Raw genomic sequence first — 57671 nt, 5'->3', positions numbered from 1 at the left:
GTTTAGTAGATTTTCAATCAGCCTATAAGATCATTCAAGAGCTAAAGAGCTATGGCTTTAAAACATCCGTAGATGATTTTGGAACAGGTTTTTCTTCATTAAGCTATTTGCAACAGCTACCGTTTGCTGAACTAAAGATTGATCGAAGCTTCATCAATGCTATTGAAGATCCAGCAACTCTGGCTATTGTTCGCTCTATCATTCAGTTAGCATTAAATTTAGGAATGATTTCAGTGGCAGAGGGCATAGAGACAGAGGAACAGGTTGAGATTCTACGTGCGCTAGGATGCACAGTAGGACAAGGATATTTCTATTTCAAGCCAATGCCAATCGAACAATTAGATATAATTCTTGATCAATAACTTAGTTTTGACAAAAGAATAGATGATAAAGGGAGTTGTCCTAAATTTATTTTTGAGGCAACTCCTTTTTTCTGTTATACTAGTTGAGATAAAAATGAATCCGAACGGTGAGGAGAGAATCCCTTTGAGCAAAGTCTATGTATTTGATCATCCACTAATCCAACACAAATTAACTTATATTCGCGACAAGAATACAGGAACAAAAGAATTTCGTGAGCTAGTAGACGAAGTGGCAACACTCATGGCATTTGAAATTACACGTGATATGCCAGTAGAGGAAATTGAAATTGAAACACCTGTAACAATTGCAAATACAAAAGTACTTTCTGGTAAAAAACTTGCAATCGTACCGATTTTACGTGCAGGTATCGGTATGGTAGATGGCGTATTAAAGCTTATCCCTGCTGCAAAAGTTGGTCATATTGGTCTTTACCGTGATCCAGAAACATTAAAACCAGTTGAATATTACGCAAAACTTCCTGCAGATGTTGAAGAACGTGATTTCATCATTGTAGATCCAATGCTTGCAACTGGTGGTTCTGCAGTGGAGGCAATTCATTCACTGAAAAAACGTGGAGCTAAAAACATTAAATTCATGTGCTTAATCGCTGCACCAGAGGGTGTGAAAGCTATTCAAGAAGAACATTCGGATGTAGATATTTATATTGCTGCTCTTGATGAAAAATTAAATGACCATGGTTATATTGTACCGGGCTTAGGTGATGCTGGAGACCGTCTATTCGGTACAAAATAAAAATCCATACATGAAATTTCCTCATTTAGGAAACTAATAACTTGTGAAAGCGTCCTTCAAATTGAAGGGCGTTTCATAGTATGTGTAGGTAAGTAATCCTTCATCAACAGGAGATTGGTCTTACCATACAATAACAAAAAGGACGGTGCAGATCGTTTTGACAAAAAAATGGAAAGTAATGACGATTTTTGGTACAAGACCAGAAGCAATTAAAATGGCTCCTCTTGTTTTGGAGTTACAAAAGTATCCAAAGCAAATAGAATCTATTGTAACTGTAACAGCACAGCATCGCCAAATGCTCGATCAAGTATTAGAAACGTTTAGTATTACACCAAACTATGACTTAAATATAATGAAGGATCGCCAAACATTAATTGATGTAACGACAAACGCATTACAGGGTTTAGATCAAGTAATGAAGGAAGCACAACCAGATATCGTTTTGGTACATGGTGATACAGCAACGACTTTCATTGCAAGTCTCGCTGCGTTCTATAACCAAATCGCTATAGGCCATGTAGAAGCTGGACTTCGAACATGGAACAAATATTCACCATATCCAGAGGAAATGAATCGCCAACTAACAGGTGTGATGGCAGATTTACATTTTGCGCCAACTGAAGTATCTAAAAAGAATCTTTTAGATGAGAATAAAAATCCAGCGACGATTTTTGTTACAGGTAATACAGCAATAGACGCATTAGCAACAACAGTCAGTGAACACTACTCACATCCTGTTTTAGATAAAATCGGGAAAGATCGCATGATTTTATTAACAGCACATCGTCGCGAAAATCTTGGTGAACCAATGCGCCATATGTTTAAAGCGATTACTAGAATACTCGCAGAACATGAGGATGTTCAAGTTGTTTATCCAGTTCATATGAACCCGGCTGTAAGAGAAATTGCTAATGAAATTTTAGGGAATAATAAACGAGTGCATTTAATTGAGCCTCTTGAAGTATTTGATTTCCATAACTTTGCGGCTAATTCCTATATGATCTTAACGGATTCAGGCGGTGTACAAGAAGAGGCACCTTCATTAGGAAAGCCAGTGCTTGTTCTTAGAGATACGACAGAACGTCCAGAGGGAATTGCAGCAGGAACATTAAAGCTAGCAGGAACAGAAGAGGAAACAATTTACGCCTTAGCAAAGGAATTACTAACAGATAATAATGCCTATGAAGCAATGGCTAAAGCATCAAATCCATATGGGGATGGACATGCATCTAAGCGTATTGTTGAAGCATTGCTAGGATTTTTACAAAAAACTAATTAATATACTATATTTTATATTAAAAATAAGTCTAATGTACCTGTTGAAATGGGTAAGCTAATTTACGAGCATAATCTTGTCGTAAATTAGCTTTTTTAATGCGTGAGAAGGTTGAGAAATTTTGAAACTATGAAATTTCATACACAAATTTGTCAACAATTTGACAAGAGTATAGAGGCTGTGAAGTTTTTCTCCTTTACCAATTGACTTCAAATATCACCTATTGTATGCTTACAAAGGGTAAGAATGATAAGGGTTTCTGTTCATAAATAGGACGTTGAAACACTTGTTATATCAACTTTCTACTAAATTGACAGTTCAAAATAAGACTGTCGATTTGCAACGTTTTGTGCGTTTCGGTTTTTACCGAGTCGGTAAGGGGTGTAAGTTATTTTTTGGGCATTTACACCTGTAATTGAAATGACTCTCCCATTACTATTCCGCTGTGAGTAGTGCTTTTCACTGCTCTTTTCTGATTTCACATAGTGGTCAGCAAACGTTTTCATTACTCGAAAAAATGATTCAGGAGATTACAACCAATGCTAGATTTGCATCACATTTTTGCTGTGCAGAAGAGGGCGTTATTTTTTTTGCTTGCACTCTGCGCATTAGGCTGGGGATTTACCCCCTATCAAACTGTTTTTGCGGGCATCGCAGTCGGTGCATTCTTTGGTACGTATAATTTTTGGATTTTAGTTCGACGTATGGAGAAGTTTGACAGATCCATTAGTGAAGGGAAGAAAATAGGCTCACTTGGTACAGCGCTTCGCTTTGGATCAGGTGTTGCGGCAGTCGCAATAGCCATTTCGTTGCCAAACTATTTTCACTTAATTAGCACGGTTATAGGGCTAATGATTCCGTACGTTTTTCTCTTTGTCGAGAGAATTGTGTCACATGTAAGGAACCGCTAATGTGCTTTAAATTAGAAAGAGAGGTGAAAAATAACAATGAATCATGAAGCTCCGTTACTAGAAGTCGGTTTTTTAACATTTAACTTATCAACAGTTATGATGTTACTAGTTGCAGCAATTATCGTATTTTTAATTGCCTTTATTTCAACTAGAAGCCTAAAGTTAAAACCTACTGGTATGCAAAACTTTATGGAATGGATTATGGATTTCGTTAAGAATATCATTAAAAGCAACATGGATTGGAAAACTGGTGGTCGATTCCACGTTCTAGGCATCACACTAATTATGTTTATCGCAGTATCTAACTTACTAGGTCTTCCTTTCTCAATTGTCTATGGGCATGAGCTATGGTGGAAATCACCAACAGCTGACCCTACAGTAACGATGACATTAGCAGCAATGATATTAGTCTTAACGCATTTCTATGGTGTAAAAATGAAGGGTACAGGTCATTATGTTGGTACATTCTTCAAACCAATGTCATTCATGTTCCCACTTAAAATAGTAGAAGAATTTGCAAACACATTAACATTAGGTTTACGTCTTTACGGTAACATTTATGCGGGTGAGATTTTACTTGGCTTACTTGCAGGTTTAGCATCATCAGGTGCTGTGGGATTCATCGGGGCAATCGTTCCTATGATGGCATGGCAAGGTTTCTCAATTTTCATCGGCTTTATCCAAGCCTTTATCTTCACAATGTTAACAATGGTTTACATGGCTCATAAAGTGAGCGATGACCATTAATATAAAGCATATACCCTATGCTTGAACAACAAAAACAAACAATTCCAAGGAGGAAATTTTCAAATGACAGGTTCATTAGGTTTATTAGCAGCAGCAATCGCAATCGGTTTAGGTGCACTTGGTGCAGGTATTGGTAACGGTCTTATCGTATCAAAAACAGTAGAAGGTATCGCTCGTCAACCAGAAGCTCGTGGCGTTCTTCAAACTACAATGTTCATCGGGGTTGCATTAGTTGAGGCCCTACCGATCATCGCAGTAGTAGTAGCATTCATCGTAATGAACAAATAATTCAGTTGAACACTGAATTTTACTAGTGGCGAAGCAGGATTCTCCAGATGAAACTTCGCCCTTCATTTTGGAACTGATAAAAGCTATGTGTAAATATAGCTTTTTAAAATAGGTAGTTTTTTAGTCACTAAATTATGTTGAAGTTAAAGCTCTTGAAGGGAGTGAAACAATCGTGTTTTTAGATAATCTTGTACTAGGTGCAGGCGGTGCTTCGTTAAATAGTGGAGATATCATCGCAACATTAGTTATTTTCATCGTATTAATGTTACTACTTAAGAAATTCGCTTGGGGTCCACTTATGGGCATTATGCAACAACGTGAAGAATTAGTAGCGAGTGAAATCGAAGCAGCTGAAAAAGCGCGCAAAGAATCGCACCAATTTTTAGAAGAACAAAAGAGCCTTCTTAAGGAAGCTCGTACAGAAGCACAATCGATTGTTGAGGGCGCTAAGAAGCAAGGCGAATTACAAAAAGAAGAAATTCTTACTGTAGCTCGTAATGAAGCAAATCGCTTAAAAGAATCGGCTTTACGTGAAATTGAGTCTGAAAAAGAAAAAGCTATTGCAGCTGTACGTGATGAAGTCGTTTCATTATCTGTACTTGCAGCATCTAAAGTCCTTAGCAAAGAGATTTCTGAGGCAGACAACCGTGCTCTAATTGAAGAGACGATTGCGAAGGCAGGGGAAGCTCGATGAGTAATTCAACTGTAGCAAAACGTTACGCTCAAGCGCTTTTTGAATTGGCGCAACAAAAAAATATTCTTACTGAAGTTGGAGCAGACTTAAGTGAACTAACAAAAGTAGTAAAAGAATCTCCTGATTTTTTAACGCTTTTAAATGCACCTAAGTTCTCCGTTGAACGAAAAAAACAAATGGTAGCTGATATCTTTAACGGTGCAACACCAGAAGTTTTACACACTGTTCAACTTCTAGTTGAGAAAAAACGTGTAAACGAGATGACACAAATTGCTAAGGCATATGCTGAACTTGCTGCGCAAGCACAAGGCACTGCAGATGCAACAGTATTTTCAACACGTGCACTTTCTGCAGAAGAAAGCGCTAATATTTCAGCAGCGTTCGCGAAACTTGTTGGAAAACAATCATTAAATATTACAAACGAAGTTGATCCATCTTTACTTGGTGGTATTCGTGTTCAAATCGGTAACCATATTTATGATAGCTCAGTAGCAAACAAACTAGAGCGTCTAAAACGTGAATTAATCGGTTAATAATTTAGAAATGTGAGAGGTGACATACATGGGCATCAAGGCTGAAGAAATCAGCAGTCTGATTAAACAACAGATTGAGAATTATGAATCTGAACTTAAAGTAAGCGAAGTTGGTACAGTTATCCGTATTGGTGACGGTATTGCTCTTGCTCATGGCCTCGACAACGCCATGGCTGGAGAACTACTAGAGTTCTCTAATGGTGTTATGGGTATGGCTCAAAACCTAGAAGAAGGTAACGTTGGTATCGTAATCTTAGGTCCATACACTGACATCAAAGAAGGCGATGAAGTTCGTCGTACAGGTCGTATCATGGAAGTACCAGTTGGTGAAGAACTAATTGGTCGTGTTGTAAACCCACTTGGACAACCAGTGGATGGACAAGGTCCAATCAACACTACAAAATCTCGTCCAATCGAAAGTCCAGCTTTCGGTGTAATGGCTCGTAAATCAGTACACGAACCACTACAAACTGGTATTAAAGCGATTGACGCATTAGTGCCAATCGGTCGTGGTCAACGTGAGTTAATCATCGGTGACCGTCAAACTGGTAAAACATCTGTAGCTATCGATACAATTCTTAACCAAAATGACCAAAACATGATTTGTATCTACGTAGCAATCGGTCAAAAAGAATCTACTGTACGTGGTGTTGTAGAAACTCTTCGTAAACATGGCGCTTTAGATTACACAATCGTTGTGACAGCTTCTGCTTCTCAACCAGCTCCATTATTATTCTTAGCACCATTTGCAGGTGTATCTATGGCTGAAGAATTCATGTTACAAGGTAAACACGTATTAATCGTGTATGATGATCTTTCTAAACAAGCATCAGCTTACCGTGAACTTTCACTTCTTCTTCGCCGTCCTCCAGGTCGTGAAGCATATCCTGGTGACGTTTTCTACTTACACAGCCGCTTACTTGAACGTGCTGCGAAGTTAAATGAAACATATCAAAATGGTTCAATTACAGCTCTTCCATTCGTTGAGACACAAGCTGGGGATATCTCTGCATACATCCCAACTAACGTAATCTCAATCACTGATGGACAAATCTTCTTACAATCTGACTTATTCAACTCAGGTGTACGTCCAGCGATTAACGCCGGTCTTTCTGTATCACGTGTAGGTGGATCTGCTCAAATTAAAGCGATGAAAAAAGTTGCGGGTACACTACGTCTTGACTTAGCTGCATTCCGTGAGCTTGAATCATTTGCTCAATTTGGTTCAGATTTAGATAAAGTAACACTTGCTAAACTTGAGCGTGGTAAACGTACGGTTGAAGTTCTTAAACAAGACCTTAACAAACCACTAAAAGTTGAAAAACAAGTTGCAATCCTTTACGCATTAACTAAAGGTCACTTAGATGATATTCCAGTACAAGATATCGTTCGCTTCGAATCAGAATTCTTAAGCTGGTTAGATTCAAACCACACAAACGTTTTAGATCATGTTCGTACTACTAAAGAGCTTGCTCCTGATGCGGATTATGAAGCAGCAATCAATGCATTCAAAAAAACTTTCGCTAAATCAGAATAAGTCTTAGCTAGTCACTTGATTAAAAAACAGAAGGTGGTGAAATACCAGTGGTAAACTTACGCGAAATTAAAGGTCGTATTACTTCAACAAAGAGTACGAAGCAAATTACAAAAGCAATGCAGATGGTTTCTTCTTCTAAGTTACGTCGTGCAGAGCAAAATGCTAAAGCTTACGTTCCTTACATGGAAAAAATTCAGGACGTAGTAGGCGCGATCGCTTCAGGGACAAAAGACAGCGGACATCCAATGTTAACTGCTCGTCCTGTTAAGAAAACGGCTTACTTAGTCATTGGTTCTGACCGTGGTCTTGCAGGTGCTTACAATTCAAGTATCCTGCGTCAAGTACAACGTACGATTAACGAGCGTCATAAATCAAAAGACGAATACGTTATCTTAGCAGTAGGTCGTGTAGTTCGTGACTACTTTGTGAAACGTGATCATAATGTCATCAGTAATGTTGTCGGTCTACCTGACCAACCAACTTTTGCTGATATTAAAGAAATCGCTCGTAATGCTGTTGGTATGTTCATTGATGGTACGTATGACGAACTTTATATGTACTATAATCACTTTGTCAGCGCTATTGCTAGCGAAGTGACAGAGAAAAAACTTCTTCCATTAACAGATATTGCCCCTGCAAGCGGTACTGCTTCTTATGAATTCGAGCCATCTGGCGAAGCAATTCTAGAAGTGTTACTTCCACAATATGCGGAAAGCTTAGTTTATGGCGCATTATTAGATGGAAAAGCAAGTGAACATGCTTCTCGTATGACGGCTATGAAAAATGCAACAGATAACGCAACTGATCTTATTTCAGACCTTTCTTTGCAATATAACCGTGCACGTCAAGCGGCGATTACACAAGAAATTACAGAAATCGTTGGTGGAGCTGCAGCCTTAGAATAGGCAAGCAGCTTCCCAATGTCGTATAAGAATACGATAGGAGGGTACACAGTAATGAATAAAGGACATGTTATTCAAGTAATGGGTCCAGTTGTTGACGTTAAATTCGACAATGGCCAATTACCAGCAATCTATAACGCTTTAACAGTTAAGATTGAACGTCCTAATGAAGAACCAACAATTCTTGCATTAGAAGTTGCGCTTCATTTAGGTGATGATTCTGTTCGTACAATTGCGATGTCATCTACTGATGGCTTACAACGTGGAGCAGAAGTAACAGACTTAGGAAAAGCTATCTCAGTACCAGTTGGTGAAGTTACACTAGGTCGTGTATTCAACGTACTTGGAGAAGTAATTGACTTAGGTGAAGAAATTCCAGCAGACGCACGTCGTGATTCAATTCACCGTGAAGCACCAACTTTCGAGAATCTTTCAACTACAGTTGAAATTCTTGAAACAGGTATCAAAGTAGTAGACTTACTTGCACCGTATATCAAAGGTGGTAAAATCGGTCTATTCGGTGGTGCCGGTGTAGGTAAAACTGTATTAATCCAAGAATTAATCAACAATATCGCACAAGAGCACTCTGGTATCTCTGTATTCGCTGGTGTAGGTGAGCGTACTCGTGAAGGGAACGACTTATTCTTCGAAATGAGCGATTCAGGCGTTATCAAGCAAACAGCGATGGTATTCGGTCAAATGAACGAGCCACCTGGTGCACGTATGCGTGTTGCTTTAACTGGTCTTACAATGGCGGAATACTTCCGTGATGAGCAAGGTCAAGACGTACTTTTATTCATCGACAATATCTTCCGTTTCACACAAGCAGGTTCTGAGGTTTCTGCCCTATTAGGTCGTATGCCTTCTGCGGTAGGTTACCAACCAACACTTGCAACTGAAATGGGTAAACTACAAGAGCGTATCACATCTACGAACAAAGGATCTGTAACTTCTATTCAAGCGATTTATGTACCAGCCGATGACTATACTGACCCGGCTCCAGCTACAACTTTCGCCCACTTAGATGCAACAACTAACCTTGAGCGTAAATTATCTGAAATGGGTATCTACCCTGCGGTTGACCCATTAGCTTCGACTTCTCGTGCATTATCACCTGAAATCGTAGGCGCTGAGCACTACGCAATTGCTACTGGTGTACAACGTACAATCCAACGTTACCGTGAATTACAAGATATCATTGCAATCTTAGGTATGGATGAATTATCTGATGAAGATAAACAAACAGTAGAACGTGCTCGTCGTATTCAATTCTTCTTATCACAAAACTTCCACGTAGCGGAACAATTCACTGGTCAAAAAGGTTCTTATGTACCTGTAAAAGAAACTGTTCGTTCATTCAAGGAAATCCTTGATGGCAAATGGGATCACCTACCAGAAGATGCTTTCCGTCTAGTTGGTTCAATTGATGAAGTAGTTGAAAAAGCGAAAAGCATGGGCGTAGAGGTTTAATACTAGGGACGAGGAGGAAAAAATATGAAGACAGTTCTAGTCAATATTGTCACTCCCGACGGCCCAGTATACGATTCTGAAGTATCAATGGTAATCGCTAAAACAACTTCAGGAGAAATCGGTGTTCTTGCAGGCCATATTCCAATGGTGGCTCCACTTGCAATTGGTGCAGTGAAGCTTAAAAAAGAAAACGGTTCGACTGATATTGTTGCTGTAAGCGGTGGTTTCATTGAAGTTCGTCCAGAAAAAATCTCAATTTTAGCGCCGTCTGCTGAAATTGCTGAAAACATCGATGTTCAACGTGCTAAAGAAGCCGTTAAACGTGCTGAAGGACGTCTTCAAAGTAAACAAGACAACATTGATTTCAAACGTGCTGACCTAGCATTAAAACGTGCGTTGAATCGTATCAACGTTCATGAGGGTAATATCTAATTCATTTTTAACGGGCAGATATCGCATCTGCCCGTTTTTTAAGGTGAACAAACATATTGAAGGAGAAATGGAGGATGCTATATGGAGATATATGAAGCAATTGGACAAGAAGCTTTATTGGGTATTTTATCCCACCTATTTTTTATTGCTATTACTTTTTATGCTTTACAAGCTTTTATGATCGAAAAACTCTTTAAAAAGAATCGAGTTTTTCAAATTCAACTAATTTATATTTTACTTAGTATTGCGATAGGCTCAGCAGTATCTAATTTCTTTCTTCAAATATCTAGTTGGTCAGGTAAACTTCCTTATTTATTTTAAAAGAATTCGTTTCTTTCTTTCTTTCATAAATTTATAGGTCTACATACTTCAAAGGACTTTATAATACCATTTGTGTGGCCCTTTGAACTATGTAAAAAGACGCTAATACATTAAATTCTTATGAATTTTACGCTATTAGCTATCAAGATACCCATTGATAAATGTACGATAATAGGTACCTTCCACTTCATTTTTTATAGAAAAAAGTGAAAAGTTGTTTTTTATTCATATATCTTTGGGTATGTATTAGAAGCGAACGGGTTATTGGTCATTCACAAAAAAAATTTAGCAGCGTACAATAAATAAATAGCAAAAAATCTAATAATGGCTTAAAATAGTGATTTGGACGCTTGAACGAGCGTTAGAAAAGTTGTACTATAGAGTTGTTTGTTTACTGATTATGACATTATACTTCTTTATTAAAATAAAAATTTGGTAGGTTAATAGATTGAATTCGGAGGGACATAGGGTGGATAAAATAATAGTGACTGGCGGCCAAAAACTACAGGGAAAAGTACGTGTAGAGGGCGCAAAAAATGCAGTGTTACCAATCCTTGCAGCAGCTTTACTTGCTTCAAAAGGAGAAAATGTAATTAAAGAAGTCCCTAATTTAGCAGACGTCTTTACAATAAATGAAGTACTTAAAAGTTTAAACGCAGCAGTTACATATATACCTGAAGATAATGCCGTATATATAGATGCAACAAAAGAACTTTCAAGTGAAGCTCAATTTGAATTTGTTAGTAAAATGCGTGCATCTATTTTAGTAATGGGATCTCTACTTGCTCGTAATGGCTATGCTCGTGTAGCACTTCCTGGAGGCTGTGCAATTGGATCACGTCCGATTGAATTACACTTAAAAGGCTTTGAAGCAATGGGTGCAAAAATTTCATTTGGCCATGGCTATGTTGAGGCGAAGACAGAGGGTCGCTTAAAAGGGGCTAATGTGTATTTGGATTTCCCAAGTGTTGGGGCAACTGAGAATATTATGACAGCGGCATCTTTAGCTGAGGGGACAACTGTAATTGAAAATGCCGCGAAAGAGCCTGAAATCGTGGATCTTGCAAACTTTATTAATAGTATGGGTGGCCGTGTAATCGGTGCGGGTACAAATACGATTCGTATCGAAGGAGTCGATACATTATATGGTGTAGAGCATCATATAATTCCTGACCGTATTGAAGCTGGTACATTTATGGTAGCAGCAGCTATTACGAGAGGAGATGTGGTGATTGAAAACGCAGTTCCTGAGCATATGACTGCTTTAATAGCTAAAATGCGTGAGATGGGCGTAGAAATTACTGAGTTGGATGAAGGAATCCGTGTACGAGTTCCTCAAACACTAAAAGCAGTTGATATCAAAACAATGCCACATCCTGGTTTCCCAACAGATATGCAATCACAAATGATGGCGTTAATGCTTACTGCTGAAGGTACGAGTATTATTACAGAAACGGTATTCGAAAACCGTTTTATGCATGTTGAGGAGTTCCGTCGCATGAATGCTGGTGCTAAAATAGAGGGACGTTCTGTGTTTATCGAGGGGCCTGTGGATCTTCAGGGAGCTGAGGTAATGGCAACGGATTTACGAGCTGCGGCTGCATTAATTTTAGCGGGTCTTGTATCAGAAGGAATGACACGTGTCACAAAACTTCATCATTTAGATCGTGGTTATGTTGATTTCCATGGAAAATTAGCATCTCTTGGTGCTAATATTGAACGTATTACAGAAGAAGTAGTGACAATTGAAGATGTAACAGTTGAATTGCCTACAAACTAAATAGATTGTAAAACCCTTTGCTTTTTGTGCAGAGGGTTTTTGTTTTCTCATAACTACAAGAAATCTAGCATATTATTTCTTATGAAAAAATGGATGATTAGTATAGGTGTCATTTGCTTGATTGGGGCATTATATATGCTTCCTATAGTAGGGTTCAGTGAAAGACAAGAGGCTATCATACCTCAAGCTAGTGATAAGAATGCTTGTGAAATATTTATAGAAGTGGAGGGGCAAGAAGAAAAAATCCCTTTGGAAACGTATATTACAGGGGTAGTTGCTGCAGAAATGCCCGTTTCTTTTAAAAAAGAGGCACTGAAGGCACAAGCTATTGCAGCCCGCACATATGCGTTGAAAACGACAAATTACGGTAAAATTGCGATTGCTCCAACTGTGGCAAAGCAAGTCTTCTATGATGAAGAACAAAGAAAGGCGAATTGGGCTAGCAATTTCCTGGGAAATGAAAAGAAAATTGTCGAAGCTATCAATGAAACAAAAGGACAAGTTATTCTTTATAATAATGAATTGATTACAGCCATGTTTCATTCAACAAGCAATGGTAAAACAGAAAGTGCTTATGGATATGGTGGAAATGATATTCCATATTTGCAAAGTGTTACAAGTATATCTGATCAAACATCTCCTAAGTTTGAGGCTGAGCAAGAATGGACATTATCTCAATGGAATAAGCTCTGGCCTATACAATGGCAACCTAGTGATTTTAACCGTATCCAGTTATTTTATAATGATTCTGGGCGAGTAGAACGTTTACAGCTAGGGAATAACGTCTGGACAGGAAGAGAGGTAAGAACGCTCCTTGGTATTCCATCAACTGATTTCACAATCATCTTTAATGCCAATAAAAGAAAGGTTCATGTGAAAACCCAAGGCTATGGGCATGGAGTGGGCATGAGTCAGTATGGAGCTGAGGCAATGGCAAATGAAGGGAAAACAGCTGCCGAAATTTTACACTATTATTATCAAGATATTGAAATAAAAAAAATAGATGCATGTTTAAAATAACTTCTAGTTGTTCACACTGCAACTAGAGGTGATGAAAATGAGAGAGGATAAAAATAATAAAGCTTCTCAAAACCAAGATCCAAATCAAAAGGAAAATGGCCAATTACAAAAGAAACCGTGGTTTTGGCCAGTAGTTTACACAGGTGGTGCACTTGTTCTAGCAGGATTGTTATTTGGTTACAATAGTCTCGTATCAAAAGTAGAAGAGGCTCCTTTACCAGATTTAGCTGAAGTAGATCCAGGTCCTGTAGTGGAAACTAATGCACGAACTGAAAACATGAAGTATCCATTCAAAGAAGAGAATTTTAGTAAAGTACAAGTCTTACAAGAATTTTACGAGTTAGAGGCAAATGAAGAGTCTCGTGAAAATGCACTAATGGTATTTAATCAAACATTTACTACATCTTCTGGAATCTCTATTGCTATGAATGGTGAAGAGTTTGAAGTACTAGCTGCTATGAGTGGTAAAGTACTAGAGGTAAAACTAGACGCATTTACAGGCAATAAGATCGTGATCGAGCATCCAAATGGTATGCAGACACATTATAGCTCTGTGAAGGATATCGCTGTTAAAGAAGGCGATGAGGTTACACAAGGTCAAGCATTAGGAAAAGCGACAGACAACGAGTGGAATCAAGCGGCTGGCGTCCACATGCATTTCGAAATTCTTGAAAACGGAAAATATATCAATCCGAAAAAATTACTAGCTTTTTAATGAGAAAAGCTAGTAACGCATAAAAAGTCAGCATTTTATCAAGAAAATGCAAAACGTGTTCTGAATAGCTTTGTCCTCACATAAGGTGAAGAAATGCGCAAATGTGCATCTGATTGCCAAAGCATTTTGTGAAATTGTGTGGAAAGGACGAAGAACGTGCATGAGCACATTCGGAAGCGCTGCATACGCCTCGGTGAATTACTGATTGAGACGCGTGAGACTGTGCGTGTCCTCGCGAAAATGACTGGTTATTCAAAAAGTACGGTGCACAAGGATTTAACAGAGCGATTACCAACAATTCATGAAGGATTAGCTGACCAAGTGAAAGAAATACTCGCCTACCATAAGGCCGTACGTCATATTCGCGGAGGAGAAGCAACGAAAAACAAGTGGAAAGAAAGAGCGAGTCAAGAATGATTCGTTCTTTTTTGTTGTGTTGGACAAGCATAAGTGGTGATTTTCTAAGGAATAGTAATTCTATATTATAGCCGTTCACTGCCTAAAAAGAAAACAGTCTTATTCACTAAATTTAGGTGAAATTACCAATAGAATATGATAAAATATTCTAGATAAAGAGATAAAATGAACGTTATGTAGTTGGAACTGGCGGGAAGGAGAAATTATAAAATGTTTTCGAAAGATATTGGCATTGACTTAGGGACTGCGAACGTATTAATCCACGTTAAAGGAAAAGGGATTGTCCTCAATGAACCATCTGTTGTGGCGATCGATAAAAAGACAAATAAAGTATTAGCGGTAGGGGAAGAAGCCCGCCAAATGGTAGGGAGAACGCCAGGTAATATCACAGCTATTCGTCCACTAAGAGACGGAGTCATTGCAGATTTTGATGTGACAGAGGCGATGTTAAGACATTTCATCAATAAATTAAACGTAAAAGGATTTTTGGCGAAGCCACGCATATTAATTTGTTGTCCAACGAATATTACGAGTGTTGAACAAAAGGCAATTCGTGAAGCTGCTGAAAAATCCGGCGGTAAAAAGGTATATTTAGAGGAAGAGCCAAAAGTAGCAGCAATAGGTGCTGGAATGGATATCTTCCAACCAAGTGGAAATATGGTAGTCGATATCGGGGGCGGAACAACAGATATCGCAGTTTTATCAATGGGTGATATCGTAACAAGTGAATCCATTAAAGTAGCAGGCGATGTGTTTGATAACGATATTTTGCAATATATTAAAAAAGAATATAAATTGCTGATTGGTGAACGTACTGCAGAGGCAATCAAAATGACAATAGGTACAGTTTTCAAAGGTAGTCGCAATGATACAATGGATATTCGTGGCCGTGATATGGTAACAGGTTTACCACGTACAATTACAATTGAGTCTGAAGAAATTGAACGTGCACTACATGAATCAGTAGCCATGATAGTCCAGTCAGCTAAAAATGTCTTAGAAAAAACACCACCTGAACTATCAGCCGATATCATTGATCGTGGAGTGATTATAACTGGTGGCGGGGCATTGTTACATGGAATGGACCAGCTATTAATAGAAGAGTTAAAGGTACCGGTTTTCATTGCAGAGAGACCTATGGATTGTGTAGCCATTGGTACAGGTATCATGCTTGAAAATATTGATCGTGTGCCAGCATCCTTATAAAAATAAAATGAGGTGATTTCTTTGTTTAAAGGATTTTATACAGTTGCAACAGGTATGATCACGCAACAAAGAAGAACAGAATTACTTACCAATAATTTATCAAATGCAAATACACCAGGATTTAAGGCAGATCAATCTACGATTCGCTCATTTCCAGATATGCTAATGTCTAGCATTGGAAAAACAAATGCTCCTGCTCACCAACAAGCTGGCGCTGAATATATGAGTCAAGTAGGAGCTTTAAATACAGGGACATATTTACAAGAAACATTGCCAAATTACATACAAGGCCAAATCTATAACACTGATTTTACAACAGATATGGCATTGATTAATGGAAACTTACCACAAAATGAAGATGGGGTTATGGGTTCAATTTTCTTCCGACTAGAACATCCTGCTGGTGGTGAGGCTTACACACGTAATGGTAATTTCACGTTAGATGGGCAAGGCTATTTAGTTAACGGTCAAGGATTATATGTACTAAATGATGCTGGGCAACGTATCCAGCTACCAAATGATGATTTCCGATTAGATGAAAGTGGCGCTATCTTTGTAAATAATCAGCAAGTGGCTCGTGTTGGTGTATCATTTGCCGCAAACCCGAACATGCTACAAAAACAAGATAATGGTCTTATTCGTACAGAAAATGGTGAGAACTTGCCAACAGCTTATGGAGCGAATGGAGTTTCCTTTACACTACGCCAAAACTTTTTAGAAGGGTCAAACGTAGATTCTAGTCGCACCATGACAGATTTAATGACGGCCTACCGTGCATTTGAAGCAAATCAAAAAGTATTACAAGCTTATGATCGTAGCATGGAAAAGGCTGTGAATGAAATCGGAAAAATTTAATGGGCGAACAGGAGGCTTTTATCAATGCTACGTACAATGATTACAGCTACAAACACAATGGGGCAATTGCAAAACAAACTGGATACAATTAGTAATAACATTGCTAACAGTAATACAACGGGCTATAAAACAAAGGAAGCATCCTTTAATGAATTACTTTATCAGCAATTTAATAATGATAAGCAGGATCGAGCAGAACGTCAAACGCCTGTTGGTATTCGCTATGGATCTGGTGCAATGGTTGGGCAAATTAAATCCAATGAAAAGCAAGGTTCATTACAAACAACTAATCGTGATTTAGACTTAGCTTTCACAAAAGCAAAACAATATTTCAATATTTTGATGCCAGATGGTGAAAATGGAACTAAAACAGTGTATACTCGACAAGGTGACTTTTATTTATCTCCATTGAATAATGGAACAGCTATGCTTGTAACAGCAGAGGGTTATCCAGTAGCGAACGCTGCAGGACAAGCTATTACATTACCAGACACGGTTCAAAAGTTTGCTGTTCGAGATGGTGGCGTATTAGAAGCATCTTATCCAAATGGGGATATTATTCGTACGGATTTAGCTGTAACAGAATTCCAAAAACCGCAATTAATGGAACATGTTGCTGGTTCTTATATGGAATTACCAAATAATTTAGCTGAACTTGGCTATACGCAGGCAGAAGTTTTGACAGAGCTTGTGGGAGCCAACCGTCAGCAAATTGGCATGCAAAGTGGTACACTAGAAATGTCCAATGTTAACCTCTCAAAAGAAATGACAGAACTCATTCAAACACAACGTTCTTATCAATTCAACGCAAGAGCGGTGACATTAGCAGATCAAATGCTTGGACTAATTAATGGCATTCGATAGGAAGTTATCCAAAAACGCATAGTTAGGAATGAAGAGGAGTACAATCTATGACAAACGATTCACGTCGACGTTCTGTGCCGACACAAGAAACCGATACGCAACCGCAACCAGAAAAGAAAGAACGCCGCTCTACTGGAGAGCAACGCGAGGTTCGATGGGTGCAAATCCGACTGATTCCGATTTGGTTACGCATTGTAATTGTTCTCATTTTAGTCGTTGTTGCCGCAGCATTAGGCGCAATGTTTGGCTTTAGCGTTATTGGAGAAGGCAATGCTATGGATATTTTTAAACGAGAAACATGGCAGCATATATTTGATATTATGAATGGTAAAGAATAACATTATTCTTTACCTTACTTTGTGTATACATACTTAATTTTTGAGGGGGAAATGACATGTTAACAGCAGAACAAATTCAAGCAATTTTACCACACCGCTATCCTTTTTTATTCGTAGATCGCATCATTGAATTAGAAGACGGGAAACGTGCAGTAGGATTAAAAAATGTTTCAATTAACGAAGATTTTTTTAATGGGCACTTCCCAGGTTATCCAGTTATGCCAGGTGTATTAATTGTGGAAGCTTTAGCTCAAGTAGGTGGAGTGGCTTTATTAAATGCTGAAGAATTTAAGGGTCGTTTAGCGTTTTTAACGGGTGTTGATAATTGTCGTTTCAAGCGTCAAGTTGTACCTGGCGACCAACTTAAATTGGAAGTAGAATTTGTAAAACTTCGTGGTGCAATGGGGAAAGGTCATGGTGTAGCAACTGTAGATGGAGAACTTGTATGTGAAGCCGATATTCTATTTGCAATTGGGCCTGAACAGCCTAAACAAGCTTAATTTGCATTTGTAGACCAAAAGATATAAAATAGATAAAGTCAAGTCAAAAATTGATTAGTAGGTTCTTAAATTGCGATGGTAAATAAGCGATTGTGAATTGAAATAGATGTAATTTTTAGGTTTTACAAACGTAGGAGGATTATTAAGATGTATAAGGAATTGTCTTCAGGTATTAAAATTAGCATTACTCGTTCGATTTCAACATCTTTTGAAACATACTTAGCAAGTATTGGTTGGGATGAAGAGCGCTTTTCCATGGAAGACTTCATTGCAAGCTGGCAGACTTATTTTCAGGAGAATGCCGCATGGATCGAAAAAATCCCTGCTGATACATTGATGAGTGCACAGTTTCATGAAGAAATGGCACAAAAAATCGATGAGGTTATTGCCAAAATTTTAAATGAAGAACCAACAGCACAGCAAGTCGAAACAATCGAGGCATTGCAAAAAGAGCTAGGCACAAACTATAGCTACGACTGTAAAGCAGAGGCAGCATATATTGAACAGTTATTAAAAGAAAAACAAAAATAGTTTGTACAAAAATCGGATAGTTCCCTCCTTTCTCGGGCAATCTATGTAGGATCACAAATACAGTAGATGTATTTGGTGACATAGTACCCAAGAAAGGAGGTTTTTTACTATGTGGAAAATGTCATTTTTAACCATCATTCTTGCAACTGCATTCCTTGGAGGTTGTAACTGGGGAAATAATGCAGTAGAAGATCACCCTGTTCGAGAAGTCGAGAATGACGTACGTCGAGGAGTCGACGATGTCGAGGACGCATTAGATCCGAATAATCGTGACGATGCATACGATCGCAATAATGTAAATGGGAATGGTGTAGATCGAGGTACTGTTAACGATAATACAACATTACCTGAAGCAACAACACCTGGTTCAAATGCCGATATCAACAGCACAAACGGCTATGACAACACACCAAATGCAAACGGTGTAAATGGTGTTGAACGTAATGACAACATGAACGGTAACAATAATAATGATGTTGTCGACGATAAAGTAAACAACACTGAAAAATACCGTGATGGTATGAATAACCGATAACATAAAAAGAGTGTTTCCTCTGCGGAAAACACTCTTTTTTATACCCATGGAAGCGGGAAATGCCAGAAGCAGAATACTCATGAAGGGTAACTAATCACTAATCAAGCATGGCCCTGAGAAAATTCCTATACTCCTATAATGACAAAACGAACATCTCCAACAGCCTTAAAGGCCTCCCCCTCATAGCAATAACCAAATGTAACCCAGCATCTTTAATTGTATTGTCCAGTAAACATAACAGTTGTCCAACAAAAAAACGATGCAAAAATTCGCATCGCTAGTCATTTTTTAATTTGGGCCGCTTTTTCATATCTTGTGTAAAGCGATCCAGTAAATCCTCTAAAGAAACACCCTCAGCAAGTAGCTCGGAAAGTAATTGTTCTGCATATTTTGATCGTTTAATTTTAAGCGTACCTTTTAATAGGACTGAAACATGATCACCGATTTCTTCAACCGTATGTACGATTACCTGAAAAGGAGCGGGTTCATTATCTGGAAATGAAATAACTGCACGTACATTGAAGACGGTAGCATTCGCTAAGAGCTCATCAAAGGTTGAGCGATATTGTTTTTCCATAAACAATTCAAGTACCCATGATTGATGGCTATTTTCCTGATTAATAATGATGCCATCGATTAAAGGGAATGGTTGCACGCCATCTTTCGTGACAAGGTCAAAGGAAAGCATTTTAAAAGTTTTCAATATGTATATTCCTCCTAAGTCTGTCATTCTTTTAGTATAACACATGAGGCAGCAGTTGTTTGTGATGCGCACCTGTGACGGTTTTTCAAAAACTGCGAAATTGCAGATTTCATGAAATAGCATTTGCCATTACAGCCTAAAGCATTCAGCTAAAAAATGAATAAAAAATAGAAAAATAAAAATGCCAATTTACCCAATTTATGCACAAAAACTGAAGGAAATTAACAATACTGATTTTTGCGAATGCTGGAATCATTTTGTAAGATGAGAGCAATCAAAAGCAAAGGAGGTGAATGAATGAATCAAGTCGGATTGGTTGGAAGGTTTACAAAAGATCCGGTGTTACGTTACTTATCTGGAAATCGTGTGCAAACTCATTTCTCACTAGCCATTAATCGTAATTTTAAGAACAATCAAGGAGAAGTAGATACAGATTTTGTTTTCTGTACAGCTTGGGGAAGGCTTGCAGAGAATATCGTTAAATATTGCGGTAAAGGTTCATTAGTCGGTGCCACTGGCCGTATTCAAACAAGGTCATTTGTAAATGAGGAAAGCACTAAGATTTTTATGACAGAGATAGTGGTTGAAGATGTTAGATTTTATCAACTTAAACAAAGAGATAGTGACGAAGCAGTTACGGTACCGCCGCAGCCACCGAATGAACAGGAACACTTAAAGGATTTTGTTTTACCTTAGCAAGTATAGTTTACATACGGGGCAAGAGAACATTCATTGTCTGATCCGCCATTCTCCTTATATTTCTTGCACCGTAACAAACAGAAAGGAGTGATGTGTAACCCTAATAAAAATTGCTGAAGACCGCACAGCAATGAAATTTTCAACACAACTAAATACGAATAATGAAGTAAGTAGGGAAAAGAAGTAGCAAGTTCCACTAAAAGAGCGCCAAGAACTATTTGCTCTTGGCGCATCTCATTTATTATAGATCTAATGTTATTAAATCGCGGAGTTCTTGATCTTCTAACTCGGTCAACCATTGGCTTGATTGAATAAGCTCCTCAGATAATGCAGATTTCTGCACCAGCATCTTATCAATTTTTTCCTCGATCGTGCCAATTGTCACAAACTTATGGACCTGCACAAATTGTGTCTGTCCTATTCGATATGCTCGATCTGTCGCTTGGTTTTCAACAGCAGGATTCCACCAGCGATCTGCATGTAAAACATGATTAGCTGCTGTTAAATTAAGTCCTGTTCCACCAGCTTTCAAAGAAAGGATAAATATAGGAAAATCTCCTGCCTGGAAAGCCTCTACTAAGCGGTCTCGCTGCTGCTTAGGCATGGCACCAGTTAAAAACGGTGCATCTACATTATATATTTCACTAAAGCAATGTTGTAGCAATTGTCCCATTCCAATATATTGTGTAAAGATGAGGCATTGCTCTCCATTGTCCACAATCTCAGCTGCCATTTGTACAATGCGCTCTAGTTTAGTCGAACGCGCAAGCATTGTTTCGGCATCCTCGAAAGGTTCCTTTAAATATAAGGCAGGATGATTACATAGTTGCTTTAATTTACTGAGCATCTTTAAGACGCGACCCTTTTTTTGAAAGCCTGTTAACTGCTCCAGCTGATCAAGCGTCTCTAAAATATAGCCCTCATAGAGTGAAGCTTGCTCTGTTGTTAATGGACAATATTCATTCGATTCTAGCTTATCTGGTAAGTTCAGCTGTAAATGTGGATCTCGCTTTGTACGACGCAATAAGAATGGCTGAATTTTAGCTCGAAGCTTCTGCTTATGCGACTCTGATTCGTCTCGTTCAATAGGCAAAATAAATTCTTCATTAAAGCGACCAAAGCTACCTAGATAGCCCTTATGAATGAAATCAAAAATAGCCCATAACTCAGATAAACGATTTTCTACAGGTGTCCCAGTAAGAGCAATGTGATGGTCACCTAGCAATTTACGAATGGCTTTCGATTGTAAAGTTTGCATATTTTTTATGTTTTGTGCTTCATCAAGTACTACCGTTGCCCATTCGATATCCTGTAAAAATTCAGTATCCTGTGACACAGTACCATAGGTTGATAAAATGACATGTGGCCTTTCTGCAGTCACTAGCTTTTTAAACTCTTCATCCTTTGCTCGATTTGCTTGATAATGTGTATGCACAATCAGGGACGGGGCAAATCGAGCAAGTTCTTTTTGCCAGTTCCCAAGTACTGAAGTGGGACAAATAATGATGGATGGCTTTGTGTAAGTTGATGACTCATAAATATGAAGCAAATAGGTAATCAATTGAACCGTTTTTCCAAGGCCCATATCATCAGCTAGACATGCACCGAAACCTTGTTGGCGCATAAAGACTAACCATTCAAAGCCCTCTAATTGATAAGGGCGTAATTCGGTTTGTAGGGACAATGGAATCGAGACGGCAGGCAAGCCTTTCTTCTCCAAAAGTTGCTCCATGTATGATTTTAATGATTGTTGTATTTCCAATGCAAAGATTGGATCATCTCTCAGTGCATCATCTGCATCTTCTTCCTCAAGAGGGGCAGACAGGTCTTCTGGTAACTCCCTAAATAATAATTCTCGAACAGTCCAACTTTCATCTTCTGCCTGTTGCATCAATTCACGCATTTCTTGCATCCAATTAGCATCTACTCGGAACCATTCAGTGCCAATACGAATAAATTCACGTTTCTCATCCACAAGTTTTTTAAATTGCTCAGCTGAAATCGTTTGTCCGTTCATAGAAAACTGCCATTTAAACGTTAAAATATCATCTAAACCTGCTACCTTCCTTGTAGAAACATTGCTAGTTGTAACGCGTACTCGAATTTTGGATTGTTTTAAATCCTTTAGCCATGCTGGCAGTACAACATCAAAACCAAGTGCCTGCAATCTAGCAAGATCCTCACGTAAAAAAGAGCGAACTTCTAAATCTTCCAGTGTCGCACGAATAAAGATATCACTATTGATTGTATCGGTGGATAGAAGTTCTACAATTTGCTGTTGTTGCTGCGTAATTTCAGTTGCAAACATTCGCCACTTTGTAGGTAGTGCTTCTTCTATAGGTAAGGATTGTTTACGAATAGCAGGTGTCCAGTAGTTTTTTGTTGTAGCAGTGCTTAGGACAGTTTCTAATAACCATACATCGGCATCTTCTTCTGGCTCACTTAACCGTAAAGAAACGGAAACGGCTCCCGCTTGACGAGCTTGATCCAATGGCCAGCCTCCACGTAGGAAAAAGGGAAGTAACTTTGGTAAATCAGCTAGTATTAGCCCAACCTGTGAAAGCTTCTGCTGTACAGCTGTTTCCAATAATGCTGAATCTACATGATCAATAGGGAAAGTTAATGATGAAAAATCATCTGCAATCACAGCATGTGACCAAAGTGATGGCTCTTGCCAGTATGCTTGTAATGCGTAAACTTTTTTTAACCATTCTATACTTTCTTCATTTGCACCACTCCAATTGATGAAAGGGTGCTGGAAGCTTGTTGAAAAAATATCGAGTAACTCAGCTGTAGAAACTTCAATTGTAAAATCAGCTCGATTTGTTAATAATCCATAAACATTTGCCTCATAAGTAAAGAATAGCGAAGAAATTAATGTATCAACATCGATTGTTGTACCATTTGCAGTAAAACCCTGCAACGTAAAATATCCTTCCCGAGCTACTTCAATACGGAGCTGTTGTGTTTTGGAAAAAGGGGAAGGAGCATTTATTGTCATCATACTAAGTTTCCTTTCTCAATTTCTTCTTGTAACGCACGCAGTCGTTTATATTCTGCACGAATGGTTTGCATATATGTTTCAAAATAAGCTGCTTTACCAGCTCGCTTTGCAGCACTTCGCATACTTTTCCAAATACGCACAGCCTGTTTATAATTTAAGCGTGATTTTTGCGCAATTTCAGCCATTGCATAGACATGATATAAAGGTAAAACAGTTGCAGGTTCAACCTGTAATACATCCTTTAATCCACACATTTCTAAGTAGGAGAGGGATGATGGGTTTAGTTGATGTAGAGCTGCCCATTCCCGATAGCGACCTTTTTTAATTAAAAAACTTGAGAACGGCTGTAGTCCATACACACCAAAGGCACTATACAGCATTGCTTCCTCTTCCTCCGAAAGCTGAATCTCGTCAAATAAAAGTTGAAATTGCCTTACGTATTGGGCACGCTGAACGACTGGAACGACCTCCTGTAGAAATACTTCAGTCAAAGGTAAGATTGCTCGTAAAATGACTGCTAATGAATAGAACTCTCCGGCACGCTGAGCAAAAGTAGCTAGTTCAAACAAATCCTGCATTTGTGGTAAATCAATCTGTGCCAAACTTTCAAGCAATAAATCCTCTTTCTGTAATAGCACATAAAATAATAATTTTAGTGATTGTAGAGAAATTTCTGCTGAAGAGTGAACAAGATTATTTATAAATGCCAATTCCTGTTCACGTCGAGGCTTCTCATAAAAAAGCACTGCCCATAGTAGCATGTATAGACGAAGGCGATTCGCGAAAAGCCCTTGTCTTTCTAATAAAAATTCCCTTACTAGCTCTTGGATGGCATCATAAAATGGATCTGTCGCAAATAGTCGTGATCGATTAGAAAGCTCTGTAAGAATGCTCTCAAAAGATTGTGTGCTTTGCTCGATAAAATATTTCATATAAGGTGAATCTAACGAATGTCCAGGTGTTTCGTTTAAATGCCGCCATATCGAATTAAAAATGGCTAGCTCCATATAGAGCTTATAAAGAGGTTGCCATTCACGCTCAAAGGGCATATGTCGACGAAGACGCTCCAAAGCATCGGTTCTTACAGCGGAAAGCCCATAGCCTTCTAGTATGCGCCCAGGTGGTAATAATCGTTTCATCACCTCATCCACCATCATTGACCAGCTTTGCGGGCTGCGTTCATCTGCTAAAGATTTTAATTGTACTGATTTTTGTGCACGCCAAGCACTCGACCAATTTTGAACCGAGTCAAAATATTGGTAGAGAGCGAGTAAAGCACCTACTTGATGTCGACACCATTTTGCTTGAGGACAGCTACAATGTAGCTCTTCCTTTGAAAAATCAATTTCAACAGAAGCGGGTCTGACATCTTGAACACTTGCATATAATATAGAACTTGCTCCATTAAATCGTTCAAAAACAATGGATTTATTTCTTACTGAAAAGACAGCACGGCGCACTAGTTCCTCATCTTCGGTAGAGGAAGGATGTAACCCTTGTTCAGCTTCTTTTAATTTTGTCAGCACAAATGCTTGATGCTCCTTAGCTAATTGCGATATAGACAATGCCATAACCTCACTCCTTTCATCATGTATGGCTATAGTTAACATTGTTAAATGTAAAAAGGAAAAAAAGACTGTCCTTCCATTATACGATTAAAATGCAGTAATGATAAGCTGAATGATCAGAAAGAAAAAAATGAGGTAAAGATAGTTAACAAGACTTTTGATTTGTGTTAAAATCTGAATAATCAGATAACTAAGGAGGGATGAAGGATGATGCAAGTTCAATACATGAAGCCGTTTTACACAAAAGTTACGGGAGATAAATTACGTCTCGTATTTGCTTATCAATATTTCTCTATTTTAAAAGAGAATGAGATTTTCCATTTCATTCCCATAGAAGGTAAAGAGATGATCATCAACATGAAGACACAGCAGATTGAAAATTTATCTGAGGTTTTTGTTTTCCAAAAAGGAAATCGCTTTATTCGGTTACCACTTTATCAACTATTGCTTATTACCAATGTTCATGAGCATTTAGCACCAATACTTGAAAGCGCTACACCAAAGCAACAAATTCCGATGGTTTCTACTGTGACAGTCGGTGAAATCGATCAGCTTATTGCAGAGCTAGAGGAGAAAAATTTGGATCATTTGATTGATCAGGCATTACTAGAGAATGATAAAGAACTCTTTTTCGAATTGCTACAGCAAAAGAGCCATCAACTTGGGGGTTTCAAAATTGAATAGATGGAATGTCCAGTAAGCACCTACTTATCATAAATGACAAGCAGGTGCTTTTATTTTGTATACGCTGATGTGATTAATCTTACTATAGCTATTAATAGTGAATTGCCAAACAGGACTGGCTAACAGTGTTGAATGCGCCACTTCAGGATGTTTCTTGAGCGAAATGTAAGCAATATATGACGTAATTATCAATGTTCTTGTTAAAACTCAATAATTTTTACTATGGAAACACAATTGTCACAATACAAAAGTTAGTCGCAAAAAAAGATGAAGTATATTGTAAAGCATGTTAACCATTAGGTCTTAACTTTAAAAAAGAAACGAATTAAATTCCCCTTATTATGTTGTTTTACATATTAATACGTTCATTTATTGACTAAGATGTTCCATTTTATAGCGCATAATAAATTAATATTATAATAAATATGTATTGTGATATTAATTCACATATGTATTAACATATGATAGTATTGAGGTATAAAATGATATAGGGGGCTTTAATATGGTTAATTCACTCCAAGAAAGTATAAGAAGGAAATTGAGTGCAGGAAAAGAAGAAGGTGCTAATAAGCAAATTTCTCTTACACTTAATGAACACACACTGCAAAAGGCAGATGCTATTGTGGAACAATTTAAAATATTAACAGACGGTAATGGAGATTTACCTTCTTCTCGTAATCAACTAATTGAAGATGCTATTGAAGAATATGTAAATGCTGCATCAGATGTATTATTAAAAGATTATATGATCAACATAGAGGAAACTATGGATAAAGATGCCGATGATAATGAAGATTCAGCTGTAAGTACAGATTGGGATTTATTCTTTTGCCCAGCAAGAAATGAGGGATTTGAAGAAGTATTTTTAGGAAAAAATCAGTGGTATTCGGTTCGTATTGCATCTTGGCGCATTCCTCAAATAAAATATATTGCTTGTTATCGAGGGGCTCCTTATAGTGCAATCACCCACTATGCGAAAGTAAAAGAGATCAAACTATACGATGATGGAAAGTATATTATTTATTTTGATGGAGAAGCAATCCCTTTGGAAAACCATGTTATTCTTGGGAATAGTAATGTTATGACAGTAAGAAAAACACGATATACAAGTTTGGAAAAACTGAGAAGTGCTACAGAAGTATCTGAACTTTGGTTAGACTAATAAAAACGGTTTAATAATTCAATTGACGAAAAGGCTATCAAAAATTAAGTGATAGTCTTTTTTGACTTCTAAGAAATATTTAAGGATTTATATAAAATAATTCATTTCAAATTTCCAATTGCCTTAGATTAAAATTCATTTAGTTATATTTTCACTTTCGATTATACCAATTACTCTTTTTTAGAAAAAAATTACAGTCCATTGATTAGTAGAGTAAAGAATAGAACGATATATAAGTCAAGAAGGTGGTGAAATCATGCTTGGTAAGTGGTCAGCAACAGGGATGGCAATCCTGAATAATATGAATCGTCATTATGGGGCGATGAGTAAAGCTATGCTCCGAATTTCTTCTGGATATCGAATTAATAGTGCCGCAGACGATCCAGCTGGACTGGCGATTTCTGAAAAAATGCGTGCTCAAATTCGCGGCTTGAATATGGCAGCTAAGAATATACAGGATGGTATTTCGCTTGTGCAGACGGCAGAGGGGGTACTGAATGAGACACATGCCATGATTCAGCGAATGCGTGAGTTAGCAGTGGAGGCAGCCAATGATACATTAACAGATGATGATCGTAAAAAATTAGATTTGGAATTTCAGGAATTAAAAAAGGAAATCCAGCGCACATCGACCGATACCGAATTTAATACGAAGACATTACTCAATGGGGATTATGAAACAACTGGCATCAAGATCCAAGCAGACGCCAATGCAGGGCAGAGTATCGAATTATTTATCAACGGGATGGGGTCCGAGGCACTTGGGTTGAAGGATGCTTCCATTACTACTCGTGAGGAAGCGGAAAAAGCCATGTCTTCGATGGATGAAGCCTTAAAACGTGTTTCTAATGAGCGCTCACGTCTTGGGGCCTATCAGAACCGCTTGGAACTATGCCTATAATGCCAATGTGAACACGGCTGAGAATTTACAAGCAGCAGAGTCTCGTATTCGAGATGCAGATATCGCAAAAGAGATGATGAATATGGTGAAGGCGCAAATTTTAATGCAAGCAGGTCAATATGTTTTAGCCATGCATATGCAACAGGCCCAGTCCATTTTAAAATTATTAGAAGTAGGAAAAAAATGATGAATTTCAATGTTAATTGAAATTCATCATTTTTTAATATTTATTTTGACAAAGCATCAATTGCTAATTTAGCAGTTGCAGTTGCTTCATCTTGCAATGGGATGACGGCCTGGCGCATTTTTTCTTGCACTGCTGTATAGGATTCAAGAATTGCTACAGCTTGTTCAAACAATGTTACACCATTCCAATCATCAACCTCGACATGACCGATGACAGGCTGATCAACGATATCAGCAAAAGCATCAATTTTCGGATCATACGAAATGGCAATAAACGGTGTTGCATAGATTGCCGAGAAAATTAAGGAATGTAGTCGCATACCTATTAATAGTTGAGATTGACCAATCACTGCGATTTTTTCCTCAATAGATAAATCAGCAGGAGCAATCAAGCTCTTTTCCTTCATAAGTGCTGCTACTTCCTGTGAAGTCACAAAATCATGCTCACCATGCATAGGCAGGAAAACGATTTGCTCACCCTGACGTACTAATTCATCTAGGCTGTGTGCAATTTTTTCCTTGTAGGCAACAGCGGAAGGCCAATCTCGAACGCTTACAGAGATATAGCTATCGGCTGACAAAGATACATTTTCTAGCCAATCACAATGAAAGTCATTACCGTTAAGTCCCATAACAGGATCTGGTACGATCTTGGTTTCTTTTCGTACACCGATCTCTGTTAAAAGAGCTAGAGAGGCTCTATCTCTAACCGTAATTTGCTCGACCTTATTAAAGACTGTACGAACAATGAATTTACTAAGCGGGTGATTGATTGGACCCATGCCTTGGGCGTAAACAAATACTGGCTTCTTCAACCATTTTGCGATTTGAATAACGCCCGCATAGTAAGGAATCGTTTTCATGCCTGTTTGATCCTGCATGAGACTACCGCCACCACTAATCAGTCCATCCGCTGTTTTAAGTAATTGACGAATTTCTTTCATTTTCCATCGGTTGATGGCTTTGACACCATATGTTTGCTCAGTAGCTGCTGGGTTATTAGATAGTACCGTGATTTCTATATCACTTTGCCACTTTTTTAAAGATTGGATAATGGACAGTAGAATGGCATCATCTCCGACATTATCAAATCCATAATAGCCAGATAAAACAACGTGCATTATGACCACCTCGCGATTGCCTTAGAAACCCAACGATAACCGATTTTGAAGATTAGGATAAACACAAGTCCTACTACAAGACCTAGAGATACACTGTATAGTGTACGTAATACAGAAACAGCTACTGGGATGTGTAGGTGAGTAAATGTATTCATGATGGATAAGAAACCGATAACACCTGGTACTAGGAGAATACTTCCCCATTTGCGATTAATACCCATTACATATAACGCTAAAATGAAGAATGGGAAACCAATTAAAAATTCCTTTGTTCTTGGTCGAACATACAATGTATTTTCTAGCCATTGTCTAAAGGCTAATTCCATATCACTTACAGAGCCAGAGTTCCCTGTTCGGCTAATGTAAAACAATCCGACACCTGCCAACACAACGAGTAGTAGCACATGCCAATATTTTAACTCTTTATTTAACAATGTTACCGTATTCGATAAAGAGTTCTTAATGTTTTGTTCAGCTAGTCGGTTTACCTCAATCACTGTAAATAGTAAAACACCCATAATTGGAATAAGATAAACAAGCTTAACCCCTTTAAATACAGCAAAGCCTGTCATAAAGGCATTACCATTCAATAAGCCAATGACAATAACAATGCCAATTACACTAATTGCTACTGCCTTTAAGTATTGGACCAATATGTTAGACACCTTCGTAGAACCTTGCGCTGATTTGATGACTGCATAGGTTGGTGCAAGGACTGCAATAATGAGTGCAAATGCTTGTAAGAATAGAGTACTTTTCAGAATAAAGTACGCAATTGCTAGTACAGCCATAAAGCCAGCTGCCGCGATACGAAGAGGCATCCATTTTACTAATTCTGAAATGATAAAGGTAAATAAAATACCTGCTACTAATACGGCTGCTGTGACCCAAGCTGGCACTACTACTTTATCAAATAGCTTTGGTTCACCTGCTTTGAAATGATCTGGCATTGTGTCATGCACACCATTTAAATAATCAATCGTCTCTTCTACATTTTCTTTGGCATTACCTGTTGTTTTAATATGATAGAAGATGGAGCGAATATTACGCTCTTTGACAGCTCGTGTTGTACGATCAATACTTGCATTTAGCTTTAATTTAGTCTCTCTGTTGACATTGATACTATGCAAACGAATCATATTGTAATCCGTCATTTGAGCGATTTTACTTTCACCCTTAAGTGGGTTACTTTCAATTGTGTAGAAGTAATAGCCAGCCTCATTTAATTTTTCAACTAATTGATGGCCGTCTTCTTGTCCAAAACCAATAGCTTCATCACCTTGACCAAGTAAGCGGCCTGCCGAAGCCTCTTTTAAAGCGACTAATTGATTAACTAACTTTTCATTAGCTACTTCATTATCTGCATTTTCCACCTTAAAGATGTGGGCTAGTCCATGCTTACTAATCATGTCAATAGCAGGCTGATCATAGCCAATTGGTGTTTTTAAATCAAAATTGTGGTTAGAAGTAGGAAGGAAATAAAAAGGCTCTTCTCCTATTTGTACTTCCTCTGGTTCAACGCTCTCCATGATCAGCTTTTGGTAGCTTTCATTTTCAGGCACTCGAATATAATAACCGCTATTAGAGATATCAACAGCATCTTTATAGGGTGTAAACAATAATTGTGCTGCTAACTCACTTTCTTTATAAACAGTAATTAAGTTTTGCTTTTCCATTTCCTTTAATGTTAAGGGCTCTAGACTCACAGTATTCAGCCCAGCATCCTTTAAGGAGGAAAGAATTTCATCCATTGTTAGGTCGCTATTTTTTTCTGCGGTTTGTATTTCATCATAGGGAATAACAATCTCATAAGCATCATTCGATTGCTCCGCATTCCACCTCTTCATGATACCTGTAGAGGAAACGACGAGTAAAAGAACAATGATTCCCCAAAGCCATTTCTGTTTTGACATAAGTGTCCTACCTCTCTTATTTATGAAAATCTTTTTCCGATAACAGGGATTTTCTTTAAATCTTGTTTATGAATAGCTTTCATCAGCCATAGTAGAAGGAAGTAAAGAGCGCCACCAACTACGATTGCGACAGTAAGATAGCCCATTGCCGACATTCTTGACCAATGTGTAAAGTCAAGCCAAAGTGTTGGTAATCCAACTGCTGCTCCCATTACAATGGAAGACACAATCATTTTCACCGTATCTTTTCCAAGGACAGTAAAGCGAATCATACGATAAATGAAGACAGAATTCACAATAAATAACACAAAATACACTAGTAAGGTTGCATAGGCAGCACCATCTAAACCAAATGCCTGAATGAGGAAGATGTTAGAAAACACCTTAAGGACAACACCGCTCAAAATAATGAGTGCTCCTGTTTTGGCAGCATTCATACCCTGTAGAATACCTGTTCCAAGCAAGGTCAGTGATGTAAAGACAGAGCTTAGATTGATGATGGCTAACATTAAGCTTCCCTCTAAGTCTTTAAAAAGAGCTAGATTTAAAGGCAAGGTTAAGGCTAGTAGCCCAATCGCAGCTGGCCATGAAATAAGGTGTGTCATACGATGAGTTTGCTCAATAATAGTGCGTGTTTCATCCAATTTACGCTCAGCTAGCTTCGTTGTAATCAACGGCACAAGCGGCAAGATAATTGAAGAAGCAAAAACAGTCGTAATTTGAACTAATGTTAGTCCTCGACCATAAATACCATAAAGGTAGCTAATTTCACTCGCATCTGCACCAGCACTTCTTAAGCCATATGTAACCGTAAAGGAATCAACAAAGTTAAAGAGTGCCATTGTCACAGAACCGATCGCAATGGGAATCGAAATTTTTAAAATGGTTTTACTGTATTGAGAGAAATCCTTACCAGAATATTTCTCCTTACTCGTCACTTTTACAGAAGAACGGAAATATTTAAAGAGTAAATAGAAAAGTGATCCGAGGGCTCCTAATACAGAGCCTGCCATAATTCCACCAGCTACGATATCATTTGAATAATCCATTGCTACGAGGAAATACGCTACAATTAAAATTAACGCAACACGTACTAACTGCTCAATCACTTGAGAGATGGCAGTAGGGCGCATATCCCCAAAACCTTGGAAAAATCCACGATAGACAGCCATATAAGGAGCTACCAGTAATGTAAGGGCAACAATAATTAAGGCAATCTCTGTGGAGGGCCCACCAAGTGCATTCGCTATCTGCTCTGAAAAGCCGTAAATGATTGTAAAACTAATGACGCCAAAGGATAATGCAAGGATTCTTGCAGTCACATAAATTTTCTTAATTTTGGCAGTATCATGACTCGTCCTAGCTTCCGCAATCAGCTTAGAAATAGCGATAGGGATACCCGCAACGGATAAATATAGTGCTACCATATAAACAGGATAGACAAGACTAAAAATACCAAGTACTTCATCACCAGCAATATTTTGAAGTGGTATACGGAAGATACTACCGATTACTTTTGAAAGTAAAGTGGCAATCGTTAGGATGAGTGTGCTTTTAACAAATGTTGACTGACTCATTTTGTTTTGCCCTGACCTTTAAGCTTTAATGCAAATACTTTTAAAGCAAAGCGAGGGAGTACAAGCATTCTGCCAAATCGACTTGGCTGGCGTAACAGTCGATAGAGCCATTCAAGATTTAACTTTTGCCAAAGTACTGGTGCACGTTTTACAGTACCAGCGATGACATCGAAGGAGCCGCCTACGCCGATAAATACACCCTTTGAAAATTTTTCAAGGTTTTCGGTTATCCATTTTTCCTGTCTTGGTACACCTAATGCCACAAATACAAGATCAGGCTGTAAAGTTGCAATTTCATTTGCAAAATCATTATTATGCCAGTCGAAGTAGCCATCATGATAGCCAACAACATCAACGTTTGGATAGTTCTTATGAATATTGGCAACCGTCTTTTCGATAGTTTCCTTTTGCGCACCTAATAAATAGATTTTAAAGTGCTTTTGCTGACCAACTTCCAACAGACGTACCATCGTATCATAGCCAGTTACACGCTCAGGAAGTGAATCACCTAGGATTTGTGCAGCCTTAACGACACCAATGCCATCCGCACAAATGTAAGTTGCCTGCTTTAAGTAATTCATGACAGTTGGATTTTCATTTGCCTGCATGACAACTTCAGGATTGGCTGTCACAACGAAAGTTTTTTCTTGCTGTTCAATACGATTAACGAGTAAATCAACAAACCCTTGCTGACCAATATGTAAAAAGGGTACGCCCATAATCGTTACATGCCTCATATAGTGTTCAAACCTTTCTGTAATTCCATTTTCACTGCAATCTATCATACCACAAAAGCAATATTGACAGGAAATTTTCGATAATGGGTTTAATGATGATTACCTAAAGTATAGCTCTGTTCAGTAACGATTTTTACATGGTATAGCAATTGTCCTATTAAGCTTTTTTAGGACACTATTTCGACGTAGAATTTACTAAATTTTAGGGGGATAGTTTGAAAATTATATCCTAAAATTTCGAGTTTCTTCTATTATATAGCGCTTTCATCTCGGCGATAAAAAGAGATGAACAAAAAGAGTGCGAATCATCATCGCACTCTTTTTTTGCGCATCCTATTAAAATCATTTTTTTACAATATAATCGCCATGTACCCAGCCTGTTTTTCCGTTGTAAAGCACCTGATACCAGGCATCATTTTTTATGAATTCACCTTTATCGTCTACAGCCCCGATAATAAAGCCATTTGGTTTCACAGTACCTAAAATAGCACTTGTCGTAGATGGTTCGCTTCGAACATTAAGTGTAATATTCATATTAACAATTTGTAAGCCATTTTCAAGACTCACATAATCATCAATCACCCAGCCCTCTTGTCCATTGACACTTACTTTCAACCAACCACCATTTTCACCAAGAACTTTGAAGGAGGTATCCTTTGGCAAATTCGTAATAATCGAAGCATTATCTGCTGTATTCGGATACGTTCTCATATTGAGATTAATCGTCGTTTTACCTGTTGCTCCAGCTAACCCTAAATCCAATGCGTATTGATTCGATGGACTTGGTAATGAAGGAGCGGAAGATTGGCTTTGATAGGCAGGCACATCAAACACTAGGTTTGTTGTCGTATGAGCACCAATTAATTCATAAATATCATAGATCTTTTTCGCTTGAATGACAGCCCACATCACATGTGTTGCATACTGGTGGACTGTTGGATTATCAGGATTCCAACGCATTTTATAGAGCGTATCTTGACCCCTGCTAATATACTGATCCTTGACAAATTGGGCACCTCCGATAATGGCATCCTGAACAGTAAACCAGCCATTTGTATAAGCGCGCTCCGCACCATACTTATTAGCATCTGCATCAATAGCGCCAATACCATAAGCATTGTAGGTTGTCTTAATAGCAGTTAATTTATCACGATTTTCTGGTGTTGCTACCATCGGCTTGCCATTTGTATCTAAGCCAACCTCGATCCCTTTAATTAGTGCAGAACCACCATTCGCTGTTTCATGCAAGGCATGGGAGACTAAATAAATAGCATTGATCTTATTGTCTACACCAGCTTGAATGAAGGCATCCGCTGTACCTGCTAAGCTTCCTTTATTGGCAAGTACTTTATCATTTAGCTCTTTTGCACTGAGATTATTGACGACAGTAGATAATTTTAGGAATTGATAATAAGATGGGCTATCCTGCATAAAGCTTTTTGGGTGTACATAGTATGACACTAGTGCCTCGCTAGCCGTGAAATTGCCCGCACCATCGACCTTTGGATTATTCATGGTTTGTTTACTCACTACAGAGGAGTAATCATGTGAGTAATTCGTCGTCATATATTGCTTACCACCTGTCCCAGGCGCCTCTAAATGGATTAAACGATAGAGCACGGTAGCTGCCTCAGCACGAGTTGTTTGAGCAAGAGGTGCAAATTGATTATTTGGCTTCCCAACAAGTAGTCCTGTTGTGACGACAGCTTGTACATCTGCATAAGCCCATTTGGCAATACGCGCATTATCAGTAAAAGCAATAGGGGAGGAAGATGTATTGATGTTTTGATAAGTAAGAGCTCTTTTTAACATAGCCGCCATTTCCTGACGATTAATGTGATTATTAGGATGGAATTTGCCTTGCTCGTCACCTTTAATTAGCCCGTGATAGCTTGCTTGTTCAACTACCCCATAATACCAGTCACCTTTTTTAACATCTGTAAAGGTTGCCTGACTAGAAGCTGCTGGCAAGTTCAGTGTTCTAACAAGAAAGGCTGCAAATTCAGCACGAGTGACAGCATCATTCGGACGATAATAGCCGAATTCATCACCCTTCATTAAATCGTTGGTAATAAGATAGTTCATTTCATGGTAGGCCCAGTGCTTCGAAATATCTTCTGCTGAAGCAGAAGTTGGCGCAAGATATAACATGCCTGCTAGTACGGCCCCGTAAAGAGGAAATTTACGTTTCATTTTTTAAGCTCCCTTCAATAGCTGATATGTTCTATCAAACTATCAAAAGTGTAGCATAAAAAGTGGCAATCTATTATTACAACATGGGGACATTATTTACTTAATAAAGAAGAAACTCATAAAGTTGGTGGGGAAGAGGCAGAATTCGCTAAGAAACGCCTTCTATATTTCTGTTTCTTTACAATTATAACTAAAATATTACGGGAGTCTTTAATTTTTGACAATTTAGTAACCATTCCAGAAAATGCTTGGTTATTATTGAGAGTAAGGTATAATAGGTAACGGAACTATATGTTACCAATACATTTTAGACAATAAATAGATGGTAGCTTATTGGTATCTGTTATATACCATAATAGGTATGGTAAAATAAGCTTTCATAACTAAATTTATGTCCCAGTGCTTGAATTTAGGAAAAGTTAGTGTTATATTATTGTAGAAAGTGAATAAACTTACTAGAATGGTATTCTACTACTCTTTTTCTAGTAAATTTACTAACAAATTTGCTTTAGTTTTGTATTATTCAAGAAAGCTATAATACATACATTTAGGTAACTAATAAGGCGGTACTATAGTTTTCGTTGGATTAATATCAATTTAAGGAATTTTAGGGAGGAATACATTAATGGCAAAGCAAAACAAAGGCCGTAAGTTTTTCGCGGCATCAGCAACAGCTGCATTAGTTGCATCAGCAATCGTTCCTGTAGCATCTGCTGCTCAATTAAATGACTACAACAAAATCTCAGGTTACGCGAAAGAAGCGGTTCAATCACTAGTTGACAACGGCGTAATCGAAGGTGATGCTAACGGAAACTTCAACCCACTAAAAACTATTTCTCGTGCAGAAGCTGCAACAATCTTCACAAAAGCATTAGAATTAGAAGCTGATGGATCTGTAGATTTCAAAGACGTTAAAACTGGCGCTTGGTACTACGATGCAATCGCAGCAGCTGTATCAAACGGAATTTTTGAAGGTGTTAGTGCAACTGAATTCGCACCTAACAAATCATTAACTCGTTCAGAAGCAGCTAAAATCCTAGTTGACGCTTTCGGTTTAGAAGGTAGCGAAAGCCTAAGCCAATTCGCTGATGCTTCTTCAGTAAAACCATGGGCTAAATCTTACCTAGAAACAGCTGTAGCTAACGGAATCTTCACTGGTTCTGAAACAAACGGTAAATTAAACCTTAACCCTAACGCATCAATCACTCGTCAAGACTTCGCAGTAGTATTCGCTCGTACGCTTGATCTAGCTGTTGAAACAGTTGACGCTTCAATCAAAGCTATCAACAACACAACTGTTGAAGTAACATTCGACGAAGAAGTGAATGTTGATGACGTAAAAGCTTCAAACTTCAAAATTGATGGTTTAGAAGTTAAAAACGCTTCTGTTAAACAAACAAACAAAAAAGTTGTTGTTTTAACTACTGAAGCTCAAACTGCTGATAAAGACTACGTTTTATCTTACAAAGATGAAGAAATCGGTAAATTCAAAGGTATTGCAGCTGTAATCCCTACGAAAATCGATGTAACAACTGCATCAGTACAAGGAGTTATTGGTAAAGAAGTAACTCTTAAAGCTCAAGTTACTGTAGCTGACGGTCAATCTAAAGCTGGTATCCCAGTAACATTCAACATCGTAAGCGATAACGCTAACGTTAACGCTAAAATCGAAGTTGAAGCTTTAACTGATGAAAATGGTGTAGCTACTTACTCTTACACTCGTTACTACGAGCACAACGATAACGTAGCAGCTTACGCTACTAGCAAATCTTCAGTTTCTTCTACTGGTAAAGTATACTGGGCTAACAAAATTCAATTAGCAGTTTCTGAAATCACAACTGGTAATGAATTAGCTAACAATACTAAAAAATCATACAAAGTAGTTGGCGCTAAAAACACAACTTACTATGTAGCAGTTAAAGAAAACATTGATGTAAACCCAGATAAAATCACAAACCTTTATGTACAAGATCATGCAAACTCAAACAACTTTGTAATTCCTTACGAATTAACAACTGGTTCTGAGAAATTTGCAAAAGTTCAAACAAACGCTAACGGTGAAGCAACATTTACTGTTTACGGTTCTGACTTAACTGCAACACCAATCGTTTACTTACCATCATCAGTAAACAAAACTGCAACTGATTTCTCTTACTCTAAACTTGCATTACAAGCTGAAGCACCAGCAGTTAAATTCTCAAAAATCGATAAATTAGCGATTACTGTTGCTGCTGAAGGTAAAGCAGATTCTGCAGAATTCTTAAATACACCAGTAGCTTATGACCAAAACTCTGTTGGTGGACGTAACTATACTGTTACTGTAACTGACAAAGACGGTAAATTAGCTCCAGAAGGTACAGCTGCTTATGTAACATTTGATAAAGAAAACCTTTCTTCTATCACTACTGATGCAGTTTACTTCTCAACAGCTAAAGAAAACTTTGTTAAAGTAACAGCTGGTACAGTTTACAAAGTAACTGTAGGTAAAGAAGGTAAAGCTCAATTCCACTTAACTGGTAAAGGTTCTACTGCTTTCGCAAAACCAACAGTATTCTTAAACACAGCTGGTAAAACTGCTCCTGTAGAGCTTGACAAAGCTGACGTTCAAGCTGTAGCTGAAGTAACTTACTTCAAAGCTCCAGAAGTAACAAATGCAACATTAAAAGTTACTGATGAGTATGGCCGTACAATTACATCTACTACTGCTGGTAAAGATGCAGTATTCACTTACCAATCTGTAGATCAAAACGGATTCGACTACCGTCCAAATGGTTACAACTCAACTGGTCAAACAACTCAAATCGTTTGGAAACCAGTTACACAACCAGATGGCACAATCGTATGGGTACAAGAAGTTATTACTAACCCAGGTAACACTGTTTACGAATATGCATTAGCATTTGATGTAACTTCTACATTCGGTAATGCAACTGTAAAAGATGCTTCTGGTAAAGTATTAAACGCTTCACAAAACTTAGGTAACACAAAAACTTACCAAGTGAAATCTGATGCAACTGGTAAAGCAATTGTACGCGTTACAACTGACGCTGCTGATACAGTAAGCGTAAACGTAACAGGTGCAAGCAACATTCTACCAACTCAAACTGCATCTGTATCATTCACAAACTCAACAGTTGTTCCTGCACTTTACACTGGTGTTGTAGATTCTTATGACTCTATCAAACAAACACTTAAATTTGCTGGTAAAGAATCAGTATCTTATGTTGGTGAGAAAGTTTACTACCGTGGTCTTAACAACACACCAATCGCAACTGCTGATGACTTCATTAAAGCTTTAGCAAATGCAACTGGTACTGTTCAAGTAACTTATGAAGTAAAAGATGGCGTTACAACTTTCTACATCTATAGCATTGCTACTACTGGTAACAAACCAGTCGATACAGCTGCTCCTATCGTATTACCTGGTGCAGAAGCATTAGCTAAAGCGATCAAAGATGCAGAAAACGCTAACTTAAAACAAGCAGAATACACTGCAGAATCTTGGAAAGTATATGCTGATGCATTAGTAGCAGCAAAAGCTGTAGCTCCTACAGCAGCTGATACTGACAAAGCTGTAGCAGCAAAAGCTTTAAACGATGCTCGTGCAGCTCTAGTAAAAGCTCCAGTAGCTGAAGTTAAAACAGAAGTTACTTCTGCAGTAGGCTTTGCTCCAAATGATACAGCAGCTCTTTTAGGCCTTTTCACTTCATATGAAGTAGCTGGTACAGTAGCTGAAGCTGACACTACTAAAAAAGTAGAGTTAAAAATCAGTTTTGAAGATGAAACTGTAACACCTGCAACAGTTACTGTTGAAGTTAAAGATGGTAAATTTGCTTATACTACACCTGCATCAACTTTTGCTAACACAGTTAAAGCTGTAACTTTAGTAGTTGATGGTAAAGAAGTAGGAACTGCGAAAGCAATCGAAGCTAAAGTTAAATAATTATTTAACATCGATTCCACTTAATAAAATAATTTTATAGGGGATAAGTATATACTTATCCCCTATAAATTTATATGAAGTATAAGTATATAGATATATAACTTTTAGGAGGATTATTATGAAAAAAGGTCTACAATTATCTGCGGCAGCAGTTATTGCATTATCTGCAATTACACCTGTAGCTACAGCAGCAGCAGCAGAGCCAACAGCTCAACAAGTTAAACCAGGTATTTATACTACTGAGGGTTATACGTCAATTGCTGATTTCAAAAAATTAACAACAGCTAAAAAAGCAGCTTTATTACAAAAGCCAGGAGCAGTTTTAGTCGTTGGGACAGATGTAATTCCGACAGAAGTAATTCTAACTGGTACAAATGATGATCTTGAAAATTCAAAAGTAAGTGTGGAAAAATATCAAGAGGATAACAAAGTTGTTATTACTGAAGATGGTATTAAACCAGTAACACCAGAAGAAACAGTTACAGTATCAGCAGTAAGCGCGATTACTGAAACAACAGTTTCTGTAACATTTGCTGAAGGTGTTGAAGTAACGGACGAAGATTTAGAAGGTAAAACTATTACTTTAAAAGCTGGCGAAACAACTTTAACTGCAACTTATGCATCATCAAGCTTGGCTGGTTCAACAGCAGTATTTGAGTTAACTGAAGAATCAAAATTAGTAGATGCAACTGAATACACAGTAACTGCTGATTGGACAAAATTTGATAAGACAACTTTTGTAGCTGAAATTGGAACTGCTTATGCTAAAACATTTACAGCTGTAACAACTAAAGTGTATGCAAGTTCTCAAGGTGCTACAGAAACAATTTTAAACATCAAAGCTCAAGATCAATATGGTGAAGCAATTGATGTACCAACAACATTAGATTTCGATGGTAGTACTTTAAATGGTATGCCAATTAATACAGATTTAACAGTAGATACTGCTGGTAAAGTAACATTAGCTAAAACAGTTAAAGCTGGTGATGTGTTAGTACTGAAAGTCTCTAACATTGATTCAGAAGATAAAGTATTAGGTACAGCTACATTTACTTACACAGTAGAAAAAGTAGAAGATGGCTTTAACCCGTTAGCTCCAAACTCAATTGAATCTATTAAAGCAATCGATGCAAATGGTGCTACAGTAACTAAGTTTGCAGCTACAGATGTAGTTACATTATCTGCAAATGTATTAGATCATGCTTCTAACCCAGCGGTGTCTGCTCCGGGTAATGATAAAGAAGTACGTTGGGTAGTTAAAGAGGGTAAAAACTTACTTGAAACTACAGCTGTTCATACAGGTACTGTAGGAGAAGAACTTGGTAGTGATTTAACTACGCTAGATTTAGAAATTGGACAAACTCCAACATTCAAAATCAAATCTCCAGGAACAATAGTAGTAGAAGCATACAATATTGCAAATGGTGCAAAATCTTCTTACACTATTACAGCTGGTGCTCAAGAGTTGAAAACTTTAACATTTACTTCTAAAAATAATACTGGTAATAACAATGAAGAAGTAGTTCTAGGTAAAATTGAGCAAAATACTGGTGCAGCTTTTGCAGCAACAGATTTAAAATTCCGTGTACTTGATAGCAAAGGTGCTGAAACTACTAAGGCTTCAGTAAAAGCAGTAGTAGCAGCTAAAAATGATACAAATGGTTATGCAGAAGGTACAATCTACTTAGTAGCAACTACAACAGAAGCGGCAGCTTACACAGTAGTACCTTATGTAGGAGCTTCATTTGAAGATACAAAAGCTGTGAAAGCAGCTCCAGTGGCATTTGAAACTCAATTAAATAGCACAGCTGTTTCTATTAATGCAATCAGTTTATCTACATTAAAAGTAGGTACACCAGTAACTGCTGATTTAGTAATCAAAAACAAACATGGTGAAAACATTGTATCTGAATTAGATTTAGCTACAGATGTAGAAGCTGTCGTTTATAAAGACGGAGCAGTTGCTCAAGGTACACCAGTAACTGTTACTTATGAATATGATGCAACAACAAAAAATGCAAAAGCTAAGTTTGTTGCTAATACAGAAGGTACTTATACAGTACGTTTAGTTGTTAAAAACACAGCAGCAGTAACGGATGTAGCAGTAAAAGCTGAAGAAACAGCTATCGCATCAGTTAACTTAGGTGCAGATATCTATGATATTGTTTCTGGTGACAAAGACGTTTACCGTACAATTACTGTAAAAGACAATAAAGGTGATGTAATTCTTCCTAAAATTGGTGCTGGAGAAGGCGAATTATCACTATCACAAGCAGTAACTAATGTTTCTTTAGAATATGTTGCTAAAGATGCTAAAGGTAACTGGACTGTAGTAGCTGAAAATAAAGCAGAAGCAGTAGCAGTGAAATTTGCAAAAGCAATCGCTAAGCAAGAAGTAACTTCAGTTAAAGTACAAGTGAACCCAGCTCCAGCAGGTACTGTGTCAATTCAAGATGAATTAAAAGTAACTGTAAAAGAAGCTCGTAAACTTGACAAAGTAACTGTAAGTCCAGCTTCATTAACAATTGGTTTAAATGGTGAAACAACTATAACTGTAAACACTGTTGACCAATATGGTGCTGCATATACTGCGAGTGCATCTGAATTAACAAACTTAACAATTGTTGATGCTTCTACTGGTTCAGAAAAAATTACAGTTTTAACAGCATCAGGTGCAAATGCTACAGAAGTAAAAGATACGAATGATAAAGTAATTGGTTACAAATTCACAGTTCAAGGTACTGCAATTGGTAACACTTCTTTACAAGTTAAATCAGGTGCTGATGTAAAAGCTACAATCAACGCAACTGTTGCAGAAGCTGTTGATGTAGTATCATCAATTGCATTTGAGGGTACTTCATTTAATGAAGATGGTACTTATAAATACAAAATTGATGCAGATGAAAATACTGATAAATTTAATAAATTTGCTGTAACGGGTAAAGATGCTTCTGGTAACAGAGTAGCGATTGATCCTACTAAAGTTACGTGGACAACGTCAAATGCTTCTGTTTTAGCATACGATGCATCTTCAGGAGAATTTAAAGTATTAAAAGCAGTAGAAAACGATACTGTAGTAACAGTTACAGCTGACTTATACGGTAAAAAAGTTTCTGTAGACTTAACATTATCTGCTGAAACAGCAAAATTAGTACCAAGTACTTTAGCAGTAAAAGAATCAAAAACAGTAGATGCTGATACAACTAAAGAAGGTATCCAAATTGCTCTAGACGGTGATAATAAAGATGGCGAAGCAAACGGTGCAATTACATTAACATTCACTGGTAAAGACCAATATGGTTCAGATTTAACAACTTTATCAGATGTGTTAGCATTTAAAGAATCTGTCGCGAAAGTATCTAAAAATGGTAACAAGTTAACAATTACTGCAGTAGGTAAAGGTGATACTCAAGTTCGTACAACTGTAGATGGAACAGACTTCTTAATCGATGTAACTGTAACTGATAAAGCAGTTGCAGATGCTGGAAATGCTTCTTCATTAGCAGATGCTCAAACACAAGCAAAAGCTGCGTTAGATGCATATGTAGATGTAACTGATTACACAACAAATGAACAAGCTTTAACAGATGCAATTGCTGCTGGTAAAGTTGCAATTGATGCAGCAACAACTACTGGTGATGTAGCAACTGCTCTTGCGAATGCAAAAACTGTTATCGATGGGATCAAAACAGATACTCAATTAGCATTAATAGATGCTCAAACACAAGCAAAAGCTGCGTTAGATGCATATGTAAATGCAGCTGATTACACAACAAATGAACAAGCTTTAACAAATGCAATTGCTGCTGGTAAAGTTGCAATCGATGCAGCAACAACTACTGGTGATGTAGCAACTGCTCTTGCGGATGCAAAAACTGTAATCGATGATATCGATTCAGATACTGAAGAAGTTGCAACAATTAAAGCATCTTTAAGTTCTTTAGCATGGGATACTGATGAAGCAACTACATTATCAGCAGTAAAAGCAGCAATAAGTGGAATTTCTGAAGCTTCTGTTGAAGAAGATGTAGACGATCAAGTTGTAATTACAATTACAATTGGTAATGCTTCAGATACAATCACACTTACTCCTTAATAAAACTAAACGAAACGTTACTCTATAAGCTAGTTCACTAGTGAAATGAGTGGAAACAGCCTTTGTCATTTTATGATTATGAATTACAAAGTTGTTTCTAACTATCGTGCCTGTATTCATCAGGGAAGTTCTGATGTATGAGAAACAGTTCCAGCTTCTCATAAGCCTAATCCTCCTGCATCCAATGCGTGTGTCTATCCACACAAAGGGATGAAGTCAGGTGAAGTCGTACCCAGTGAAAGTCTGTGGGCGGGGCTCCTTAAAAATTGACTATGGCTAGGTAGACGAATCCATGTAGGTAGTATGTTTCGATGCTTGATGCGAAATAGCTAGGAGTTCATCTAGCATTCTATTGCTTTAAATAGCAAATTAGGTCATCTGGACAATTCGGAACTGTTAAACAGATGATGTGCATACTGTATAGTGGGAGCCTAAGGTCATTAAAACAAGGGAACAGCATGATGGAACGTTTGAAGTCTATTTGGAAGAGGTCGATAGAACCGACGACATCAAATAGATGGCAGCGGGTTCATAGTAGTGTCGATCGCTAGCCGTTTGAACTTGTATGGTAACATAAAAGAAGGATAAAACTAGCAGGAGCGAAGGAACCCAGTCAGTGATAAGTTCAATTACTTATTTCCCCAAAAGAAGTAATTGGTGAATACCAAATCATTATATTGATACTCAACCTTACATGAGATACTACTCATGTAAGGTTTTTTATTACTTATAACCATTACTACATTTAATATTTTAATAATTGAAAAGGTCCGACTCATATTACATTCATTTAAATTGCCAAAGAACAGTATAAAGGTATCGTTATTTTGATAAAACATACATAATTTATAGGACTTAAAAACTAATTTGAATAAAATTAAACTAAATTATATTTATTTATGGTTAAAATGATGTATTTACAATTATTTATTTAGTATAATTCCTGCTTAACAAGAAGTCAATGTGTAAAATTTGGATATTAAATAAAGGAAAAAGATTTATTTGAATGAGATTTTGGTTATAAAACTTTTATAATATAAATAATTTAAGTGTTAATATAAAAACTCAAATTAACTTCCTCATCAAAAGCTCAAAATATTATATGAAAGATTTATCGTTATTTCATTTTTTTCCCATTAATACTCTTGTAGAGAGATTATATATCGTTTAGAATATACAGTATAAGTAAGAAATGGATTAGAAGGAGGATACATATGAAGAAAAACATAGTTGTATTATTTTTGGGGATTTTTATGCTAACTTCTATTATTTTACCTATTAATAATACTGCTTCTGCTGCAAGTGATACCCTCGATATAGGAATTTATGTTGATGGTAAATTTCATACTAAAATATCTGATTTTAAAAAAATGAAAACTGCTGATAAAGCGAAATTGCTAATGACGAATGGGGCTTATCTATCTTTAGGTAAACAACTTGTTGAAACTAAGAATATTTTCACTATGAATAATGAGCAATTAGAAAATTCAAAAATTTCTGTAGCTGAGTATCTAGGGATAATTGGTGGAGGACAGACTTCAGAATTTAAAGTTCTTTCAATTGATTAAAAAGTTTGTGGCCAGTTGAGGAGGAAATCCTCAACTGGTTATTTAATTGAGTTATACAATAAAAGAAAGGAAGTTTGAAATTGAAATTTATTAGTGCCTTAATTTTGGTAATACTTCTAGTATCGGGTTGTACAAATGACAAAACACAAGTTGAAGAGGATATAGTTCAAGAGATAGGTAATAAGGATAATGCAAAAAAAATAGAAAGTGAATCACCTGTATCTCAAAAGGAGCAACAAAAAGAAGCTGAAGGATTTCTAGAGCAGCTAGAAACTACAAAAAATAACAATCTTGAAAAGCAAATTGAAAATGAAAAAGGTGTTATACAGCACCAAATATTTATAATGGAGAAGTTAGGTCTTGCTGGTGGAGAACTTGTTGTAGGGAAAGATGTAAAAGATGATGAGGGTAAACGCCTTGCAGAAAAATATGCGCAACAAATGAAGAATCAATATTCAAATTTGGGGATAGCTATTACAGTTATCCGTGATGGTAAAGAAATCACAACTGTTGAGCTAGATTAAAAATGTGATAGGGATTAATTACTTTCTATACCAGATAAAGTCTGTTAATTCCCAATATGAATAAAATTTAAAATTTTTACGGTAGTCTCAAAAGACTTGAGATGCCAATTGATGAAAGAGTAAAGCAATAAAAAACTAGCTGACACTTCACTCGCGCAGCTAGTTTTTTTAATTGACTATGGTTGTTTATAAAAATTTGTTGTTAATTCGTATGGTCCATAAGAATTAGAGTAGTTTAGACGAATATAATATTTCCCTGGTGTTACATTATACGTTAATTTAGCTTCAGTTTTATTATAGGAATCTTTTAAAGACCAACCGTCAGTGCCATTTGAATCGTAAAGATATAAATTAATTTTATTACCATTTAAACCAAGAGCTGAAATGTCAATTGTACCAGGTTCGAGAATTTCAAGTTTATAAAAGTCATCTGTGTTCTTAGTTAAGTTATCGTAATGATAACCTAGATGACCATGCAAGCTACTATTTAAAGGGATTGAATTTGCTAAAATATAGTTACTAGAAGCATTATCATTAGGTATAGAATCTGGAGTGAAATTATTTGTTAATTCATAGGCTCCATAGTTTCCAGAATCATTAATGCGAATATAGTAAGTACCTGCTGACAGCCCTACACTCATTTGTGCTGTGATTTTACCATATTGATAAGAAATATCACTTTGGTCATTTCCACGGGCACCATAAATGTATAAATTAAGATAATTTCCGTTTAGCTGTACAGCGTTTATGTCTAAACGGCCATCTTCAGGAATGACTAGTTTAAAATAGTCATTGTTATTTCTATAATCGGAAGAACGTGAATAACCTACATGACCATACATCTTAGAATTTAAATCTATTTCGCTGGCTTGTATATAGGTTGAAGCCCCATTATCATTTTCATACGTATTTTCTAAAAACACTGCAGTAAGTTTATAATTGGCGCTACTGTTATTGTTAATTCTTATATAATAGGTACCTTCTTGTAAACCTGCTTTCAGATTGGCTGTTACTCCCGAATTACTTTTGATAGAATAATCATCACTGCCTTTAGAACCATATAAATAAATTGATGATGATGTACCTAATTCATTTACAACATTTATTGTTATCTCTCCATCAGCAGGTAATTCAATTTTATAGTAATCCTCTCTATCTGCAGGGGAGAGGGTACCCGAAACAGTTTCATTCAAAGGTAATGATGAAGCAGTAATATATGTATTATTCGGTTCTAAATCAGCTGATCGAGCTGTATTAGAAGTTGTGAAGTCCATTTTGTATTTAAAACCATTAGCTAAAATTATTTTAAGTTGGTATTGGGTATTGCCATGGAAACCATAAGTTGGTGCCACTTTAAGAGTCTTTTGAGCTGTCTTAGTAATTGTCACTGGAATAAATTCATTATTTCTTTCAATTACTACAGCATCAATTTTATCAAAGCTAACAGTATCATTAAATGTTACGGTCCACACTTTATCTAAAGGCACATTCTTTTTACTGTCAAAAGATTCCCATTGTGTATTATTTAAAATAGTTCTAGTTTCTTTTAAATTGGCGCCTTCCATTACACCATACTCATTAAAATGTAGTAACTCTTCTTCCGCAAAGGCATTTTTTTCTGTTAAAAAAGCAAAAGATAGAACATAAACAAGCAATACAAAAAGCAATTTCCTATTAAAATACATAATGAAACACTCCTATTTTAATGTGTAATAATAACCAAAAAATATAAGCTTATAATTGTTTGTAGAAGAAAGAAGTTGCTTAATATATTTTTGGTAAATATACCTAAATTATATACTATTATCTTGATTATTAAATAGTTTTTTGAAATATAAATAAATGTAAAGTTGTCTATTAAATAGGTAATGAATGATATTATTTTTCATAGGTAATAAAGATTTATTGGATAGATAATAATTCCAAATCACTAAAATAATTTAATATATTTACCGATAATAAATATATTAAAAGAGTTTGAAAGACGATACGATTCATTATGACCATATCTTCTTATTCCATTAGTCGCAATCGTTATTAAGGAGGGTATTTCCATTGAACAAACGAAAATTAGCATTGTCTGCCTTTATGACTGTCCCAATTGTAGCAGTATCAGTTGTTCATCCAATAGAGAGTCTTGCGGAAAATCAGGATTGGGTTAATGAAGAAAGTGAAGTAATCGCGAACCCCGACATGAATGGCGTGAATGCTTATAGCGATATACAAGTATTAGCTGAAAGTGTACCGACTTTAACAGCTTCGACAGTTCAGGAACTTAGCGCACTTATTGAGAGTGGAATGAATCAATTTCAGACAAATGTGTCTATCCAATACACAGGCGATAGCTCAATCATTATGGAACAAATTAATGGCATCATAAAAAACAACCTACGCAACAATGATTATTTAAATGGAACAGTTGCAAGTTGGAAATATGGCTATAAGGGTACTGCTAATAATGTTGTCATTAGTATAAATTTCAACTATCATACGACAGCAGAGCAGGAGGCCTTTATTCAGTCAGAGGTGAGACGGATTGTACAAAAAGAAATTAATCCATCAATGTCTGATTTTGAAAAAGTAAAGGCTATCAATGATTATATTGTATTAAATTCAACATACTCCTATAATTCATCGACAACACCGCATGCAGCCTATGCCATTCTTAATGAAGGGAAAGGGGTATGTCAGGCATACGCACTACTAGCCTATCGTTTATTGCAAGAGGCTGGAATGGAAGTACGCTATGTTACTGGCTGGGCTGGTGAGGCACATGCATGGAATATCGTAAAGGTAGATGGTCAATGGTATCATCTAGATACAACTTGGAATGATCCAGTATTCTCCGCAAGTGCGGGAGATATGTCTGATTATGTTAGCTATAAATACTTTTTAATCTCGGATAATGCTATTTTCCAAGACCATCAAATTGATGATTTAGGCTATCCAAGTGCAACAAGTGAGCGTTTTGTGGCAATGAGAAATGTAGAAAGCCCAATACAAATTAATAAAGTTTTATATTATCCAAATGGCGCTGACAACCAAAAATTATATAAGATCGATTTAGGGAATATGAATTTACAAGAAAAGAAGGTATCTGATACCCGTGTACAACATTTGTTTTATGCAAATGATTGGTTATATTTTAGTAACTATTCAAATGGTGGATATCTCTATAAAATGAAGGCTAATGGCTTAAATAGTACGATGCTTGCAAACAAACGAGTGACAAAGATAACACGTGAGGATAGCGATTTAGTAGCTTATAATAACAATGTTGAAATCTATCGTGAAAGTCTACAAGAGAATCCTATTGATGATACGAAAATTAACCAAGTTACAGAATTGACGAATCAAATCGTATTTCTCAGCAAAGATTTTAAAATGAAGGCAGAGCAATTATTTTCATTATTTGGTGATCTCTCGCAATCTGAGGAATCCCGACTTTCAGATGGAGTACAGCAGCGCATTAAGCTCATACAAGAGAAGTATCAAAAAATGGAGTCACTTACCTTTAATGATACAACAGCTTGGATATCTGTACCGAAGGTGAATGATGTAAAGAAGCCTTGGACAATTCAGTTAAGCCAAGAAGTGTTAAACACACCTGAAAACTTAAAGCACATTGTATTACTTGATATGTTTGGCGACCCAATAGATATTTCTGTTCGAATAGATGGCAAAAAAATTACGGTGACGCCAACAAACAATTATATAGAAGGTATCCCCTACACGCTTGTCATCAATTCCAAATTGAAAAACGCAAATAATCAAACGTTAGATAAAGGCATCCATTTACAATTTAACTATCAAAAATGAATGAATTAAGAGAGAAGAAAATAAGAGTTTCGTGGCCAAATGCGTCACGAAGCTCTTATTTTTTTATGGTACAAGCTTGTAGTTTACATTCGTTTGAGTAGATGGTATTTCAAACACTGCAATACGTCGCAATTGTTCAATTTCTTAAAAGGAAATTAATAATTATGTAACTTTTTGCGGCTATGACAAGTCTACTTTAAAGGGATGTACTAATAGTGTGAAAGCAACCAAAATAAGTTTAATAGAAAATAATCATGGTATTTTAGAATATCATTTGTTCCATATGAAGCTTTTGAAGGAGAAAGGCTAGCACTCTAGTACCGAATTCTACTTTATTCGATAAAAATCCCACATTTTGGGCTTTGTTCATGTTAAGATGGTAGAGACGATTTTAAGAGGAAAAAAGGAGATTGAGATGTTTAGAAAACTAAAGACTACATGTATTGTATCAGCAGTTGCGTTGGCTACGATTTTGCCAGGACAAGCGTCTGCATCAGCTACTAGTAACAATGGAATTCAGATAAAAAACAATGTTTCGATTACGATTAATGGAGAGACGATTCAAGTCAATGATCCTATTTTAAATAAATCGGATTTCTTATTATTACCAATGCGTGCATTGTATGAAGCGGTTGGTGCAAGTGTGGATTGGGATAAGGAAACGTTGACGGCATCAGCGATTCGCAATGGTAAGATGGTTGATTTAACGATCGATTCGAATACGGCTTTAGTAGATGGTCAAGAGGTTGCAATGGATGTTGCGCCATTTATGTATAAGGATCGTACCTACATGCCATTACGTTTCGTCAGCGAAAACTTTGATGGTGTTGTTAATTGGGATGAGACTACTCAATCGGTAGATATTACATTATCAGATGAAACAACAGCACCACCACAGGAAGACCCATATATCTTACATATCAATAACAAACGTATTGTCATGAAAGATCCGATTGTTACAAAGGATGGAAGAACATATCTACCTGCTAGCTATATTTATGATTATTTAGATGATTCATCTGGCACTTGGCAACCTGATGGTTCCTTTGAATTGCTAATTGGTGGTATGAGTTTTATTTTCAATGATAACAGCAATCAGGCTTTGATTAACAATGAGGCAGTGACAATGATCGAAAAGCCATTTATACAAAAAGGCAAAATGTATGTTCCTGCTAAGTTTCTTGTGGATGCATTAGGCGGGAATTTGCGTTATATCACAGAAAAAAAAGAAATGTATATTTATGTATATCGTTATATGTATACAAGCTCTTTCCTTGAAAAATCATACGGCACTACGTCATCGCCAGAGGTTATTCCTTCTGCTCGTTTAGAAGGGGATCGTGATCTATTTATTAGTGATAATCCAGAAACATTAACACGCAAGCTTGTACCAATAAATAATGTAACACTTGCACAATACGACGTGAAGCCAACGAAAGCAATGAACAAGCACCGTGTCTTTGGCTGGCACTATAACACGCTAGGAACAGATGTCAATATTGGTATTACTGTTCAAAACAAGTCTATGACAGAGAGCATTAAAGTGACTGATTCGAAAGGCATTAACCAAAAAACAGGTAATAGCTGGGTAGGTCATGATATTGGTTTAACAATTGCTGATGCTGAATTAAATAATAAACTAAAAAAATCAGAGAGTAGTGGCATTGTTATCGCACCAGGTGAAACGAAGCTAATTGAAACATATGACCTACACTATGATTATATTATTGGTTTTTTACATGATTTAGATATTCAAGCAGTCAATGGTGGAAAGCCAGAATATACAATACGTACAGTGCTTTCAAAGGATAATACGGATTTAACAACCATCCATTCGGACCAGGTTGCGGTTGATGAGTATGCGAAACACCCAAGAGGTGCGTGGCCAAGTGCTTCAATTCTAGCAGAGCTACCAGCCTATACTGTAGATTCGCCTGAAGTAGGCTATAACATTTCCAATGGCCGTACAGACCATCTTCAAACGGCTGAAAATTCACTTTCTCAAATCAATGGAGCGGTTGGGAACCCAGGTCACTTCGGTATGAACTATAAAGTATCTATTCCTGTTGTCAATCCAACAGGCTCTACAAAAACGATTAAGCTGAAGTTGGCTGGTCGAGGAGGTTTATACAGCGGAGCGATTAAGGTGAATGGCAAAGTGTATTTAGTGCCTTCTTTAAGAGTCGGGGCAGAGTATGTTGAATTACCAGATTTTAAGATGAAGGGCTCGAAAGACACGATTGAATTAGAGCTAATGCATGCTGGTGGTGTCAACCTTCCAGTAGCAATCTATGTAGAAACAAAATAAAAAAGTCACTGGCACGGGCCATGTGACTTGGTACGTGCCATACTTTGAATTAATTCGGAGTGAAAAATGGCAAGAAAACTAATAACGATTATTGTAGTCCTTTTCATGCTTACACTAACAGTTAGCCCCGTCAATGGACAAGCTGCTGGTTTAGGCAATAAAGTCAGTGAAGTTAAAACAGAGGTTTCACCACAGGTAATACATTCACAGCAAAACTATACGTCAGGTTCAATACGTCAGTTTGTAAATGTTTTAGATGTTAATTTAAATAATACATATACAAAACTAGAAATTGGTATGCCAAATCCTATTAATTCATTAAAAACAACATCAGCGATGGCTAAGCAAAACACAGTTGATGGGCATCGTGTTGTAGGGGCTGTCAATGCCTCTTACTTTTTAGGAAATGGTATGCCTGCGAACTTGTTAGCAGAAAACAATGAAATTGTGAACTATGGTATTTTGGGAGATACATATGATAGCCCAACACAAAAGCCAGTTGCATTTGGTTTATCGAAATCAGGGAAAGCGATTGCAGATTATTATTCTACGAATCTAACTTTCCAAGTGAATGGCAAAAGCTATCCTATTGATCTTATTAATAGTGAACGAGGAACAAATAAAAACGTTTTATATACACCAGAAAAAAGATCAACAGGGACAAATACATGGGGTGTAGAACTTGTTGTGTCAGGCGCTAGCCAAGATACAAGCACCCTGCATTTTGGTGATCAGTTCTCAGGTACAGTATCTCATGTAACAGCCTATGGAGCAGAAGGTAACTCTTCTGTACCAGCAGATGGTTTTGTTATCTCTGTACAAAATAAAGAGTTAGCCGCTGAATTAAGTAGCATTACAGCAGGTACAAGCGTGGATGTCAGCTTATCGATCGATCAAAAATGGATGGATGCACAGTTCATTTTAGCTGCTGGACCAATGCTTGTGCGTAACGGCAAAGTGGATATTTCTATGCCAACGAATTCAGGGTTTGCTTCTACACGTAGTCCGCGTACAGCAGTAGCTATAGATGCTACAGGTACAAAGGTATCTCTTGTGACGATTGATGGTCGCATAAGTGGTCATAGTAATGGTGTTAATTTATCGGATTTAGCTGCTCATTTAATTTCAGTGGGTGCTTCTTCGGCTATTAACCTAGATGGGGGCGGCTCTACAGCAATGGTGGTGCGTAATCCAGGAGGTTATTTCGCTAATCTAGTGAATAGACCGTCAGAAGGTAGTGAACGTCGTGTATCTGCCATTTTACAGGTAGTGAATACAGCGCCACCAGGGAAAGTAAAATCAATTACGTTAAGTAGTGTTGGTCAAGTAATGAAAGGATCTTCTGTAGATATGCAAGTTGCAAGGGCTTATGATCAATACTTGAATCCAATGACCATCAACCCAGCAAATATGAACTGGACAGTTGAAGGAAATATCGGCAAAATGGACGGTGCAACCTTCACAGCAACACAAAAGGGTGAAGGGAAAATTATTGGGGAGTATGAAGGAATTCGTACGTCTGCGGCTGTGAAAGTAGTAGATCTAGCAGAGAAACCAATTGTACTAGATAGCTTTGATAATACTTCTTCTTGGACAACAGAAACAGCGAAAGCCAATGCTTCATTAGCAAGCTCTAAAGAGTATGCTAGACAGGGAACTGCTAGCTTACAATTAAACTATGATTTTACAACAGCAGGCACAGGCACAAAAGCAGCCTATATGGTTGCGAAAACACCAATTGCTATTTCAGGGCAGCCTAAAAATATCGGTCTTTGGGTATTTGGCGATGCTGGTAAGCATTGGCTAAGAGGCGTTGTGATTGATGGTGCTGGAGCTAAGCATACAATTGATTTCACAAGTCAGGGCGGTTTAGACTGGAGTGGTTGGAAGTACGTGACGGCAGATATTCCAAGTGATCTACCACAGCCACTAAAATTCGAACGTTTGTATGTTGCTCAGCCAACAGCTTCTCTTCAAAAGAAAGGTCAGCTGTATTTCGATCAATTACAAGCAGTATATAAAGACAATCATGTGGAATTAGTTTATACAGATGTAACAAAAGGGCATTGGGCATTTTCCGAAATCCAAAGCTTATACGATCAATCTCTTATTAAAGGATACTCAAATGGAACGTTCAAACCTGAGGCATCCATTACACGTGCTGAGGCAGCTACGATCATCGCTAGAGCTTTAAATCTAACTACAACGAAGGATTCCAGCTTTAAAGATGTGAGTAAGAGCCATTATGCATACAGTGCCATTGCCGCAGTTGAGCAGGCTGGCATTATTAAAGGGCAAGAGGCAGGGAAGTTTAATCCAAACGGACAGCTTTCACGTGCTGAAATGTCTGCCATTTTAACAAGGGCCTATAAATTAACAGGTACAAGCAAAGTAAGCTTCTCAGATGTGAAATCAACACATTGGGCATACAGCCATATCCAAGCACTTGTCGCAAATGATTTAACTGGCGGCTTCCCAGATAACACATTTAGACCAGATGCACAAATTACACGTGCTCAATTTGCAAGCTTCTTAAATAGATGTTTATCATTAAAATAAAGAAGACAAATCCTCTGTAACAGCTACAGAGGATTCTTTATGTTGTCTTGAAAAACAAAACAATTAACAGAATTTTTGTGAAAGGTGAAGTGGATATCCGTTGCTTGCTTACCTGTGGGCTAGCGAAAAGCACAACAACCCACAACTTTTTATAAAGGTTTTCACTAATCATTTTATTGAGGAGTGCTGTCACTCAACATTTTTCCACATTTTTCACTACTGTTAGTATGAAAGAAAAGGAAAAGACACAGTTTTAGAGAGGTTGATTGGAGTGGAGTCAGCGTCACTCCTAGGGGATTGAGCGTCATAGATGAGACCCTGGAGCGAACGTAAGTGAGTGAAGCGGCTCATAAGACGCCCCCTGGAAAGGACGTTGGCGGAACGGAAAACAACCCATCGCTCGCTTTGCTAAATGTTTTTTTAGTGTTATCTTCTTTTCTAACAAAAAAACCGCCTTGTCCATAAAAGGACGAGGCGGTTTTAGATTAGAAAACGATATATTTCACATATTGCTTCCAAGTTAGCTCTTTAAAATGGCTCCAATGTATTTTCTCAACAGGTAATGTTCTGAAGGTATAGGCTTCGAGATTACGTTTCTCATTCGAGAGCATTGGCGTACCTTCATCAAGATAATCCATAAAGATAGCTGACTTAGCCGTTTTAAATTGCACATTGACATCAATTAGCTGTATTTTACCGTCCTGATTGATGATATACAATTTTTTGTTCCCTTTTTTAGCTGTAGCTAGCCACGATTTATCGACTTTATAAGAATCGAATGCTTCGTTAACAATAATAGAGGCTTTGCCAGTTGTTGAAAATGGAATGTCCTCAAGTGGGGCATCCTGCTGTAAGGTCACTTCATAATTAGTTGGTTGTGGCAAGGCAGCCGTTTTAGCTAGCTCATTTGCCCAAACTGTCTGATCGTCAGTAGCAATCGTTTGTTTTTCTAATACGATGCCAGATAGATCATCCTTGACATGTTTCACCTTGAAATCTACAGTTTGTCCTTCCTCCACCTTTTGCCATTCCTTTTCTGATAAATAGGCATACATTGCTTTTTCATTCGAATAGATTTCAAAAGTTAGCGCACCAGCTTCTTCCTTAATCGCTGCCACCACACCATCAATAGGGCTGATAATACCCTGACGAGATTGAATTTGTGTAATTTGGGCTTCAAGTAACGCAATTTGACGATTTGTTTCAGCAATATGTCGATTTAACAGGGCAACTGCTGTAGATGCTGAATTTTGTTGAGCAAGCTCTAATTTTAGCGTTACAGATAGCTTGTCATTGATTTGATCCGTATTAATGGAGCTTTTTGGATTTGAATCGTCTCCATATTCATCCTCAATTTGATCAAGTGCATCCTGTAAATATTGTAATTCTGTTTCATAGGCAGTGCGTTCAGATTCAAGCTTTGTTAACGCCTCATCCACCTCATCTGTTTTATAGGTAGCAAGTACATCATTCATCATCACTTCTTGGCCACGCTTTACATTCACAGCTGATAAGTTAGTTGCATCAGCAGTAATCGTGTACGTCTCAGCAGGTGCAACAATCGTTTCCTTATGAAGACGCTCTGTATTCGTGCCGATATAAGCTTTTTGAAATTCATCGATAAAGTAGGATCGTGTCACGTTGCTATTATCTTTAAAGACAAAATAAGCATTTATGCCGATTACTAGCATTGCTAACACGATGGTCGTAGTTGTCCATGGTCTTGTTTTGAGAAATGCCATCATCCTAACCCCCTAGCAATCCATTCTTTAATTGGTAGTACACTAATCAAACCAACAAATATGGCCATAAATAGCTGTACTCCAATCAATTTGACTACTAACATTTTTCTACTAGCTTCTTCCTCCCATTTTGATAAGAAGAGATACTGTACAATAATGATTAAAACTGTTGTTACCGTCAATTGATTGAGGGTAAATAACACGAAATCTGTTTCAATCACCTGTAGGGCAGCAGGAGCTAAGGAGAAGAAAGAAAACATGGTTGTATAGCCTACTGCATAGAAAACAGCAAAGAGGATTGCTTTTTCAATTAATAGAAAGGCTACAACATAAAGCTGGACTTTTTTTATCCAAGTATAAGGAATGTCCGTTAATAGATGTAATAGATAGGTAACACCATAATAGTGGAAGCAAAAATAGACGATTGCCCATAAAACGGCACCAAGCATCGAAAGGATACGTGCTACATAGTATTCATTTTGTAAATCCATTGCGAATAAGGATGTTAAATTTTCTGTCCCCATTCCCCAATATTCGCGAACAGCAAACAACAGGATGAAAAGAATGAACACCGTTAGTACTCGTTTTTTATATCCGATGACCTTGCCTTCCTCTACGATGCTAGTAAAGTATGTAGGATTTTTTAAGCTATGCCAGAACTTATAATGGTAAAACATAAAACAGCGTCCTTTCTTCCAAAATAGGATATCAAAGTTGTAGTATACACCTTGTAAAGATATTATGACATATGAAAAAAGCTGTTTTTTTCCAATAAATTCGAAAAAACATATTTTCTTATTATATGTCGATTGGTGAAAACCTCATATAACACCATTGTATAGTATAATTGAAATAACTTCCTGTTTTTCTAGCTAGTAATTTAGAAAAATTACTTTTGATATGTCTCATTTTGTAAATATATTAGAATGGCTTGAAATCAAGCAATTTACACCGATACTAAAGTCATAAATTCTAAATGAAAATGAATACAATCATTTTCCTATACATAAACGATGAAAGGGTGGTTCGATTGAATCGAAAATTGACAGCAGGGGTCATAACGGGTCTTTTATTGGCACCTACGGCTATAGCGAACGCACAGGAAAATGATGCACAATCCCGCGTCACAACACATACGGAGCAAGTTGCCTATACGAATGAGGTAGCGGCTGCCACGACAAGAGAGCAGCTTATTGCTCAATTTGGTAAGCTGTCAGAGAACTCATCGGCTGATGACATGGTCATTGCCAAAGGAGATCTTCAAGTTTTAAGTGCAGCAGGCTTTAATGAACACGAAGTTGCTTTTATTGAAGCGAAGTATCGCTATGTGGAGGAGCAGCGTAGCTTATTAAGTGAGCTACAAAAATTAGGAAAAGAAATGACGGGAATCTCGTTTACAAGTAAAACATTTATTGCAGAGGTAGCCGCATACGATAAGAAATATGATAACTTTTTAAATATTGGCACGGATAATCTAAAAGCGTATGTAACTGTTCAAAAGGAATTTGAAGCAGCTGTCAATGAGGCGCTAGTGAATAATGCAAAAGACATTGCCAGTACAATTCGCGGCACTTCTTTACAATACGGCTATACTGATGCAGAACGCAATGCCTACTTTAAAGGCAAGGGAATGGATGTTGACAAATTAAATAAGTTAAAAGTGGATGCGACTAAAG

46 protein-coding genes and 1 pseudogene (2 of these 47 running past the window's edge) are annotated in these 57671 nt (G+C 37.3%); 36 read left to right on the top strand and 11 right to left on the bottom strand.

Annotated features, from left to right (window positions below; translation table 11 throughout):
• From QH639_RS24945 to QH639_RS24830, 24 genes are all read left to right on the top strand, one after another.
• Positions 1 to 362 carry the 3' end of an EAL domain-containing protein gene (locus tag QH639_RS24945; protein ID WP_281115402.1) on the top strand. The gene continues 1795 nt to the left of window position 1, outside the view, so the window shows 362 of its 2157 coding nt (coding positions 1796-2157); the start codon falls outside the window, past its left edge; it ends in the stop codon at positions 360 to 362.
• A 124-nt stretch (positions 363 to 486) separates the two neighbouring features.
• On the top strand, positions 487 to 1116 hold the full coding sequence (gene upp / locus QH639_RS24940; protein ID WP_281115401.1) for a uracil phosphoribosyltransferase: 630 nt from the start codon (positions 487 to 489) through the stop codon (positions 1114 to 1116).
• A gap of 157 nt (positions 1117 to 1273) precedes the next feature.
• A complete protein-coding gene (gene wecB, locus QH639_RS24935) occupies positions 1274 to 2395 on the top strand; it encodes a non-hydrolyzing UDP-N-acetylglucosamine 2-epimerase (protein WP_131520796.1) in 1122 nt (373 codons plus the stop codon).
• Between the two features lie 536 nt (positions 2396 to 2931).
• A complete protein-coding gene (locus QH639_RS24930) occupies positions 2932 to 3303 on the top strand; it encodes an ATP synthase subunit I (RefSeq protein WP_004269472.1) in 372 nt (123 codons plus the stop codon).
• A 36-nt stretch (positions 3304 to 3339) separates the two neighbouring features.
• Positions 3340 to 4050: a F0F1 ATP synthase subunit A gene (atpB, locus tag QH639_RS24925; RefSeq protein ID WP_004269473.1), complete on the top strand. Its 711-nt coding sequence runs from the start codon at positions 3340 to 3342 to the stop codon at positions 4048 to 4050.
• 63 nt (positions 4051 to 4113) lie between these two features.
• A complete protein-coding gene (gene atpE, locus QH639_RS24920; RefSeq protein WP_004269474.1) occupies positions 4114 to 4338 on the top strand; it encodes a F0F1 ATP synthase subunit C in 225 nt (74 codons plus the stop codon).
• Positions 4339 to 4510: 172 nt separating this feature from the next.
• A complete protein-coding gene (gene atpF, locus QH639_RS24915; RefSeq protein WP_016992759.1) occupies positions 4511 to 5032 on the top strand; it encodes a F0F1 ATP synthase subunit B in 522 nt (173 codons plus the stop codon).
• Positions 5029 to 5565 (top strand): F0F1 ATP synthase subunit delta, encoded by a 537-nt coding sequence (locus tag QH639_RS24910; protein ID WP_036076089.1) that lies wholly within the window; start codon positions 5029 to 5031, stop codon positions 5563 to 5565. Before atpF ends, QH639_RS24910 begins: the two co-directional genes overlap by 4 nt.
• A 28-nt stretch (positions 5566 to 5593) precedes the next feature.
• Positions 5594 to 7102 carry a F0F1 ATP synthase subunit alpha gene (gene atpA, locus QH639_RS24905; protein ID WP_004269477.1) on the top strand — a complete coding sequence of 503 codons (1509 nt, stop codon included), beginning with the start codon at positions 5594 to 5596 and terminating at the stop codon, positions 7100 to 7102.
• 47 nt (positions 7103 to 7149) lie between these two features.
• Entirely contained in the window at positions 7150 to 8007 is an 858-nt protein-coding gene (atpG, locus tag QH639_RS24900) for an ATP synthase F1 subunit gamma (protein WP_004269478.1), read from the top strand.
• A 51-nt stretch (positions 8008 to 8058) separates the two neighbouring features.
• Positions 8059 to 9474, top strand: a complete 1416-nt coding sequence (atpD, locus tag QH639_RS24895) for a F0F1 ATP synthase subunit beta (protein ID WP_004269479.1) — start codon at positions 8059 to 8061, stop codon at positions 9472 to 9474.
• Positions 9475 to 9498: 24 nt separating this feature from the next.
• Entirely contained in the window at positions 9499 to 9906 is a 408-nt protein-coding gene (locus QH639_RS24890; protein ID WP_016992762.1) for a F0F1 ATP synthase subunit epsilon, read from the top strand.
• Between the two features lie 81 nt (positions 9907 to 9987).
• A complete protein-coding gene (locus tag QH639_RS24885) occupies positions 9988 to 10227 on the top strand; it encodes a DUF1146 family protein (RefSeq protein WP_004269481.1) in 240 nt (79 codons plus the stop codon).
• 469 nt (positions 10228 to 10696) lie between these two features.
• Positions 10697 to 12007, top strand: a complete 1311-nt coding sequence (gene murA, locus QH639_RS24880; protein WP_036076091.1) for a UDP-N-acetylglucosamine 1-carboxyvinyltransferase — start codon at positions 10697 to 10699, stop codon at positions 12005 to 12007.
• 81 nt (positions 12008 to 12088) lie between these two features.
• Positions 12089 to 13027 (top strand): stage II sporulation protein D, encoded by a 939-nt coding sequence (spoIID, locus tag QH639_RS24875; RefSeq protein WP_237899270.1) that lies wholly within the window; start codon positions 12089 to 12091, stop codon positions 13025 to 13027.
• A 37-nt stretch (positions 13028 to 13064) separates the two neighbouring features.
• The gene (locus QH639_RS24870; RefSeq protein ID WP_048395635.1) at positions 13065 to 13742 is read left to right on the top strand and encodes a M23 family metallopeptidase; all 678 of its coding nucleotides are present in this window, start codon (positions 13065 to 13067) and stop codon (positions 13740 to 13742) included.
• Between the two features lie 156 nt (positions 13743 to 13898).
• Positions 13899 to 14159: a sporulation transcriptional regulator SpoIIID gene (locus QH639_RS24865; RefSeq protein WP_004269485.1), complete on the top strand. Its 261-nt coding sequence runs from the start codon at positions 13899 to 13901 to the stop codon at positions 14157 to 14159.
• A gap of 210 nt (positions 14160 to 14369) precedes the next feature.
• Positions 14370 to 15365 carry a rod shape-determining protein gene (mreB, locus tag QH639_RS24860; RefSeq protein ID WP_004269486.1) on the top strand — a complete coding sequence of 332 codons (996 nt, stop codon included), beginning with the start codon at positions 14370 to 14372 and terminating at the stop codon, positions 15363 to 15365.
• A 21-nt stretch (positions 15366 to 15386) separates the two neighbouring features.
• The gene (locus QH639_RS24855; RefSeq protein WP_237899271.1) at positions 15387 to 16220 is read left to right on the top strand and encodes a flagellar hook-basal body protein; all 834 of its coding nucleotides are present in this window, start codon (positions 15387 to 15389) and stop codon (positions 16218 to 16220) included.
• Between the two features lie 24 nt (positions 16221 to 16244).
• Positions 16245 to 17084: a flagellar hook-basal body protein gene (locus tag QH639_RS24850; RefSeq protein ID WP_237899273.1), complete on the top strand. Its 840-nt coding sequence runs from the start codon at positions 16245 to 16247 to the stop codon at positions 17082 to 17084.
• 47 nt (positions 17085 to 17131) lie between these two features.
• Positions 17132 to 17422, top strand: a complete 291-nt coding sequence (locus tag QH639_RS24845; protein WP_004269489.1) for a DNA-directed RNA polymerase subunit beta — start codon at positions 17132 to 17134, stop codon at positions 17420 to 17422.
• Positions 17423 to 17478: 56 nt separating this feature from the next.
• Positions 17479 to 17922 (top strand): 3-hydroxyacyl-ACP dehydratase FabZ, encoded by a 444-nt coding sequence (gene fabZ / locus QH639_RS24840; RefSeq protein ID WP_131520801.1) that lies wholly within the window; start codon positions 17479 to 17481, stop codon positions 17920 to 17922.
• Positions 17923 to 18069: 147 nt separating this feature from the next.
• A complete protein-coding gene (locus QH639_RS24835; RefSeq protein WP_004269491.1) occupies positions 18070 to 18453 on the top strand; it encodes a hypothetical protein in 384 nt (127 codons plus the stop codon).
• Between the two features lie 109 nt (positions 18454 to 18562).
• Entirely contained in the window at positions 18563 to 18988 is a 426-nt protein-coding gene (locus QH639_RS24830) for a hypothetical protein (protein ID WP_048395642.1), read from the top strand.
• 277 nt (positions 18989 to 19265) lie between these two features.
• Here the strand turns inward: QH639_RS24830 and QH639_RS24825 are convergent, their stop codons facing one another.
• Positions 19266 to 19691: a YwpF family protein gene (locus tag QH639_RS24825; protein WP_131520802.1), complete on the bottom strand. Its 426-nt coding sequence runs from the start codon at positions 19689 to 19691 to the stop codon at positions 19266 to 19268.
• Positions 19692 to 19988: 297 nt separating this feature from the next.
• On the opposite strand from QH639_RS24825, the gene QH639_RS24820 reads away from it, so the two are divergent.
• Positions 19989 to 20387 carry a single-stranded DNA-binding protein gene (locus QH639_RS24820; protein WP_131520803.1) on the top strand — a complete coding sequence of 133 codons (399 nt, stop codon included), beginning with the start codon at positions 19989 to 19991 and terminating at the stop codon, positions 20385 to 20387.
• Positions 20388 to 20631: 244 nt separating this feature from the next.
• Here QH639_RS24820 and QH639_RS24815 read toward each other — a convergent pair whose 3' ends face one another.
• On the bottom strand, positions 20632 to 23394 hold the full coding sequence (locus tag QH639_RS24815; RefSeq protein WP_131520804.1) for a DEAD/DEAH box helicase: 2763 nt from the start codon (positions 23392 to 23394) through the stop codon (positions 20632 to 20634).
• Entirely contained in the window at positions 23391 to 24965 is a 1575-nt protein-coding gene (locus QH639_RS24810) for a hypothetical protein (RefSeq protein ID WP_131520805.1), read from the bottom strand. The genes QH639_RS24815 and QH639_RS24810 overlap by 4 nt, the downstream gene beginning before the upstream one ends.
• A 204-nt stretch (positions 24966 to 25169) precedes the next feature.
• On the opposite strand from QH639_RS24810, the gene QH639_RS24805 reads away from it, so the two are divergent.
• The 3 genes and pseudogenes from QH639_RS24805 to QH639_RS24795 all read left to right on the top strand — a co-directional run bounded on the left by QH639_RS24805 (position 25170) and on the right by QH639_RS24795 (position 27896).
• Positions 25170 to 25646 (top strand): IDEAL domain-containing protein, encoded by a 477-nt coding sequence (locus tag QH639_RS24805; RefSeq protein ID WP_004269498.1) that lies wholly within the window; start codon positions 25170 to 25172, stop codon positions 25644 to 25646.
• Between the two features lie 502 nt (positions 25647 to 26148).
• Positions 26149 to 26808 carry a ribbon-helix-helix domain-containing protein gene (locus QH639_RS24800; protein ID WP_131520806.1) on the top strand — a complete coding sequence of 220 codons (660 nt, stop codon included), beginning with the start codon at positions 26149 to 26151 and terminating at the stop codon, positions 26806 to 26808.
• Between the two features lie 256 nt (positions 26809 to 27064).
• A pseudogene (locus QH639_RS24795) lies at positions 27065 to 27896 on the top strand (flagellin N-terminal helical domain-containing protein).
• A gap of 40 nt (positions 27897 to 27936) precedes the next feature.
• Here the strand turns inward: QH639_RS24795 and csaB are convergent.
• The 5 genes from csaB to QH639_RS24770 all read right to left on the bottom strand — a co-directional run bounded on the left by csaB (position 27937) and on the right by QH639_RS24770 (position 35436).
• Positions 27937 to 29016, bottom strand: a complete 1080-nt coding sequence (csaB, locus tag QH639_RS24790) for a polysaccharide pyruvyl transferase CsaB (RefSeq protein ID WP_281115399.1) — start codon at positions 29014 to 29016, stop codon at positions 27937 to 27939.
• Complete coding sequence (locus QH639_RS24785) at positions 29016 to 30929, bottom strand: DUF5693 family protein (RefSeq protein ID WP_237899279.1); 1914 nt, start codon at positions 30927 to 30929, stop codon at positions 29016 to 29018. The genes csaB and QH639_RS24785 overlap by 1 nt, the downstream gene beginning before the upstream one ends.
• Positions 30930 to 30949: 20 nt before the next feature.
• On the bottom strand, positions 30950 to 32506 hold the full coding sequence (locus QH639_RS24780) for a putative polysaccharide biosynthesis protein (protein ID WP_131520809.1): 1557 nt from the start codon (positions 32504 to 32506) through the stop codon (positions 30950 to 30952).
• Complete coding sequence (locus tag QH639_RS24775) at positions 32503 to 33243, bottom strand: WecB/TagA/CpsF family glycosyltransferase (RefSeq protein WP_259419830.1); 741 nt, start codon at positions 33241 to 33243, stop codon at positions 32503 to 32505. Before QH639_RS24775 ends, QH639_RS24780 begins: the two co-directional genes overlap by 4 nt.
• 342 nt (positions 33244 to 33585) lie before the next feature.
• Entirely contained in the window at positions 33586 to 35436 is a 1851-nt protein-coding gene (locus QH639_RS24770) for an S-layer homology domain-containing protein (protein ID WP_281115398.1), read from the bottom strand.
• A gap of 625 nt (positions 35437 to 36061) precedes the next feature.
• Between QH639_RS24770 and QH639_RS24765 the strand changes: the two genes are divergently transcribed.
• From QH639_RS24765 to QH639_RS24750, 4 genes are all read left to right on the top strand, one after another.
• Positions 36062 to 39379, top strand: a complete 3318-nt coding sequence (locus QH639_RS24765) for an S-layer homology domain-containing protein (protein WP_281115397.1) — start codon at positions 36062 to 36064, stop codon at positions 39377 to 39379.
• A gap of 118 nt (positions 39380 to 39497) precedes the next feature.
• Positions 39498 to 43475, top strand: a complete 3978-nt coding sequence (locus QH639_RS24760; RefSeq protein WP_281115396.1) for a hypothetical protein — start codon at positions 39498 to 39500, stop codon at positions 43473 to 43475.
• 1214 nt (positions 43476 to 44689) lie between these two features.
• A complete protein-coding gene (locus QH639_RS24755) occupies positions 44690 to 45043 on the top strand; it encodes a hypothetical protein (protein ID WP_281115395.1) in 354 nt (117 codons plus the stop codon).
• 80 nt (positions 45044 to 45123) lie between these two features.
• Complete coding sequence (locus QH639_RS24750; protein ID WP_281115394.1) at positions 45124 to 45567, top strand: putative periplasmic lipoprotein; 444 nt, start codon at positions 45124 to 45126, stop codon at positions 45565 to 45567.
• A 176-nt stretch (positions 45568 to 45743) separates the two neighbouring features.
• Here the strand turns inward: QH639_RS24750 and QH639_RS24745 are convergent, their stop codons facing one another.
• On the bottom strand, positions 45744 to 47252 hold the full coding sequence (locus tag QH639_RS24745; protein ID WP_281115393.1) for a PPC domain-containing protein: 1509 nt from the start codon (positions 47250 to 47252) through the stop codon (positions 45744 to 45746).
• 370 nt (positions 47253 to 47622) lie between these two features.
• On the opposite strand from QH639_RS24745, the gene QH639_RS24740 reads away from it, so the two are divergent.
• The 3 genes from QH639_RS24740 to QH639_RS24730 all read left to right on the top strand — a co-directional run bounded on the left by QH639_RS24740 (position 47623) and on the right by QH639_RS24730 (position 54253).
• Complete coding sequence (locus QH639_RS24740; RefSeq protein WP_281115392.1) at positions 47623 to 49386, top strand: transglutaminase domain-containing protein; 1764 nt, start codon at positions 47623 to 47625, stop codon at positions 49384 to 49386.
• A gap of 415 nt (positions 49387 to 49801) precedes the next feature.
• On the top strand, positions 49802 to 51694 hold the full coding sequence (locus tag QH639_RS24735; RefSeq protein ID WP_131520816.1) for a stalk domain-containing protein: 1893 nt from the start codon (positions 49802 to 49804) through the stop codon (positions 51692 to 51694).
• A gap of 66 nt (positions 51695 to 51760) precedes the next feature.
• Positions 51761 to 54253, top strand: coding sequence for an S-layer homology domain-containing protein (locus QH639_RS24730; RefSeq protein WP_281115391.1), 2493 nt, complete (start codon positions 51761 to 51763; stop codon positions 54251 to 54253).
• Positions 54254 to 54738: 485 nt separating this feature from the next.
• On the opposite strand, the gene QH639_RS24725 is transcribed toward QH639_RS24730, so the two are convergent.
• Both QH639_RS24725 and QH639_RS24720 read right to left on the bottom strand, forming a co-directional pair.
• On the bottom strand, positions 54739 to 55998 hold the full coding sequence (locus QH639_RS24725) for an HlyD family secretion protein (protein WP_281115390.1): 1260 nt from the start codon (positions 55996 to 55998) through the stop codon (positions 54739 to 54741).
• A complete protein-coding gene (locus QH639_RS24720; RefSeq protein WP_281115389.1) occupies positions 55995 to 56672 on the bottom strand; it encodes a hypothetical protein in 678 nt (225 codons plus the stop codon). The genes QH639_RS24725 and QH639_RS24720 overlap by 4 nt, the downstream gene beginning before the upstream one ends.
• A gap of 344 nt (positions 56673 to 57016) precedes the next feature.
• On the opposite strand from QH639_RS24720, the gene QH639_RS24715 reads away from it, so the two are divergent.
• Positions 57017 to 57671, top strand: partial view of a cell wall-binding protein gene (locus tag QH639_RS24715; RefSeq protein ID WP_281115387.1) — the beginning only. 3356 nt of this gene lie beyond the right edge of the window; 655 of the gene's 4011 nt are visible here — the first part of the coding sequence; the start codon lies at positions 57017 to 57019; the stop codon falls past the right edge of the window.

The organism is Lysinibacillus sp. 1 U-2021 (assembly GCF_029916965.1).
Taxonomy (GTDB): domain Bacteria; phylum Bacillota; class Bacilli; order Bacillales_A; family Planococcaceae; genus Lysinibacillus; species Lysinibacillus capsici.
This window is presented reverse-complemented; position numbering and strand designations above follow the sequence as displayed.

Excerpts from the sequence above, each read along its gene's own strand:
- QH639_RS24930 (WP_004269472.1), top strand. The coding sequence starts at position 2,932 with ATGCTAGATTTGCATCACATTTTTGCTGTGCAGAAGAGGGCGTTATTT.
- atpB (WP_004269473.1), top strand. The coding sequence starts at position 3,340 with ATGAATCATGAAGCTCCGTTACTAGAAGTCGGTTTTTTAACATTTAAC.
- atpE (WP_004269474.1), top strand. The coding sequence starts at position 4,114 with ATGACAGGTTCATTAGGTTTATTAGCAGCAGCAATCGCAATCGGTTTA.
- QH639_RS24910 (WP_036076089.1), top strand. The coding sequence starts at position 5,029 with ATGAGTAATTCAACTGTAGCAAAACGTTACGCTCAAGCGCTTTTTGAA.
- atpA (WP_004269477.1), top strand. The coding sequence starts at position 5,594 with ATGGGCATCAAGGCTGAAGAAATCAGCAGTCTGATTAAACAACAGATT.
- atpD (WP_004269479.1), top strand. The coding sequence starts at position 8,059 with ATGAATAAAGGACATGTTATTCAAGTAATGGGTCCAGTTGTTGACGTT.
- QH639_RS24890 (WP_016992762.1), top strand. The coding sequence starts at position 9,499 with ATGAAGACAGTTCTAGTCAATATTGTCACTCCCGACGGCCCAGTATAC.
- QH639_RS24885 (WP_004269481.1), top strand. The coding sequence starts at position 9,988 with ATGGAGATATATGAAGCAATTGGACAAGAAGCTTTATTGGGTATTTTA.
- spoIID (WP_237899270.1), top strand. The coding sequence starts at position 12,089 with ATGAAAAAATGGATGATTAGTATAGGTGTCATTTGCTTGATTGGGGCA.
- QH639_RS24870 (WP_048395635.1), top strand. The coding sequence starts at position 13,065 with ATGAGAGAGGATAAAAATAATAAAGCTTCTCAAAACCAAGATCCAAAT.
- mreB (WP_004269486.1), top strand. The coding sequence starts at position 14,370 with ATGTTTTCGAAAGATATTGGCATTGACTTAGGGACTGCGAACGTATTA.
- QH639_RS24850 (WP_237899273.1), top strand. The coding sequence starts at position 16,245 with ATGCTACGTACAATGATTACAGCTACAAACACAATGGGGCAATTGCAA.
- QH639_RS24845 (WP_004269489.1), top strand. The coding sequence starts at position 17,132 with ATGACAAACGATTCACGTCGACGTTCTGTGCCGACACAAGAAACCGAT.
- fabZ (WP_131520801.1), top strand. The coding sequence starts at position 17,479 with ATGTTAACAGCAGAACAAATTCAAGCAATTTTACCACACCGCTATCCT.
- QH639_RS24835 (WP_004269491.1), top strand. The coding sequence starts at position 18,070 with ATGTATAAGGAATTGTCTTCAGGTATTAAAATTAGCATTACTCGTTCG.
- QH639_RS24830 (WP_048395642.1), top strand. The coding sequence starts at position 18,563 with ATGTGGAAAATGTCATTTTTAACCATCATTCTTGCAACTGCATTCCTT.
- QH639_RS24820 (WP_131520803.1), top strand. The coding sequence starts at position 19,989 with ATGAATCAAGTCGGATTGGTTGGAAGGTTTACAAAAGATCCGGTGTTA.
- QH639_RS24815 (WP_131520804.1), bottom strand. The coding sequence starts at position 23,394 with ATGATGACAATAAATGCTCCTTCCCCTTTTTCCAAAACACAACAGCTC.
- QH639_RS24810 (WP_131520805.1), bottom strand. The coding sequence starts at position 24,965 with ATGGCATTGTCTATATCGCAATTAGCTAAGGAGCATCAAGCATTTGTG.
- QH639_RS24805 (WP_004269498.1), top strand. The coding sequence starts at position 25,170 with ATGATGCAAGTTCAATACATGAAGCCGTTTTACACAAAAGTTACGGGA.
- QH639_RS24800 (WP_131520806.1), top strand. The coding sequence starts at position 26,149 with ATGGTTAATTCACTCCAAGAAAGTATAAGAAGGAAATTGAGTGCAGGA.
- csaB (WP_281115399.1), bottom strand. The coding sequence starts at position 29,016 with ATGCACGTTGTTTTATCTGGCTATTATGGATTTGATAATGTCGGAGAT.
- QH639_RS24785 (WP_237899279.1), bottom strand. The coding sequence starts at position 30,929 with ATGTCAAAACAGAAATGGCTTTGGGGAATCATTGTTCTTTTACTCGTC.
- QH639_RS24780 (WP_131520809.1), bottom strand. The coding sequence starts at position 32,506 with ATGAGTCAGTCAACATTTGTTAAAAGCACACTCATCCTAACGATTGCC.
- QH639_RS24775 (WP_259419830.1), bottom strand. The coding sequence starts at position 33,243 with ATGAGGCATGTAACGATTATGGGCGTACCCTTTTTACATATTGGTCAG.
- QH639_RS24770 (WP_281115398.1), bottom strand. The coding sequence starts at position 35,436 with ATGAAACGTAAATTTCCTCTTTACGGGGCCGTACTAGCAGGCATGTTA.
- QH639_RS24765 (WP_281115397.1), top strand. The coding sequence starts at position 36,062 with ATGGCAAAGCAAAACAAAGGCCGTAAGTTTTTCGCGGCATCAGCAACA.
- QH639_RS24760 (WP_281115396.1), top strand. The coding sequence starts at position 39,498 with ATGAAAAAAGGTCTACAATTATCTGCGGCAGCAGTTATTGCATTATCT.
- QH639_RS24755 (WP_281115395.1), top strand. The coding sequence starts at position 44,690 with ATGAAGAAAAACATAGTTGTATTATTTTTGGGGATTTTTATGCTAACT.
- QH639_RS24745 (WP_281115393.1), bottom strand. The coding sequence starts at position 47,252 with ATGTATTTTAATAGGAAATTGCTTTTTGTATTGCTTGTTTATGTTCTA.
- QH639_RS24735 (WP_131520816.1), top strand. The coding sequence starts at position 49,802 with ATGTTTAGAAAACTAAAGACTACATGTATTGTATCAGCAGTTGCGTTG.
- QH639_RS24730 (WP_281115391.1), top strand. The coding sequence starts at position 51,761 with ATGGCAAGAAAACTAATAACGATTATTGTAGTCCTTTTCATGCTTACA.
- QH639_RS24725 (WP_281115390.1), bottom strand. The coding sequence starts at position 55,998 with ATGATGGCATTTCTCAAAACAAGACCATGGACAACTACGACCATCGTG.
- QH639_RS24720 (WP_281115389.1), bottom strand. The coding sequence starts at position 56,672 with ATGTTTTACCATTATAAGTTCTGGCATAGCTTAAAAAATCCTACATAC.